This window comes from Acidimicrobiales bacterium, assembly GCA_036378675.1.
In the GTDB taxonomy this organism is placed as follows: Bacteria; Actinomycetota; Acidimicrobiia; order Acidimicrobiales; family Palsa-688; genus DASUWA01.
The window spans coordinates 1-46,564 of sequence record DASUWA010000042.1; the positions used below are offsets into that span (position 1 = coordinate 1).

The window sequence follows — 46,564 nt, forward strand, 5'->3', positions numbered from 1 at the left end:
ACGATCCTTCGCCGCCAAAGGGACGAAGAACCCGCCTGGAGTGCACGATAGGCGGTGAAAAGTGTCCTGATCTCGGCAGATTTCGGGTGATACCCAGCTAAGTTCCCGCTTTTTCCGTGTTTTGACGGTTGCTCCGTGAGCCCGGCGCAGGTTTGGGGTAGGGCATGTTCGCCGTCGTCGGAAGACAACTCTTAGCTGGGAGGACTTTGATCGTGAGTGCCGCAAGAAAGAGGGGTTTCGTACCTCGCGTCGTCGCTGGCGCGGCCGTCCTGGTCGCAGCAAGCGTCAGTTCCTTATTGGCTCATACTTCCGCTGGCGCTGCGCCGACCCTGAGCTTCGCCGCACCGGTCCAAGTCGGCACGGGCGGGAGCGAACCGGGCATCGTGCAGTCGCCCGACGGCAACCTGTTCATCAATGCTCCCGACGGGCTGCTTTCGAACGGCACGTCACCGAGCTTCGTTTTCAAGTCGAACGCTCAAGGTCTGAGTTGGACGCTCACCCCGCCGGGCGCGAGGGCCAACAATCCTGGCGGAGGCGACTCGCAGATCGCGGTGGATCCAGCGACGGGCACGCTCTCCATGATCGACCTGTGGCTCGGCAGCGCGACGGCTTCGGTCTCGACCAACGACGCCAGCACATGGACCTCCCAACCCGCCGGGGGTCATCCCGTCCAGGACCGCCCGTGGATCGCATCCGCGGGTGGCGGGATCGTGTACGAAGCGACCCATGCGGTGCCCGCAGGTATCGTCGTTGAGAAGTCCACCGACAACGGGTTGGCATACGGTCCCGGTGTCCTGGCTGCGACAGCCGCGGACCAGACCGGTTGCGTTTGCCCACCTGGAAACATCATCGCCCAGGGCGGCGGCGGCTTCCTCGGGACGACCGACAAGGTTGGAGTCGTGTACGCAACCTCTACCGGGGGCGTTAACTTCGCCCACTCGGCCAACGGTGGAACCACCTGGACGAACACGTCGATCCAGGCCGCCAGCAGCAACACCACCAACTCCGCGTTTCCGGTCGTCGCCAACGCCGGAGGGAACCGGCTCTACGCCACCTGGCTGAACGAAACAGGAAATTCGAGCGTCGTCGCGTTCAGCACATCCGCGGACTGGGGCAACACTTGGTCATCACCGACGACCATCGTCTCTTCTGGCACATCCGTGTACCCCTGGGTTGCGGGCAGCGGAACCACAGTCGCCGTGTCGTTGTACAACACGCCGTCGGCCTCGGCAACGCCGGACGGAGTTCCTTCCAACGCGCAATGGTTCGAGTCGGCTCTGAAGAGCACCGACGGCGGGACGACCTGGTCCTCCGTCACGACCGCCGACCCGACGCCGGCCAAAACCGGCCCGGTTTGCACCGGAGGAACCAACTGCAGCGCCAACCGCGAGTTGGGGGACTTCCAGACCGACACCCTCGACTCCGCTGGGCACGTCGATCTCAGCTACGTGCGAGTGCCATCGGCGGGAGTCGAGGACGTCGAGTTCGTCCAAGGCACCTAGGCGGCTTCGAGGAGCAGCGCGACTCCCTGTCCCGACCCGACACAGACACCCAGGATCCCGTACCGGGCCTGGCGCTTCTTGAGCTCCGTCGCCAGGGTCAGGACGTACCTGGTGCCTGAAGCCCCGAACGGATGGCCGATAGCAACCGCGCCGCCGTTCGGGTTCAGCTTGTCGTCCGGCACCTCGAATCCGTCCAGCTGACGTGGCAGTTCCCGCAGCACGCCAAGTGCCTGGGCGGCAAACGCCTCGTGGACCTCCCAAATATCGATGTCTTCCGGCGAAAGTCCAGCCCGCTCGAGTGCCCTAGCCATGGCGAAGGCGGGAGCGATCCCCATGATCTGAGGATCCAGGGCGTGGGTCGCCGACGCCACCACCCGAGCCATCGGGGCGACCCCCAGCGATTCCGCGGCTGCTCCGCTGGCCAGGACGATCGCGCTGGCGCCGTCGTTGAGCGCCGAGGAGTTCCCGGCGGTCATCTGCGTCGTGTTCGGTTGGGGCGCAAGCTTGGCGAGCTTCTCGGCCGTGGTGTCACCTCTGATTCCCTCATCGTTCTCGAACAGCCGGGCCGGTTCGTTCCTGGTCGCCTCGATCTTGACCGGGTGGATCTCCAGGGCGAACCTGCCGGAGTCGCGCGCCGCCGCCGCGTGCTGGTGCGACCGGAGGGCGAACGCGTCTATCTCCTCGCGAGAAAGCTTGTAGAGATCGGCGACGTTCTGGGCCGTTCGGATCATGTCGATGTAGGCGTCTCGAGCAAGCAAGGTGGGATTCGGGGGTCCTCCGGCGCCAGCCCACATCGTGTCCAACAGGAACACGGGCCCGCGCGGGCTGAACGGGGCGTCACCCTTCATGTACGCCCACCCTGACCGGGACATCGACTCGACGCCCGCCGCCAGTCCGACTCCCATCTCGCCCGCGCGGATGGCGTGGGCGATGTTGATCGCCCCGCTGAGCGACGACGCGCAGAACCGGTTGATCGTCACTGCCGGAACAGAATCCGGGAACCCGGCCGCGAGCGCACCCCATCTGGCGACATCGCCCATGCCCTCGTGGGCGACGTTGACGCACCCGGCGGTTATGTCCTCGATCCGCTCTAGCGGCACGCCGACCTTCTCGCAGGCGGCCACCATCGTTTGGCCGAGTAGATCGTCGGTGCGAAAGTGCGATAGCGATCCGCCGTAGCGCCCGAAGGGCGTGCGCACTCCACCGAGGATGAAAGCGTCGCTCATATGAATCAGCTTTACACGGACAGACGCCTTACGGGACTGAAGAAATAGGCGCCCTTGGGCGTTCAAACTGCTGGCGGGCCGGGCGTGGCGTAGTGGCTACTACGCCGGAGAAGTGTTAGTGCGAGGTTTGGTTTGAACTGCAGGATCTGCGGAGATGCCCTCGACCCCCGACGGGTCGAGTTGGGCTACGACTATTGCTTGAAGGAAGAGTGCCAGCGGCTTTGCCTCAAGGGCGTGAAGCTGGCGTCCGTGGGCGTGAACAAGGCCGCGGACTATTACATGAGCGCCGAGGAAGTGGCAGGGCCGCATCTGCCGCCCCCGACCTCCAGTGATACCAGCGAGCCGGCACCGCCCGAACCCAGCGACGCGGGTGAAGCGCCACCGGCGCAGCCAGGAGTAAGAGACGGCCGGCGCCCCACCACGACGCTCGAGCGGCTCCGTGCCCTCGAGTCGAAGCTGGACCGAGACCTGAAACGAAGCTTCGAGCGCTTCGAGCGAGGGGACATCACGTCGGGCGAGATGGAGCGAGAGTGCGACCGGCTGACCGCCGCCTTCAACCGGGTTGTGATGGCGGAGAACATCCGGTTCCGCTCGATGCTGCGGCCTCGGCGCGCTCGTACGCGGTAGCTCCCCTGGCCAGGTTGACGCTCGGCAGGTGAAGCCGAGCAGCCCTTGGCTACGGTTGCCGTGTGGCCGACCAGCGCAAAGTACGAGTTACCCTGCGATTGCCGATCGCATCTGAACCCGGTTCCGATCCCGCCTCCCTGATCGACCTCGCTCGGCGGGCAGAGGCAGCGGGTTTCGGCGCGGTGTCGCTCTCCGATCACGTGGTGATGGGACCGCGTGCGGACCGGTACCCCTGGGGCGACTTCCGGTTTCCCCCCGAGGCTCCCTGGAATGAACCGCTTACCATGCTGACTGCGATCGCCGCGTCAACCACGGGCATCCAGCTGACCACCGGCATCGTGATCGTCCCATTGCGACCGGCGGTCCTCCTCGCGAAATGGGCCGCCACCATTGATGTCGTGTCGAACGGCCGTCTCGAACTCGGTGTCGGGACAGGCTGGCAGATGGAGGAGTTCGACGCGCTGGGGGTCGATTACTCCCTCAGAGGGCAGATGCTCACCGACGCCATTGGTGCCTGCCGGGCTCTGTGGACCGGCTCGCCTGCGTCGTTCCATTCCCCCACCGTCGATTTCGACGAGATCTGGTGCGATCCGAAGCCGGTGCAACCGAATGGGGTTCCGGTGCTGTTCTCGGGAACGCTCAACCAACGCAACAAAACGCGCATCGTGGAGCTGGGCGATGGCTGGATCCCGATCATGACCGAACGACGGCCGGGCATCGCGGCGGGCGTTCAACAGCTGCGCGAATTGTTCGAAGCTGCGGGCCGCGACCCGGGAGATCTGCGCGTTCGGTCAACCGCGCGGGTCGGGTCGACAATCAGCGAAACCCTCGAGAAGTCCCAGGCACTGGTCGACGTGGGGGTCAACGACATCGATGTTCCGCTCAGCGCCCTCCATCAAGTCGGGGTCGACGACTTCTTCGCCGATGCACAATCCGCGCTGAAGGAGGCCGGATGGGCGAGCCGCTAACCGACTCCGACCTGATCGAGCTCCGGCGGCTGGTCGACGCGTACGCCGACGCTGTTGACCGCAAGGACGAGAGCCGCTTGCTCAGCTTGTTCACGGGTGACGGTGTTCTCCGGGTCCAAACCGACGAGGGACCCATCGAGAACGAGTGGGCGGGACCAGCGCTTCCCAACTCTTACGAGCCGTTGCAGCCCTACCAGCGGACATTCCACCACGTCGGAGGTGCGGTGTTCGAGGCGGACGACGGCGGCGCATCGGGCAGGGTCCACTGCATGGCGCACCACTACCAAAAGACGAGCAACGGCCCGGTCGATCTGGTCATGATGATCCGTTACCACGACCGCTACTCGGTCCAAGCAGGAGCATGGCGCATCGCCGAACGCCGGGTGGCGATTGAGTGGACCGAGTTGCACCCAGCTCATCCCCTGCGTCGTCCGCGGCGATGACGGTCGCTTTCGTTACCGGTGCCAGCAGGGGTATCGGCGCCGCGTGTGCCGTCGCGCTCGCCCGTGCCGGCTTCGACACCGCGCTCGCAGCTCGCACGGAAAAAGAAGGCGCGGGAGTGCTTGAAGGCGATCTGCTCGGAAATCGAGAGGATGCTCAGATCGCAGGAAGCCTTCAGTCGGTCGGGTCGGTCATCGAGGGGCTCGGCCGGAAGGTGCTGAAGGTTCCTATGGACGTTTCGGATCTCTCTTCGGTGGAGTCCGCTGTCGATCGCGTGCACGACGAATGGGGACGCGTTGACGTAGTCGTCAATGTGGCCCACTACCGGGGACCCGGCTACGACGGCCCTCTGCTTGGGACGCCGCTTGACGTCGTGGAGCGCACGCTTGTCGGGGACATCCTGGCGCCTCTCCTCATCCTGCAGAAGACTGTTCCCGGAATGATCGAGCGGGGTTCCGGAACTGTCGTGAACATGTCGTCCTACGTCGCAGCCAGCAACCCGCCTGGTCCCGCCGGCCGCGGCGGGTGGGGTCTTCCCTACGCGGTCGGCAAGGGCGGGTTCGACCGCATTGCCGGGGTCCTTGATGCCGAGGTCGGCGACCGCGGCGTGGTGGTGTACAACGTGGAGCCCGGGCTTACCGCTTACGGGGAGCGACTGGTCGTACAGCGCCAGCAGTACCCGTGGGCGGACATCAACGAACCGGAACCGATCGGCGAGGCCGTGGCATGGCTGGTGGCCCACCCCGAGGAGGCAAGACCCCTTCGAGGCAAGCGTATTCACCTGCCAAAGATCGCGCGAGACATCGGAGCCATTCCGCCGCAGACGGCCGGCTCATCAGGCTCGGACCGTCCGGGTTAGCCACTCGCGTGGAGGCGCTGCAACACCGACGAATCGCCCTTCGACCGCAGGCCCCGCCGCCGCGCTTCCCCGATCGACAGCCGACCTGACAAGACGCCCAGCATCAACGACGGCGGCCCCTCGAGCACAAGATCCGGCGATGAACCCGCGCCCAGGCGCGTGTTGACCTCTCCGCCTGTCACCTCGATGACAGCGGGTCCATCCTCGGTTCTCACCTCGATCTCCAGCGGACCGCCACCTGGGTCGCTGTCCGAGAGGAACTCGGACACTGGAAACGTCAACCAGTGGTTCCGGAACTCTTCATCACCGGTGGGCTGGATCATGAAACGAACTCCCCAACGCCCGAGTGCCCTGATCGCCGGTTCGAGCTCTCTTCCGTCGTCTGTGAGGTGGTAAAGCGTCGTCGCAACCGGGGGCGGTGCCGCCTCCCTCCTGACCAATCCAGCGGTCTCCAGTTCGCGGAGACGCTCGGTGAGCAAGTTGGTTGCGATCCCGGGTAGCCCGTTCACCAAATCGGTGTACCGGCAGCCCCCGCGAATCAGGAGCTCCCGGACAATGAGCAGCGTCCATCGATCGCCAACCACGTCAAGCGCCTTTGCCACCGAGCAGTACTGGCCGTAGGAACGCATGAGCGGAGTCTATCCGGATGTGACTAGAGATACACACGTTCTTGCTTGACTTTTTCAAGGACGACGGCTAGAACCGACGTATGCGCTCGAAGGCCGTCGTCCTGACCTCGTTGCTGCTGGCATCCTTCGCGATCAATCTCGACACCACGATCGTGAACGTCGCATTGCCATCGCTGGTTCGGGAGCTGCATGCGACGACGACCCAACTGCAATGGGTCGTGGACGCTTACAACCTGGTGTTTGCAGCCCTGCTGCTGACTTCGGGAAGCTTGTCGGACCGGTTTGGGAGAAAGGGCATGCTCCTGGCGGGGTTGGGCGTGTTCGGGCTCGCCAGCCTGGTGGGTGGTTTCACCGATACTCCGGCTGAGCTCATAGCCGCCCGAGCGGTGATGGGGCTTGGGGCCGCGATGATCTTTCCCGCCACCCTTTCGCTGATCGCCAACGTGTTCACGGAACGTCGTGAGCGTGCGGCCGCGATCGGTTTGTGGGGGGCAAGCGCCGGCGTCGCCATAGCCCTGGGCCCGATCGTGGGCGGCTGGCTGCTCGAGCATTTCTCGTGGTCGAGCATCTTCTACGCGATGGCCCCCGTAGCCGCCGTCAGTGCGGCACTCGTAGCCATAAGTGTCCCAACGTCGCGGGACCTGAAGGCTCCTCGGGTCGACCTCGCAGGTTTCGTCCTGTCCACTGCGGCGATGGCGGTCGTCGTGTACACGATCATCGAAGCGCCCGACTACGGGTGGGCGAGCTCAAGGAGCGTGGCGGGCTTCGCAGGGGCAGCGGTGCTGTTCGCCTTGTTCATCGGCACCGAGCGCAGGAGCGCGGCTCCAATGCTCGACGTGCGGCTGTTCCGCAACCTCCGCTTCACCGCCGCCAGCGGCTCGGTAACGGTGGCGTTCTTCTCGCTCTTCGGCTTCATCTTCTTGATGACCCAGTACTTCCAGTTCATCCGCTCTTACGGTCCACTTTCGACGGGCGTTCGGCTGCTCCCGGTTGCCACATCGGTCGCGGTCGGATCGGTTATCGGCACCCGCATGGCGGTGCGAGTAGGGACGAAGCTCGTCGTAACCGTTGGGCTGCTCGCCGTCGCCGCCTTTTACGCCTGGGTCGCGAGCGTTATCTCCCTCACTACCGGTTACGGAACGATCGCCGCGCAAATGGTCCTGTACGGGATCGGGATGGGATTCACCTCGGCTCCGGCGACGGAATCGATCATGGGAGCGGTCTCGAAGGACAAGGCGGGGGTCGGCTCCGCTGTCAATGACGCCACCCGGTTGCTCGGAGGAACGCTTGGGGTCGCCGTCATAGGTTCGGTGTTCTCCTCGTTATACGGCCGCCGGCTGTCGGCTCGTCTCCCGGCGCGCTTTCCGGCGGCTCTGTCACACGCAGCCCACCAGTCCATCGGCGCCGCACTAACCGTCTCGTCCCGTTTGAACGCAGCGGGACGGCCCGCGCTCGGGAATGCGGTGCATCACGCAGCATCGAGCGCTTTCATCCATGGACTGATCGTGGGGTGCGTGGTGGCGGGAGGCGTGGCCGCGGCGGGTGCGCTCGTAGCCGCTCGCTTCTTGCCGGCCCAACCGCCCACGGTCGCCGATGTTGACACCATCACTACGGCCGCTCCCGAGATCGCCGATCCCGTCCGAGGGGACCTCGGTTCGATCGCCCTGGAATCCTGAGTACTCAACGTTCGGGTCTGTTATCTTGCAGCCCGATTGCCGGTCCTGATGACGGCGCTTAGGGGTTGACGGGCTGTAGCCTGTTGTTGGATACTCCGTCTCGACGTACGTTTGATCCCGAGGAGGTGACCAGATGAAATCAGACCCTCCCAGTACCTGGCGCCTCCGACCCGCGCTCTGACGAACGTTTCACGCTGACACAGCCGAGAACGTGAGGCGCTCCTAGAGCGAATTTGTATGTCGCGTTCGGCGCGGTGGTCGGAGTCGCGCTTTCAACTGTTGGCGGTTTAGCCGCCATTCGGCCTTGATCCCATTGCGAGTCGCAACCTCTGACGCGCGCGTGTCGTGAAGCGCGTCTAACCGCAAAGGAAACGCTCATGTTCCGCTTGATAGCCGTGATTGATTCTGTTTGTCCACTTCTGGTGCCTGATTCGTGCCGCGCCCACGTTGCCACGGAGCTTTCGGATCGGTCGCCTCGCCACGTGATGGGAGGTGGGAGGCGATGACGACTTCCACCACCAACCCCACCGTGAGGGGTGCCGCCGTCCTCGACACCGAGCATCTCGGCGACATACGCGGGGCGCTTGGCAGCATTCCGCGCGGCGACACTGCGGCGCGCCCGGGGCTGTCGGCGAAGATCAAGACGCTCCTCGCGATCGTCGGGCCGGGACTGATCGTGATGGTCGGCGACAACGACGCAGGCGCTTTCGGTACGTACACCCAGGCCGGACAGAACTACGGCACGCGCCTCCTCTGGACTCTGCTGTTGCTTGTCCCCGTGCTGTACGTGAACCAGGAGATGGTCCTCCGTCTCGGAGCCGTGTCCGGAGTGGGCCACGCCCGACTGATCCTCGAGCGCTTCGGCAGGTTCTGGGGAGCGTTCAGCGTGATCGACCTGTTCATCTTGAACGCGCTCACGATCGTCACCGAGTTCATCGGCGTGACGCTCGCAGCCGGTTACCTCGGATTGCCCAAGATCCCTTCGGTAATCCTCGCCGCTGCCGTCATCGTCGGAGCGGTTAGCACCGGCAGTTTCCGCCGTTTCGAGCGGATCTCCATGGCGCTGGTGGCCGGGTCGTTGATCTTGATCCCGGTCTATCTGATGGTTCACCCGTCGGTATCGGCGATGTCGAGGAGCTTTGTGGTCCCGGGTCTGCCCCAGCACGCCCAGCTCTCGACGGTAATGCTCCTGATCATCGGGATCGTCGGAACAACGGTTGCTCCATGGCAGCTGTTCTTCCAGCAGTCGTATGTCATCGACAAGAGGATCACCCCTCGCTTCATCAACTACGAGCGGGTTGACCTGTGGATCGGAATCGCGATCGTGGTGATCGGCGCGGCTGCGATGTTCGGATTCTCTGCGGCGGTGTTCGCCGGACACCCGGAGTTCGGCAACTTCACGGATTCCGCAGGGGTGGCCGCTGGGCTCGGAAAGTACGTGTCGCGTATTGCGGGTGACCTCTTCGCGATCGCGTTGCTCGACGCGAGCATCATCGGTGCTGCAGCGGTGGGTCTGGCAACCGCTTACGCCAGCGCCGACGTCCTCGGCTTCAACCATTCGCTGCATCGTCCGGTCTCGAAGGCGAAAGGGTTCTACGCCTGCTACGGCGGACTGATGGCCGTTGCCGCTGTCCTGGTGCTCGTCCCCGGTGTTCCGCTCGGACTGCTGACCGAAGGCGTGCAGACCCTTGCCGGCGTCCTCCTGCCCAGCGCGACTGTGTTCCTGTTGCTGCTGTGCAACGACCGGGAAGTCCTCGGGCCGTGGGTCAACTCGCGCCGCACCAACCTGTTCACGTCGGCCGTGATCTGGCTGCTCGTGCTCCTGTCGATCATCCTGACCGCCGGCGTTCTCTTCCCGAGCATCACCGGCGGCCAGATCGTCGAGGTCCTTTTCGGAGGGAGCGCCCTCGGGCTTCTGATCGGTGGCTATCTCGCCCTTCGAGCGCGGCAGCGCCGGCGAATAACCGACCCGGCAGAGACGGAGGACAGGGACACCTGGCGCACGCCTGCCCTCCACCTACTGGCGAAGCCGATCATGTCGACCCAGCGCAAGATCGGGCTCATAACGATGCGGGGTTACCTGCTCCTTGCGTTCGGATTGGTGATCGTCAAGATCATCCAGGTCGCGGTGAAGTAGAGAAACGTCCCGAGTCGTCGAGAGCTAGTTCGAGCTAGCTCTCTGCGAGCATCTGGTAGAGCTTCTGACGGGCGTCCTTCAGAGCCTCGGTCGCCCGATCGACTAGAGCAGGGTCTCCGGCCGCCTGGACCTGCTTCGCAGCCAGTGCGAGTTGGGCCAGCGCGAGCCGGAGCGCCCTTCGCCCGGACAATCCCTCCGCGCCCTCCCACGGAAACTGGTCGTCCTCGGCGTTCTCCACTTCCGCGCGCCCGGTGTCAGTGAGCTCGTAGACCCGCTTCCCGCCGTCCTCGTGCGAGCGCAGGAGATCCTGCTCCTCGAGCATCTGCAAAGTCGGGTACACCGACCCTGGGCTGGGCCGCCAAAGACCACCGCTCTTCTCCTCGAGGCGTCCGATGATTTCGTATCCGTGGGCGGGGCCGTCGAGCAGCGCCCTGAGCAGGGCATTCCGGATGTCGCCGCGACGCATGCGTCCGCCGCGGCGGCCTCGAGCCCAGGGCGGGCCGAAGCCTTCGTCTCCCGACCAGGGTCCGTGCCCATGTGCATGAGCGTGGGGTCCCCGGCCTCTTCCAGGAACGTCAGTGAAATGATTGAATCGTGTCATATCACGACTCTATCACGATATATCGTTAAGTCGCATTATTTTGGCCTCCGAAGCGACGAGAGCCGGCGACGGGTTTGGCACCCATCACCGGCTCTTTTGGTCGCGATCGGCGCTCTATCGCGAGCGCCACATAGATAGTGGGCGGGCTCAGGCAGCCCGGCGGGACGGACGGGAGCGACGCTCCGCTCCACGTGGTCCCCGACTGTTCATGTTCCGGTCGGCTTCCAGTTCCGACCAAGCTTCGGTCATCACCCGCTGGAATCCGGAAAGGACCTCGTAGAAGAGGCGCCTTTGGAAGTTGAGGGTCTGCTGCGCCAGCTCGAAGCTCAGATCGAGGAATCGTGCTGGCTGGCTGACTGCGATCGGCACTGCCGCGCGCATCAGCTCGGTGAAAGCGTGAACAGTGTCAGCGATGGCTTCTTCGCCGGTCGCTTCGCCGGATCGCAAAGAGTTGTAGACGCTTTCAATCGCGTCCGTGCTTTCATCGGCCGAGGGGCCTCGGCCAGTTGTCTCTGACGTAGTCGGCATGGTCGCAGTCCTTTCGTGGGGCTACGAGTTGGTTATACCGAGGCTGTATTTCTGGTCGCCGACGTTTGGGGAAAGTCCCCACGAAATTCAGTCGAACACGGGGTTACGGCGGCGCGGCACGTTCGCCTGCCGTGATCGTGTTCAGCGCAAGTCGTGCTCGTCGTCGTCTTCGACGGTCTGCTCCTGCTCGAGGACGTCCGACTCTGACGCCTCGAGGGGCATCCGGCGGGGGTACTCGATAGCCGACTCGTGCTCGTCATCGTCTGACGGCCACGGTGCCGATGACACCTCACGGTGTTGGTCGAGAGCGTCCGCCTCGGGGATGAACGAGTCCGACATCGGCCCCATGTTACGCCGGAATCGGCGCATCAGAGGGGGCCGATGCTCGTTTTAGACGCCCGTCGCCCCCACCATTGGGCGGTTCAGATGGGTGCCACCCTTGGACCCGTAGAACGGGGCGTTGAAGTTGAAAACTCCTCCATCGGACGCAACCAGCCAGTAGCCGTTCGTGCTCCTGTCGGTGGCCATCCCGATGATCGGGGCGTTGAGACGGATGGCGCCGGTCGACCCTAGGTAGGGAGCATTGAAGTTGAAGATCCCGCCGTCCGACGCCACCAGCCAGTAGCCCCCGGTCTGCGGGTCGGCGGACATGCCAACCATGGGTCGGTTCAGGCGAATCGCGCCAGTGGAACCCTCGTACGGAGCGTTGAAGTTGAAGATCCCACCATCTGAGGCAACCATCCAGTAGCCGCCGGTAAGTGGATCAGCAGCCATGCCCACGACGGGTTGGTTGAGGCGAATTGCACCGGTCGACCCGTAGAACGGGGCGTCGCCGTACGTGAAGATCCCGCCGTCGGACGCAACCAGCCAGTAGCCGTTCCCGTCGGGGGTGGAGGCCATCCCGACGATCGGTTTGTTCAACGGTGCGCCTCCATGCGAACCGAAGAAGCGGGCATCCCCGAAGGTGAACACTCCTCCGTCCGAGGCGACCAACCAGTAGCCGCCGCCGTCGGGGGTCATGGCCATGCCGACGACCGGCGAGTTGAGGACGATGTTGCCGGTCGAGCCGCAGTACGGAAGGTTGCCGAAGTTGAATAGCCCTCCGTCGCCGGCCGTCTCGTAGTAGCCGGTGGCGCGGCCGCTCGGCGCGTTGCAAGGCACTTGTACGACGGGAGGCGGTGTGCCGGCGTTACCGGTGAGCTGCGGGTCGTGGTGGAACTCGGGCCATGCGCCCTTCTCCGTGACGAGGCCGCCATTGGACCCGGCGACTTCGTAGTGCCGGATCTCGCCCGAGTTGCTGCCGTTGTAGCCGGCGATGGTGATGCCGATGAGACCGTTCGGGTCACGCGTGATTAGCGGCGTCGACTGGACCCCCACCCCTTGCTCGACCACTGCAACCTGGGCTCCGGTCCTGCCGTCGAGTACCACCACGCCGCCCGTCGTGCCGACGATGACGTCCTGGTAACCCTGATTGAAAAGATCGGCGGTCGCCGCGCCTCCGAAGACGCCTCCGGGGACCGGCGTGCGCCAGATCACGCCTCCGTTGGCACCGTTGAGGGCGTAGACGCTTCCGCTTGCACCGTTGTTGTAGTCCGTACCTTGGACCACTTCGAGCCCGCCGTTACCGAAAAGGTCAGCCAGCGCCGGGCTGCTGGACGTATCGCCGTCGAGACGGGTCTGCCAGGCTCGGTTGCAGTTCTTGTCGATCGCGATGACGGTGTGGTTGTCCGAGTTGTTTATGTCCCGGGCGTCGTTGCCGGTGCCGGCGACCGCGCCATTCGCACCGCCGCCGAGGAACTGCCCGACGGCCGGCGACGAGATCACGTCTTGGTTGGTGTTGTACTCGCAGAAAAGCCCTTGGTTCGGCTGCCCGAAGCCAGCGCTCCCCGTCGGGTGGAGGATCCGGATGTGCCCGCCGTTGGTGTATTGCTGCCCGTAGGCGATGCCGGCCGTTGACGCACCGCCTTCGACGATCTGAGGCTGGCCGTTGCCCTCGATATCGGCGATCGCGGCGGTCGAGAAGACCGTGTCAGCTTGGAACCAGGGGAACCCACCGATTTCCGCTCCGTTGGTCGCGTTATAAGCATCCTCGTTCTGACCCAAAGAAGGGGCGACGACGCCATTGGGGGCGACGCTGATGCCGGCGCTGACGCCGTGGGCCTGGTTGTTGTTCGTCGGGGGATCGTGTTCGATCTGGTGCCAGACGAGCCCGCCGCTGCCGTTGACCGCGTAGGTGCCGCCGCTGAACGGGGTGGCAGCGTTGCCGGCTCCGAAGTAGACCAGCCCTCCTGAGGTGGACGGAGGGGAGTCGACGGGGATACCGCCGGTGTTGAAGGGCCAGCCCGGGACGGCTCCGCCGGACAGGTAATAGGCATAGACGTGCCCGGCCCGGTCACCCACTACCGCGGCGGGGCCACCGGGAAGGTTGGCCACGACGGGTGACGACATCGCGATCGGATTGCCTGCGTCGCCGAGGGTGACCGACCAGGTCTGGTTGATGGACGGGAGGGCGCTCGCAGTCGGTACGCCCCCCGGGACGGTGATGCTGATCACCCAGGCTGCGGTCGAGACTGCGGCCCCTACCCCGAGGACCCTGTTTCTGCCGCCTACCCGCCCGCGCCGGTTCGTTCTGATTGTCACGATGTATTCCTTCGGCATCCCGCCGGGCGCCCTTGACCTGCCTGCCGGCCGAAATTGTAGCGGTAGCAAGCAAAGGGCCGGCCCGCTAAGGGCCGGCCCTCCTCCTCAGACCCCGTTGAGGTTTTTGGCTGAGGACTACGCCTCTCCGGCGGTCGGCGGGTTGCTCGAGCCGGCCTCCGTCCGAGGCATGGTGCCGGTCGGTGGTCCGGCGGTGTCGCTAGCAGCGGCGCCAGCGGCGGCGGCGGAGCCAGTGCCCATTGCGGTACCGGCCATCATCGGGCCAGGGCCGGCGCCGGCGGACGCCTCGGTTGGCGCCGCCGGCGCCATGCCGGCATCCCCCTCGTGCTCCAGCACTACGCGCGGGTTGGCGATCCCAGCCTTCAGGGCCATTCCGCCGAGGATGGCAAGCAACACACCGGGGCCGAGGTTGGCGCCGATCTGGTTGATGAAGTCGTTGCGCGGGCTGCCGGTCGGTGCGAAAGCGGCCGACGACTCGAACCACCTGTAGGCGGCGGGGCCGATCACCAACCACGCGCCGGCGGCCATCGTGAGCAGCGCACCGATGCCGAGACCACCGCGTTTGCCGGCACCGCTCGCACCTATGGTTCCGAGCATCACCAGGCCGGCGAAAACGCCGACCGCACCGGGCACCAGGTGAAGAAGCCAGTTCTGCATCGTCCAGTCCCAGGCGTTGGTGGTGGTCGGGCGGAAGTCGAAGAGCGGTCCCACGAACACGGCGATCCCCGCCCAAGCGGCGAGAAGCAACACCCAGACGCCAACGCCGCCCGCTCCTAGCGGACGGGCAAAGGCACGGACGCCCGCAGTCGGGAGTGCTTCGACCCGGCGCCCGCGGCCGAAGGGACTGAACCGCCGATGTCGCTGCGGATGATCGATAGCCCACGTCATGACATGAACTCCTTCCAGGCAACACGTGCCGCCTGCACGCCTGCGGAATCAACTCATCTCAATTGTTCCCCTGACCAGCGAAATCCAACCGTGCCGCCTGGCCGGCGCAGCGGCTTACCCTGGGACCAGAACCCGAAAACGAGGAGGCGGTGCGTTGTCCCAAGACCCGGATCCGACCGTCCAGCGCGATGACAATCACGGGGACGACGACGGTGAAGACGATGAGGAAGAGTCCGACCTCGACGGCGAGGAATCGTTCCCGGCCAGCGACCCGCCGGCCCACTGGATGGGTGAGGACAAGCGCCGCTGATCGGCGTGATGGGCGCCACCGCGACCAGGTCTCCTAGTCTCTCGCAGTGCCCAACATCTCCGAGTCCGACACCATCAAGGGCGTCTGGATCGTCGACCCGGACGGCCACGGCGACGAGCGTGGCCGGTTCTACGAGACCTACCGCCGGGAGTGGTTCCCGCTCGGTAGGGAGATGATCCAGGGCAACCGCTCCGACAAGGCCGCCGGCGCCGTGGTCGGCCTCCACTATCACCTGCACCAGGCGGATTACTGGCTGTGCACCCGCGGAACCGCCAAGGTCGTGCTCCACGATCTGCGTGAGGGATCGCCCACCGACGCGGCCACCCTTCACCTCGAAATCAGCGGCGACAACTGCCGCGGAGTGTTCATCCCGCCGGGAGTTGCGCACGGTTTCGCTTCGCTGACCGATCTGACCCTCACCTACCTGGTCGACGGCTATTACAACCCCGACGACGAGCTGGGCGTCGCCTGGGACGACCCGGACGTCGGCGCCGACTGGGGCATCGCCGACCCGATCCTCTCCGACAGGGACAAGAAGAACCCCTACCGGGCGGATCTTCCGCCTGGCCGGCGCCCCTACATGGGGCTCCGCCGCTAGTGGTCACAGCTACCATTTAGCGGTGGCCAGGACGCTACGTTCACCGGCGGTCGCCGACGCGCTCGAGGCGCCGCCGCCAGAGGGCCGCCGCGGCTCGGTTGCCGCCGGACTGCTCCGGACGGCGCGGATCCGGCAATGGCCTAAGAACGTCCTCGTCTTCGCCGCACCCGGCGCTGCAGGCGTCCTGACCCCTGGCGCAGCGCTGTGGCGCACGCTTGTAGCGGTGGCGCTCTTCTGTCTGGTCTCGTCGGGGACCTACTTCCTGAACGACGCGCTCGACGTGCAGGCCGACCGGCTGCACCCCACCAAGAGATTCCGTCCGGTCGCCGCGGGAATCATCAGCGTGCGGACCGCGGTGATCGCGGGTGTCTCGCTCATGGCTGTCTCACTCGCCGCGGGGACCGCGCTGCGGTGGCGACTCGGCGTCGTTCTGGCGATCTACATAGCGGTCCAGTTCGCGTACAGCTTCTACTTCAAGCACCAGCCGATCTACGACCTGGCCGCAGTGGCCGCCGGGTTCGTTCTGCGGGCACTCGCCGGCGCGGTCGCCGTTCCCGTGCGGGTATCCCAGTGGTTCCTCATCGTTGCGACCTTCGGCAGCCTTTTGATGGTGACCGGAAAGCGCGTTGCCGAGCACGCGGAACTGGGCGACGAGCGCGGGGCGCACCGGGCGACCCTCGACGAGTACAGCTCCACTTTTCTCCGCACCGTTCTGGCGATATCGGCCGCCTGTGCGATCCTCGGCTACTGCCTCTGGGCGTTCAGCTTCGAGACCGCGAGGGTCCACCATCAGCACGACCAGATCTGGTTCCAGCTGTCGATAGTCCCCGTGATGATCGCCCTGCTCCGGTTCACCTTCCTGGTCGAGGCAGGCAAGGGCGCCAAGCCGGAGGAGCTCGTGCTGGCGGACCGCCCGCTGCAGATGCTGGGGGTGGTGTGGGCGGTGCTGTTCGCCATCGGCGTTTATGGGTGACACGCGCGCGGTAACAGGGTGGGGTCGCACCGCCCCGACGGTCGCTTCCGTGTCGGCTCCGACTCACCCGGAGGACCTCGCAAGGGCGTTGGAAAAAGTAGGACCCCGCGGCCTCATCGCCCGCGGTCTCGGCAGGAGCTACGGGGACGCGGCCCAAAACGCCGGCGGCGACGTCGTCGTCACCACGGCCCTGGACCGGGTTCTGGACATAGACCTCCAGTCAGGCCAGGTCCGGGTCGAAGCCGGGGTGAGCCTCGACAAGCTGATGCGCGTCATGGTGCCCCTCGGGTGGGGGCCGGCGGTCAGCCCCGGCACTCGACAGGTGACCGTCGGCGGCGCGATCGCATCTGACATCCACGGCAAGAACCACCATCGCGACGGGACTTTCACGCGGCACGTCAAGTCGATGATCCTCGAGACGCCGGCTCTCGGTGAGATGACGGTCGGTCCCGACCAGGAACCCGATGTGTTCTGGGCGACCGCGGGCGGCATGGGGCTGACCGGGTTGATAAGAGAGGCAACTCTTCAACTTCTCCCGATCGAAACCGGATACATGCGCGTCGACAGCGAGCGCTGCCCCGACTTGGACACAGTCATGCAACGCATGGCGGAACAGGATCAGGAGTATCGCTACAGCGTCGCCTGGATCGACTGCCTCGCGCGCGGCGCATCACTGGGAAGGTCGATCCTAGAGTTCGGCGAGCACGCCACGATCGAGGATCTTCCAGCGAGGAAGCGCGGTTCTTCTGCTCTGCGTTTCGACGCAGCCGAGCGTCTTCCCGCCCCGCCGTGGGCGCCTTCGGGCCTGTTGAACCGCTGGAGCATCGCGGCGTTCAACGAGATGTGGTTCCGCAAAGCGCGCAAGCGATCGGTAGGGCATGTTGTCAGCGCGGCCGGATTTTTTCATCCTTTGGACATGGTCGGCGGATGGAACCGCATTTACGGTGCGCACGGTTTTCTGCAATACCAGATGGTCCTTCCCGACGGCGCGGAGGAAACCCTTCGGCATTCGATCGAGTCGCTGAGCGAGGCCCGATGCGCGTCGTTCCTTGCGGTGCTGAAGCGGTTCGGCGCGTCAAATCCGAGTCCGTTGTCGTTCCCCCGGCCCGGTTGGACTCTTGCGCTGGACATTCCCGCGACGGCAACTGGTCTCGGCGAACTGTTGGACCGCCTGGACGATGAAGTTGTCGGCGCCGGCGGGAGGGTGTATTTGGCGAAGGACTCGCGCTTGCGGCCTGATCTGTTCGAAGCGATGTACCCCGAGCTTCCGCGCTGGCGCGAGATTCGTCGGCGGTTGGACCCCGACCGCGTGCTTCGCTCCGACCTGTCGCGCAGGCTTGGACTTGACGAGGAGGAGAAATGAAGGACGCATTGGGTGCGGTGCAGTCGGTATTGGTGCTTGGCGGTTCGTCCGAGATCGGCACCACGATCGCAGCCAAGCTCGCTGCGCCCAGGCGCGCGACCGTCGTCCTTGCCGGACGCAACCCCGCCTTGATGGAATCGGCGGTCAAGCAGGTCAGCGATGCGGGTGCCGGACGGGTCGAGACGTTGCGCTTCGACGCCCACGACACCGCCGACCACGAGGCGATCATCGCCAAGGCCGCTGACTTGGCGGGAGGCGACCTGGACGTCGTGATCCTCGCGTTCGGTCTGCTGGGGGATCAGGAGACCGACGAGCAGGGTGGCGAAGGCGCGGTGAACCTCGCGTTGACCAACTACGTGGGAGTCGTGTCAACGGGTCTTGCCGCCGCGCGCGCTCTCAAGTCGCAGGGCCACGGGACGCTCGTGTTCCTCTCTTCGGTTGCAGGCGAGCGGGTGCGCCGTGCCAACTTCATCTACGGGTCGTCGAAGGCGGGCATGGACGGCTTCGCCCAAGGCCTTGGGGACGCCATGGCGGGGACCGGTGTGCAAGTGCTGATCGTCCGTCCGGGGTTCGTCACGACAAAGATGACCGCCGGGATGAAAGAGGCCCCGTTTTCGACGACCGCCGACGCGGTGGCCGAGGCGACCGCGAAGGCCATTGGGTCGGGCAAGGAGATCATCTGGGTACCGGGCGTGCTGCGGCTGGTGTTCACTGCCTTCCGGCACCTGCCCCGCGTGGTGTGGCGCCGGCTGCCGATGTGAGCTCCGACAACGTAGGCGTCGCCGCGTTCGACTTCGACGGCACGCTCGTCGACGGGGACAGTCTGCCCCGGTACCTCTCGCAGCTGCTCGGGCCTAGGCGGTTCGGGGCGGCTCTGGGGCGGTCGGTGCCGGCGATGTTGTCGGGCTATCGCGGCTCGGGGCGTGACGGGGCAAAGGCGGCGCTGCTCGAGCGGTCGGTCGCCGGGGTGCCCGTCGCCCACGCCACGACCGTCGGCGAGCGGTTCGCCGCGCAGCTCGCTAGCGAGATCAGGCCGGAGATGGTCGAGCGCCTCGCCTGGCACCACGACGCAGGGCACCGCACCGTGCTCGTGTCGGCGTCGCTCGCCCTCTACCTCGAACCCTTCGGGAAGCTAATCGGATTCGACGACGTGATCTGCACCCGGCTCGAGGTCGGTCCGGAAGGGCTGCTGACCGGGAGGCTTCAGGGAGAGAACGTCCGGGCTGAGCAAAAGGCGCTCCAGCTCGGCCGGCTGCTCGGATCGGAACAAGTCACCATGTGGGCCTACGGGGACAGCCGGGGAGACAGGGAGATGCTCGCAATGGCCGACCACCCGACCCGCGTCCGCCGTGTCGGGAGGCGGCGGCAACTGGGCTTGAACGGCCGTTCCTAACCGAGCGGAGAACGTTACCCTCTGAGCATCGAGGAGGAACCGTGAACGCTCCCACCTATCCGATCAACGTATTTTGGAGCGCTGAGGATGGTGCCTGGGTGGCCGACCTACCCGACCTCCGTTATTGCTCGGCGACTGGGGATTCGCCCCACGAAGCAGTGGCGGAGGTCGAGGTGGCAATTGCGGTGTGGCTAGAGGCAGCTCGAAACCGTAAAGCAGTTTGAACGCGCCCTCTCCTTAGGGGAGCGTCGCAGCCCGCCAGTAGCATAGAGAACGTGAGCATCCGCCACGCCGATCTCAGTGAACTCGAACACCCCAGCATCGCCGAACCCGAGACACGCAAAGCCCTCCGCGATTGGTGGGACCGCTGGGAACGCTTACCCGTCGTGAAACGGGACCGGCCCGCTGCCGAGGTGCTCTCAGAGGAACGCAAGCGCGACTAGCGGATGCCTGTCCGCTACGTGCTCGACGCCTCCGCCGGCGTCGACATCCTCCAACGCACCCCCGAAGGCCAAGCACTCTCCTCCGTCATACGCGCCCAGAACGATGACGAACCCGAGCTTTGGACCGTCGAGCACTTCCATGTCGAAGTCGCCAAAGTCATCCGCAGAGACACCCTCGCCGGTGTCCTCGACGACAACGAAGCGATCCACCTCGTCGAAGTCCTCGCTGAGTGGCCCCTCACCGTCGTCTCCGTCGCCCCACTGCTCGTCGAAGCCTGGCAGCTACGCAACAACCTCACCGTCCACGACGCCCTCTACGTCGTAGCCACCCGCCGCCTCGAAGACGCCACCCTGGTCAGCAGCGACACCAAGCTCCCCAACGCTCCCGGCGTCGATGTCCCGGTCATTACCCCCGATCGACTACCGAGCTGAGCGCTGACTCGGTCGGGCGACGACGGTGGGTGAAGATGAATGGACCGGGTCGGATTGGGCCAACCGTTCTCCACTGACCACGTAGCCGGATCCGCGGTGTACTTGGAAGGCCTAGATTCCGCGAGAATGGCCGGATGGCACGTAAGGCTTTGATCACCGGCATCACCGGCCAAGACGGCTCGTACCTCGCCGAGCTGCTCCTCGACAAGGGGTACGAGGTGATCGGGCTCCACCGCCGCAGCAGCACGGTCACATTCGAGCGGATCTCCCACCTGACCGACCACCTGACGCTGGTGCCGGCCGACCTGCTCGACGAGTCGTCGCTGATCAGGGTGCTCAAGGACCATCGGCCGAACGAGGTTTACAACCTCGCCGCCCAGTCCTTCGTGCAGACGTCGTTCGCCCAGCCGATCCTGACCGGGGAGGTCACCGCCATCGGCGTGACCCGCCTGCTCGAGGCGATCCTCATGGTCGACCCCTCCATCCGGTACTACCAGGCGAGCTCGAGCGAGATGTTCGGCAAGGTCCTGGAGGTCCCTCAGACCGAGCGGACGCCCTTCTACCCCAGAAGCCCTTACGGGGTGGCCAAGGTCTACGGCCACTGGATCACAGTGAACTACCGGGAGAGCTACGGCCTGCACGCCAGTTCGGGGATTCTTTTCAACCACGAGAGCCCCCGGCGGGGTCTTGAGTTCGTGACACGCAAGGTGACCTTCAGCGCCGCTGCAATCAAGCTCGGTTTGCAGAAGACGGTTTCGCTCGGCAACCTCGATGCCCAACGAGACTGGGGTTACGCGGCCGACTACGTCCGCGCGATGTGGATGATGCTCCAGCAGGACCAACCCGCCGACTACGTCGTCGCGACCGGCGAGACCCACCCGGTGCGTGAGTTGTGCCAGATAGCGTTCGATCAGGTGGGGCTCAACTGGGAGGACCACGTCGTCGTCGACGAGCAGTTCCTCCGGCCGGCCGAGGTCGACCTGCTGATCGGTGATCCGGGCAAGGCTCGGGCGAAGCTCGGCTGGAAGCCGGAAGTCGGCTTCGAGGAACTGGTCAGAATGATGGTCGACGCCGACCTGGCCGCCCTCTCGGGCAAGTAGCTCGGCCTCTACGCGGGTGGCGTTACTGGCCCTTGTGCGCGAACACGCCGAGGGCCTGCGAAGCCCATCCGCTGACCGTGGACGCCGGGTCGCCCATATACGGAGCGTCTCCGAAGCTGTAGACACGGCCACCGATGCTGGTCATCAGGTAACCGCCGCCGTCTGCGGTCGGGGATACGCCGCTGATGGTGTCGGAGACGCCTTCGCCGGGGAGTGAGCCGACGTAGCCGGCGTCTCCGAACGTGAAGATCCCGCCGTCCCTCGCGACCAGCCAGTAGCCGCGACCGTCGGCAGTGGGCACCATCCCGACGACCGGCTGGTTCAGACGGATCGACCCGGTCGATCCGTAGAAGCCTGCGTCGCCGAACGTGAAGACTCCCCCGTCGGCGGCGACCAGCCAGTAGCCGCCGCCGTCCGGTGTGCTCGCCATGCCGACGACGGGCTTGTTCAGCCTGGTCGCGCCGAGAGATCCATGGAACGCGGCGTCGCCGAACGTGAAGATGCCGCCATCGCCGGCATATAGCCAGTAGCCCCTCCCGTCGTGGGTTGAGGCCATCCCGAGCACCGGGGCGTTGAGGCGCATCGCGCCGGTCGAACCGTAGAACGCCGCATCGCCGAACGTGAAGATGCCGCCGTCCTTGGCGACGAGCCAGTAGCCCGCTCCGTCATACGTCGGCGCCATGCCGATCACGGGAGCGTTCAGCGGCCTGCCTGCCATCGACCCGTAGTTGGGAGCGGATCCGAACGGGTACACGCCGCCAGTGTTGGCGACGACCCAGTAACCGTCGATGCCGCCGCTCGACCCGATGTTGGTGATGCAGAACCAGTCCGATTTCAGCCCCATCGCCCACTGGAATTGATCGCCGCTGATCGTCACGCGGCCGGAGGTTCCGCTGAGAACCATCTGGGTGACGCGGCCGCCCATGTCTCCGAGGCCGTTGCGGCCGGTGATGGCGATCGACTGCAACGTCCCCACCGATGGGAACGCCTGCTGGACCGAGCCTGTAGATATGGAGGCCGTCCAGTTGTGGTTGGGGTTCGAGGACGTCGAGTCGCCGCCGTCGACGACCGCAGGGAAGGCCCCGCCGGCGGTGTAGCCGCCCGTCGACGAGGAGAACTCGGTGAGGGCCACGCTCCCGACGGGCCTGGCGGACGGGTTGCCGGGTGCCCACACCCGCACCTGGCCGGCGGTGGTCGCTTCGGCTTGGTCGGAGTACTGGGTGTACGAGCTGTTTTCGACCGCGCCAGACACGTCGGGGTCGCCGCTGTACACCTGGCATGAGGTCGTGTCGCAGATGGTGCCCGACCCGCTCCCGGTGTACGCCCACGCGTAGCTACGCGCGGCGACGGCCTGGGCCTGAAGGGCCGCCTCTCCGTTGTACGCCCCCCACGATGCGGGGGACTCGGCGGGGACGACGCCCTTCACGTAGGCGTCGAGCGGGACGATGTTGATCGTCTGGTTGTTGCCCTGGACCTGGATGGAACCCTGAAATGCCCGCCAGCTGCCACCGGGCCATGCGACGGAGACGTCGCCGCTCGAAGGGGTGTACGTCTGGCCTGCGGTGACAGTGTGAGTACCTCCCGAGTCCCTGACGGTGACGCTGCTCTGCCCGTCGAGCTCGACCAGATGGACGTTGATGTTGGGTGAGCCGACCGACCCCATCGTCGTCGACCCGTAGTAGTGGTCGAGGATCCACGTGTAGCTCTGCCCGGAGACCGCATATCCGTACGCGCCGTACTGTCCCATCCCCCGGCCGTGACCCCAACCGTGACCGGAGAGGTAGAGGGTTGCCGGAAGGGTCGAAGCCTGCGCGGGCTTGGCCCCGGGGAGGATGGCGAAGACCAGCGCCAGGGCAATCGTGATGTAGGGCAGGCGTCGCACGCGAAAGAACTCCAATGTCGTCGGGTCCCCGCCCAGGGCCACTTGCCAGGAATTTCTCGGCGCGATCGCGCAAAACCTGAAGAAAGGTTCGCGGCGACCAGCCCCGTCAGGCGGAGCGGGAGCGGTTCCCGGAGTTCAGCCGGTGGCTCTCGAGGTCCCGAACATCTCGTCGAGAGTGACGGGCTCCAGCTTCCTTTGAGCGATGATCGATTGGATCTGGCCGAACAGGTGGGTCACCGTCGGATGGTTGGCGTGACCGAGCATGATCGTCCCGGGCCGCAGCCACTTGACCGCCTGGGCCATCAGGACCTGAGGAGTCAAAAGGGCGGCGTCACCGAAGCTGCCGTTCCACATGAGGATGTTGGTGAACCCGAGTTCGCCCGCGATCCCGTCCGAGTGCTGGTTGTGGCGGCCGAATGGTGGCCGGTACCAAGGGCGGGAGGTGATGCCGAAGGTCTTCTGTATCCACTCTTCGTTGCGCTCGAGCTCGCTTTTCAGCTTGCTGTCCGAGAGCCTGGTCACGTCCTGGTGGCTGTAGGTGTGGTTCCCGATCTGTACCTGACCAGTTTCGATCAACGATCTCAACGTGGACGCGTGCGGCTTCCACAGGTCGTTGTAGATCCCGTTGGGCGAGAAGGTGATGTGGATGCCGGAGCTCTCGGCGAACGCGACGTAGGAAGCGACGCACCCGAGGCAGTAGCCGTCGTCGATGGTGATGGCGATCTGACTTGTCGTCTTGGGACCGTGGCTTATCGTCACCGGCGGCCCCGGGTTTGGTGCCGGGACGTTGTCCAGCTCTACAGCTGCGATCGCGGTAGTCGGAGGCGTGACTGGGGCGGCGCCGGCGTCCGCTGGTATGTAAGTGTCGGCCGCGGAGCCCGCCGGGAGCCCTTCGTCGGGTGGAGCGAGCGCCCCCGAGGTGTTCGCGAGCGACCCGGCCGCGGAACCTGGCGACGCCTCGAGGCGAGCCCCGACGGAATCGGCGCACGCGCCGAGCACAGATGCCACCCCGAGCCCGAGCAGGCCTAGGAAGCTACGCCGTCCCAGGGCGGCGTAGTCGCGGCAGCCTTGGCAGCCGCCATCAGGGTGGTCCCCCCCCTTACGCACAGCGCCTAGAGGCTAGTGCCGTGGGCTGGTCGGCTGGTGGAGGCCGACCCGGGGACGTGGTCAATACGGCTCATCTGATCAGTGGTAGCGCGGGCGAGTTCTCAGTCCGAAGCGCTGACGACAGGTGCCGGCAGCGCCACCGCGCCGAGCGACCCGTAGAAGCGGGCGTCGCCGAAGTTGAACAGACCACCGTCCGTCGCGAATAACCAGTAGCCGTGCCCGCCCGGGGTCGTCGCCATGGCGACCACCGGCCGGTTGAGCACGATGTTCCCAGTCGACCCGTAGAAGCCGGCGTCCCCGAAGTTGAAGATGCCGCCGTCGGTCGCGACCAGCCAGTAACCCTGCCCGCTCGAGGTGGGCGACATCCCTACCACCGGTTTATTCAGGCGGATGTTTCCGGTCGATCCGTGGTAGCTGGCATTGCCGAACGTGAAGATCCCGCCATCTGCGGCGACCAACCAGTACCCGCCACCGTCCGGCGTGCTGGCCATCCCGACGACCGGTTGATTGATGTGGCTTCCGCCCATCGAACCCAGGTACGGGGCGTTGAAGTTGAAGATGCCTCCGTCGGATGCGACCAGCCAGTAGCCGCCTGTGGCCGGGTCCTCGGCCATTCCAACTATCGGCTTGTTGAGGACCCTATTCCCTGTCGATCCGAAGTAGCCGGCGTCGCCGAAGTTGAAGATCCCTCCGTCGCGCGCGACCAGCCAGTAGCCGAGACCGTCAGCGGATCTGGCCATGCCGACGACCGGCTTGTTCAGCGGGGAACCCGCCTTGTCACCTTCGAAGATCGAGGTCCCGAAGGCATACACCGCACCGTTTGACCCCGCCATGTCGTAACCGTTGAACCTGGTGGGCGGGTTCGACTCGGCCTGCAGCGCGGCCGGGACGTTGAGGACGCCTCCATAGATCGAATGGGTAGCCGGCGGCTGTGATCCGCTGTTCGGCCCGCATCCCCCGTTGCCGCCAGTCGGGCTGGCAGTCTGCTCCAGCAACTGGGTGATCTGAGGCCCGGTCAGGTTCGGCGCATGAGCGACCATCAGCCCAGCCGCGGCGGCGACTTGCGGTGCCGCCATAGAGGTTCCGTCCAGGACGAAGTAGTCGTAATTTGTCGTCGCATTCCCCGTGCCGTTCCAAGTGGAGACGATGCCCATCCCGGGAGCCGCAATGTTCGCCGACGAACCCCATTGCGAGAAGCACAGGACCGTTCCGTTGTTGTCGGTCGCCGCGACCGAGAGAACTCCGGGGTAGGAGGCGGGGTAGGTCGGCGAGTCGTAACCGTCGTTCCCCGCTGCAGCAACCACTACCACGTTGTGGGCAAGCGCATACTCGACTGCCCGTTGCTCATCGGGATCCGGACCGCACGCCCCGGGTTGGCCGATCTGGTCAGCGAAGGCGCACGAGTAGTTGGCCAGCGACATGTTGATTACCCGGTCGCCGGCGTCAACCGCGTCGTAGATCGCCGTGGCCACATCGACGGTGTTTCCCTGCCCTTGGTCATCGAGCACCTTGAACATGTCGACGTTCAGGTTCCAGCCGAGGCTGGCCACGCCGGTGTGGTTGTCGGTGTCCGCTGCGATGATGCCGCTTACGTGGGTTCCGTGCCCAAGTACGGGATCCCCAGCCTGGCTCGGGTTGCCGCAGCCAGGGTCGTCGCCGGCGCACACGTTGACTGCGCTGCGAATCTTCCCGGCAAGGTCGGGGTTTTCATATCCGCCGGCTCTGGAGCCGCTCGCGGCCACCCCGCTATCGAGCACCGCGACGACTACACCGTTCCCTTTGGTGATGTCCCACGCCGCCGGTGCGCCGATCGTGTTGAGATAGGCCTGGTTAACCGGACCGGCCTCGGTGATGAAGTTGCCGTTGTTGTCGTAACCGCCGACCGGCGGTGGACAAAATGTCATGTAACACGGGTCATTCGGAGAAGCGGTGGCGTGGACGGGGCGGGCGATCGACGCGTAGCCGACGCCCCGGTCGCGTTGCAGCCGGGACAAGACGGATGAAACCTCAGAGGCCGGTACGCGCATCACGTATCGGTCGTGGGGGGCGACCTTTAGGCTCGTACCCGGTAGGCCGGCAAGGACCGAGGAAGCGCGGACGGCAGCGCTCTTCAACTGCACCACCACGGTCTCGTACGTGCCGGGCTCAGATTGCGCGGTCGCGCCGCCCGCCGTAAGGACGGGAATAGCGAGCGCCCCGCCAGCGAGCGCGGCTTGTACAACTCTTCGGATCCGGGGCCGCACGACCGGACACAGTAGGTTACCGGACGACCCAGGAAAAACCGCCCCAGCCACAGTTGATCCTGAATTGTCGGGCGCTGGTACCGTTGCGGGGTGCCGGGACGGATCGCCTTCGTACCTCCCCGTTATGGTGCGGGAGTCGTCGGTGGGTCGGAGTCGTTGTCCCGGGAGATCGCCATCGGCTTGGCCGCTCGGGGATGGGACGTCGAGATCCTCACCACCTGCGCCGTCGACCATTACACCTGGGCGAACGAGCTTCCTCCCGGCGTCACCCGGGAGGACGGGCTGGTAGTCCGCCGATTCGAGATGGTCCATCACTGGTCGCGGATAACAACCGAGGTGCAGCTAGCCATCGAGGCGAAGAAACCTTCGACCTTGGAGAACCAGCTCAACTGGCTCAGCGGGCGCTTCGCGGTGCCGGACCTCTTCCTCCACCTGCTTGTTCACGGCGCCGAGTACGACCATGTCGTGTTCTCCCCTTATCTGTTCTGGACCACGACCGTCTGCATGCCCCTCGTGGTTGAGCGAGCTGTCGTCATCCCTTGCCTTCACGACGAGGAGTACGCGCGCCTCGATGTGGTCAGGCCCGTCCTCCGCGATCCCCAGAAGGTCTGGTTCCTGTCCGAGCCGGAGCACGAGGTAGCCCACCGACTCGGACCCGTCGCTGAGCATCACGTGGTGACCGGCGCAGGGATCGATCCGCCTTCGTCTTACGATCCGGACGGATTCCGTAAGAAGTTCGGGATCAGCCGACCGTTCGCTCTCTACGCAGGCCGGCGGGAAGCGGACAAAGGTTGGGACTGGTTGTTGTCCACCTTCGCCGACGCATCTCGCACCGGCGGCCTGGACCTTGACCTGGTCACGATGGGTGTCGGAAAGGTCGTGGTGCCCCCCGAGTTGTCCGGCCGAGTGGTCGACCTCGGTTTTCTTTCCGATCAAGACCGCAACGACGCGTTGTCGGCGGCCGCTGTATATCTTCAGCCGAGCAAGATGGAGAGCTTCTCCCGATCGGTCATGGAAGCTTGGCTGGCAGGCACACCGGTCCTGGCGACGGCCGATGGCGAGGTCGTCGCGTGGCATTGCAAGCGTTCAGGCGGCGGCCTGACCTTCCACGACGCCCAAGGCCTGGCATCGGGGCTGAAGACGATTTGCGGATCCACGAATACCGCTGAGACGATGGCGTCGAAGGGTCGCGATTACGTTCTGCGGGAGTACTCCTGGTCAGTCGTGCTCGACCGGATGGAAGCCGAGCTGGAGTCGCCTGCTTGGCAACGGTGATCATCGCGGGGAGCTACCCGCCCATACCAGTCCCGGCAGCGGATTCCACGTTGGACGCGGTTCGCCGCGCGCTCCGGGACGGGGAGATGATCAGCGTCGTTTCACCGCGACCGAGTGCCGCGCATTATTCAGTACCGCTGCTAGGGCCCTTCGCTGGACGCAGGCTGGACCGTCTCCGCCGGATGGAGCACGCGGAAAGGTTCGTCCTCGTCGTCGAGCCTGGCATCCCTTTTGACGAACCGGGCTCATCCACGCCTTTTGCCGAGCCACGTGCCATGCTCACGGCTCTGAGCCTTGCTCGCGCCATGCGCCGCTTTGACCACACGACGGTGATCGTGGCCGGCGACACTGGCGCACCGAGTCGGGCGGTCGGAATCATCACTTCCGCGGCGGATGAAGTGATCGATGATATTCGTGAGGGTCGTCCCCCTTCGGGGGTTACCACTCGAGGTCCGTTGGAGATGAGGCCCCGGGACAGGGCTCGGCGGATCGTAGGCGGGGTTGCGAGAAGACTGCTCCGACGCGCGAGTAACAAGCATGCGTAGAGCCGCAACCATGCGCAGAGCCGCAATTCCACAGGTCGCTGTAGTACCCGCGCTCCTGGCCGTAATTGTCTTCGCTATCGACATGCTGTCGCCGAGCGGTATGACCGCCGACTCGCTACGCCAGGTGAGCACGGCCGTGGACCTGGTTCATCACCACACCATTGGTCTCGATCCGGTATGGCACTACCAGGTCAATCCGCAAGTGGGGGTAACTTTCGTTCACCACCACGTATACCCTTACTTCCCCTGGGGTGGGGCCCTCTTCGCTGTCCCGTGGGTCATCGTCTACGACATCGCCCACAAGCTGGGTATCGGGCCGGGGTCGATCGCCCTCGTGAAGCAGGGTCACGACTGGCCGATTCAGGTCATATCCATGTCGACGGTGGTCGCTCTCACGACGGTTGTCGTCTATCTGATTGCACTGCGGATGCTGGAGATCCAGCCCGTCTCCCGTCGCCGGGGCTGGGCCGCTGTGATCGCTCTCGGGTTTGCGTTCTGCACTCCCGCCTGGCCGATCGCGAGCCGATCGCTTTGGGAGCATGGACCCTCGATGCTGTTCTTGTCGTTGGCGCTTCTCTTTGCGTTGAGGGCTAGACAGGGCGAGCGAGGGTGGACCGGGATGGGCGTGGCACTCGGATGCTCCTACGCGATGCGCCCGACCGACGCGATTCCGATTGCGGTCTTGGGGCTATGGGTGCTCGGGTGGCAACGTCGCCACGCCCTAAAGGTCATCGTCGGAGCCGTACCACCATTGGCGATCCTGTTCACCGTGGACTGGGTCGCTTACCGACAGCTGCTAACGCCGTACTACACGCAAGGCCAAGGTTTCCAGATCTCTTCGACGTTCCGCACCGCACTCGCCGGGAACCTGGTCAGCCCCGGGCGGGGCTTGTTCATCTACGTCCCGCTCGTGGCGTTGTCGGCCTGGGGCCTCTGGATCCTGCACCGATCGGGACGCCTCGATCCCTTCTGGATCGCAGTGGCTTGCGTACCTGTCGTGCACTGGATCGTGATCTCGGCCTTCAAGCACTGGTGGGCCGGCGACAGCTACGGCAACAGGTTGTTCACCGACATGATGCCCTTCTTCGTCCTCCTCGCCATGCCCGCCTTCGAACACCTTGCTTCACGCCCTTTGAGGACACAGCGTGTCGCAACCAGCTTTGTTTCTGTTGCGGTCGTGTGGTGCCTGTTCGTGCAGGGACAAGGTGCCACGCTCCGTTCGGCGTGGTGTTGGAACAACGAGCCCACCGACGTCGATGTTCACTCGTCCAAGGTCTGGAGCTGGAGCGATCCTCAGTTCCTCCGCGGGGTTCGCAGAATCGTCTGGGGGCCGAACCGCCACTCGGAGCTGATCCGTGACGGGGTGGACAAGATCGGGTGTCCGGTCGAGCCGGTACGACCTTAGATACTTATTCCCTCGCGCGCGGGCCCAGCATCCCAAGTGGTGTCTGCATCGGCCCACCGGCGCCATATTTCGTCTGGGCTCACCTTCCAGCTCCTGCTGCTTTTGAGCCGAGAACCGATCGCCCACGGCAACTTCTCGACTAGATCGACCCGGGCTCTGGCGTCACCCAAATCGCGGAAAGCATTGATCGCAAGCTCTGCAGGGATCTTGAATGGCGCGTTTCGGAGGAGGGTGAGCAGGCGGTTCCGGGTCGCCAACCGGTTCACGAACAAGGCGGAACCGCCGCTGGTCGCTGAGTGCAGGTGCTCCACTTTGGCATGCGGTTCGTAGAGCACTCGCATGCCTCGCAGCCTCGCTCTCCAGCACCAGTCTGCATCTTCGTAGTACGCGAAGAACGGTTCGGCTAGGCCGCCGATTTCGTCGAATACTTCGCGACGCATCACCATCGCCGTAGCGCTGGCGAAGAACGGCTCCGAAGGGGTATCCCACCTGCCGTCATCGGGGGTCCCGTCGCCGATGTCGCCCAGGACCCCGTCGGACTTCATGTAACCGCCCGCCTTGTTCAGAAGGCGGCAGACTGGCCCGGGCCGAGCTGGATCACCGTTGATCAGAACCTCGTCCTCTGGCGTCGCGACAGGTACGTAGAAGGGTGCTCCAGGCACCGTCCACCGCCATTTCGGCGTCAACGGATCGTCCCCTTGCTCCAGCGAATGAATTCCTGCGCCCAGAAGACGGTCGAGGGATTCCACGCCAGCCGCCGTCACCGAACGCAGCATCCGCCCCAATGAGCGATGATCTGCCGGAGCATCGTGGCGATCTTCGAGAATGACCTCCCGGTACAGGCCGCGTCTGAGGACCTTCGGGACCACTGCGGCGACATCGGCACCTTTGACGACTTGAAGGGACTGGTTGATCCAACCCGGATGAGGAAAGGCGTCATCGTTGAGCAACGCAATCACATCACCGCTCGATCGGCTGACCCCCAGGTTCACTCCAGCAGCGAATCCGACGTTGCTCCTCAGTCCGATGACGGTGGCGTTGTACTTGGTGGCGATCGTCGAAGCCTCTGCCCGGTCCGAACCGTTGTCGACCACCACCAGCTGATCAACTTGATCGGAGACCGACTTGAGGCACGCGTCCAGCCAGTTGTCAGGACGGTACGACAGGACAACTGCGGATACCGTCACGCCGGCGCCGGCCAAAGGTTCAACTCCGGTACCTGGGTCCAGATGCATCCGGCGGCGCGGCCGAATCCGTTCTCGCCCGCAAATGCGTGGGACTTCGCCACCAGGTCATTGTCGCCGGACAGGTCCAGAAGCTTGTCCAAGGCCAACGCCAGAACTTCCGGCGGGGCGTCCGGAGCCACCTTGGGAATGAAGGCGGGAAGCTCGGATTGTGGGCCAATCCTTGAAACCAGGGTCGGCAAGCCGTGTGCGACGCAATCAGCGACCGCCGCAGACGACTCTCCGTTCGAGTACTCGCGCAGCTGAACGGCAGCCGCGGCGCAACGTAACCAGGATTCGTAGTCAGCGTCCGTCACTTCGCCGGTTATGGTCAGCCGACTTCTTACCTCTAGCTGCTCGGCAAGTGCTTCGATCTCATCCTTAAGCTGTTCCGAGACTGGTCCCACCAGAGCAAGGCGTGCGTTAGGACGGCGACGTGCCAACAAAGGCAGCGCCTCGACCAACGCCGATGGCCGCTTGACGGGATGAACCACCCCGAAGCTGCATACCAGGTCGCGATCCACCGATCCTGGATTGCGTTCAACCGGCCGAGGATAGGCAAACGGACACAGCCGAACTCGGTCCGACCATTCGGGACCGGCGTCCGCGCGCGCCAGCTCGAAGGCGAACTCGGAGTTCACGATCAGACTGTCGGCGAGCCGAGCGACGTCTCGAACCATGGAAACGTCGGCGCGACTCATGGCCTCGAAGAGGTTCCCATCGAAAGTTAGGTCGGGCGACACGGAGTGGTACACACCGAGGACGGCCGCCTCTAATCCTTCAGGAACTGCGCCGCGGCTAACCCCGTGCACATACAGGCCATCCAGCCGAACATCGTGGGTGAGCACGTGTGCATGCAATCCGCCACGGCGAAGCAGCTTCAACGCTCCACCGTGATATTCGCTGTTGCCGATCGCAAGCAAGACCGCGTCGTAACCCCCTACGGCCAGATCCCTGTGCTTGAGCTGGCTGTTGGAATGGAAAGAAAGGCTCGGAGACTCGCGGACGGGCTCGGTCGCTTGGATCGTCGTCTCGGCGAGGTCGCCGTCTACTGCGACCTCGATGTCCGCATAAGGCTCCATTGCTTCGGCCAGTCGCTGGCTGTAGTCTGCCACGCCCGTTCGGGCTGGTGGCCAGGGCGTCACCATGGCGATTCGTGGTCGTGGCCTCCATCGGTGCTGCGGAACCCCTGTGTCGCGGAGCAAGCCCTCGTAAACCTTCGCGCACTTGTCAGCTACATCCGACCATGTCGGAGTTGGGCGTTCTGCCCAGGCCAAAAGCTCGTCTCGCCGTGCCCGGTCGACGAGCGCTCTCGTAATCGCCTGAGCGATCGCAGTTGCATCCGTCGGATCGAATGTCGCGCCCGGCGCAACCAGTTCGGGCAGAGAAGAGGTCTCGGACGCAATCACCGGTGCGCCGCACGCGAGGGCCTCTGCAACGGGAAGTCCATATCCCTCGTATAGGGATGGATACACCGCCAGGTCTGCCGCCTGGTAGAGAACTTTGAGAGTGGTGTCGGGAACGAACCCGGTCAGGACGAGCCGATCCGCGATACCTAGCTGCGCAGCTCGCACCTCGAAGTGGTTCCGTTCGCTGGGCTTCAGACGACATACGAGGACCAGCTGCCATCCTTCGCGGACCGGTTCGGGCGTCGCCGCGTAGGCCTCCACCAGCTTCTCCATGTTCTTCCGGGGTTCCACTGCGCCGTTGAACACGATGTAAGGCCCGGCGAGTTCAGGCACAAGAGCTTGAGCGGCTGCGGCCGCTTTCAAACGATCCTCTGCTGGACGAAAGTCCCCTGACGGTGCCGCGCCAACGACCGACACCTGCGACTCCGATAGACCGAGGAGACGTACGGCATCGGCAGCTGCGGAATCCGAAAGAGTCACCACGTGGTCTGCGGCCCGGACGAACTCTCGACGAGCCCGATAACGCCGGCGAACGCCGGGATCGCGAAGATAAGTATCGGAGAAGATCTCGGGAATGAGGTCGTACAGAGTCACCACGAGCCGCATGCCGCGTCGAGAGACCTCACGGGGCCAAAGCTCAGAAAGAGGAACGTCAAGCTCGAACGCCGACAGCACGTGGAACACTCCGCCACCGGCTGGCCACTCGGGGTTGTGCCCAACAGGGACGGATCCGATGAGCCCGTTCGGGAGTTCAACAGGCGGCAACCGAGGATTGAGCAGCACCTGTCTCACCAGGCCTGGATGTGCCTGAGCGACCGCCTCGGTGAACTCGAGAGCGTAGCGAGCGATGCCCCGGTCCCTGTATTGCGGACTCTGGGCGGCCTGCAGGTCTATTACGACGCCCGGGCCGGACGATCGGCTCAAGTCGGTGAGCCGGCTCGGTCCAGGCGTTCTCTGAGCCGTACAACCTCTTGCGCCAGGGAGTTGACTTCGGCGGAAAGTCGGGTGAGGGTCCGTCCGATTGTTTCTGCCACCTCGTCGGCTGCGTCGCCCTGATCGCCGAGGATTCTCTCGACGTTCCCTATTCGGTCAGAGATTTGTTGGACCGATCGCTCGGCCGCGTCATCGGCGATCTCGCGAATCAGCCCCCCGAGCGCTCGGTCCCGCGCCGTGCGAAACGACGACTTTACCGATCCCATGGTGGGAGTGTAACTGGGACCTTGGGCGCCTTCGCGGGTTGCCGAAGCCGTCGTTCGACGCCCCATTTCGTGACCAGCTTCAACGCTTCGAGGGCGATCGCGGTTGACATCTTGGATTCGCCTTGAGTGCGGTCGAGGAACCGGATCGGAGTCTCGGCGATGCGTCCGCCGGCCGTGTGAACGAGGTAAGCCATCTCGATCTGGAAGCCGTATCCGTCCGCCTTCACCGAGTCGAGATCGATCTTCTCGAGGGTCTCGGATCGGTAGGCGCGGAATCCAGACGTCAGGTCGCGCACCTTCATGCCGAGGAGAATGGCCGAGTAACGGTTGCCGCCCCAGGAGATCAGCCTTCGGTGGAAGCCCCACCTGGGAACCGACCCTCCTGGTACGTAGCGGGATCCGATAGCAAGTTCGTGGTGTGCGAGGAGCCCTAGCAGGACTGGTATTTCGCGGGGGTCGTGCGAGAGGTCGGCGTCCATTTCGATCAGCGCCTCGTACCCGTGATCCAGCCCCCACCGGAATCCTGCCCTGTAAGCGTCCCCAAGTCCCGCCTTCTGTGTCCGGCGAAGCACCGTGACTTCCCCGACCTCCGATCCGACTTTCTCGGCGAGGTCGGCGGTGGCGTCGGGACTCCCGTCGTCGACGACAAGAATGTGCGCGGAAGATTCAGCCTTGCGAGTCCTACGTAGAAGTTTCTCTATGGTCGGCCGCTCGTTGTACGTCGGAACGACCACCAGGGTCCGCATTCTTGGAGCCTATCTGGATGCCAAAGATTCGGCTCGTAACCACCGGTTGACCTCGGACACCAGTTGATGCGACGTCTCGGAAAGCCGGAACTGGCCGGCTCGTGACCGGCCACGGGCGATCATCTTCATCCGATGGTCGGGATCGCGGAGAAGGTCGTCGACCGCATGGGCCACGTGTAACGGATCCTTGTCGTCGACTAGTACTGCGGCGTCGCCAACGGTCTCGGGGACCGCAGCGGCACGGAATGCCACGACCGGGACACCGGCAGCCATTGCCTCGAGGAGTGGGACGCAGAAGCCCTCATGCTCGGAGAGACAGACCAGGACGTCGGCACGCCGGTATTCCTCGAGCAGCTGAGGGAACGCCACGTTGTCCAGTTGCCGAACGGACCCTTCCAGGCCAAGCTCGACGATCAGCCGCCGGACCGCTTGGAGGTAACGGTAAGACGAGGGCCCACCGACGAGCGTCAGCGTCGCATCCGGATCGATCAAGCGACGGTAAACCGCGAATGCGGCAACCACGTCGTGTTGGCACTTGTTGGGTGCGATCCGTCCCACGAATAGCCATCGCGAGCCCGCCCGCTCGCGCGCAGACGGGTTGTTGACAGAAGAGTCTTGGCCCAGCTGGTCGAAGGGTGTGAGATCGACGAGCAGGGGGGCGACGATCACCGAGCCGTAGCCCGCATCGACCAGTTCGTCGCGGTTGAAGGAGCTCGCCGCCAAGGCCAGGCTAGTGACCGGAGCGAGTTTGACCAGTTGTTCCCGAGCCTCGTCCAGCCTTCTCGCTATCCGTGGCTCCCAACGACGGAAGTACTTCGACGGGCTGATGTTGTGGTAGTACGAAATGACCCGGGTGCCAGCTCGGTCACGGTCCTCGAGCCATCGTGTCATGGTGGAATCGGTGGAGAGGTGGTAGATGAGGACCGTGTCGGGTCCGTCCTTTGCGAAGTCCTCGTATCGCTTGGACTCCCCAGCCAATCTCTCGTCGATTCGGTCAGCCCAGATGTCGGAGTCGTAACCAGCGTCGCAAAGGGCATCCCGGACTCGGAGCACGTGGTTCCCGATCGCGTCGTGCTTCGCGAAGTCCGGAAGGCACTGATCGACCCTCACGATTTGCTTGAAGGGTCTCGATGTTGTGTGTGTTCGATGCGCTCGATCCGGGCGGCCAGATTGTCCAACCTGGCGTCCAGTTCCTTCGTCGAGGACTCGAGTCCGTCGAGCCGATCAACTATCTCGCTGCCTAGTCGGGTGAGTGCTTGCCCGAGGGCGGTCACCTGAGCAGCTACGTAGCGGATGTACCAACGAAGTAGCCGTTTTACCAAACGCTTGAGGTACCTGGCGGCGACGTCCGGTGAGTCGGTCGGAACTTCGACATCGATGTCGGTCAGATCTTCGGCGTCCGCTAGGGCGTCTCGGGCGGCTTGAGGTCCGGCCTCACGGACGGCGAGGCGCCCGGCTGCCCGCCGTACTTCTTCGACGTATCGCCGATCCAACTCGCCAAGATCCCGCAACCGGCTCTCCGCTGAATCGTCGCTCATTCGGTTACGAGGTCGCCGATTCGCCACTTCGGGGATAGCGAGACAACGCCGGCGTTTTCAACTAGGGGACCTCGATCGACGTCGAACCGGAGCACGTTCTGCCGAACGTCGTATGGGTGCATGCAGTGGTAATCGTGCAACGAAACGGTCAGGTCGTAAGAACCTGGCAGCAAAACAACCGGGTCAAAATTGATATCGACGTGGCCCGAACCGTGCAACTTCTCGGGGACGCATCCGGCGTCACGACTCGAGGGGGCGGTCACCTGAAAACCCTCGAGAGTGGAGATAGAGAACCCGAAAACGGGCGTGTCGATCGGCGAGTCGATCTGATACTCGAGTCGGAGTGTCGCCGGCTCGCCCGAGCGAATCGTCGTGGTCTGATCTCCATTCCCGGCCACAAAGGCCACGCCGGTGATCCGCCCCTCGCCCGAACCCCAACGTGTGTGTCCGTCTTCGTCTAGCTGGCGATCTGAGTGGATGGTTCCGGTGTAGCTCTCGATTACTTCCCGGGGGTTACCGATTTGCATGACCTGTCCGTGCGAGAACCACGCCACTCGATCGCAGAGGTTCTGGACTGCGTACAAGCCGTGGCTGACAAGCACGATGGTCTTGCCGGCTTGCTTGAGCTGGGCAAACTTCTCGTTGCACTTTCTCTGAAAGGCCTCATCGCCTACCGCAAGGACTTCGTCGACGAACAACACATCCGGGTCGACGTTGATGGCGACGGAGAACCCGAGGCGGACATACATGCCGGAGGAGTAGTTCTTCACCGGTTCGTCGATGAACTGGTGAATACCTGAGAAGTCGACGATGTCGTCGAACCGCTTCCGCAATTCCTTCTGCGACAGTCCGAGTATCGCGCCATTCAAAAACACGTTCTCACGACCGGATAGCTCCGGATGGAAGCCCGCTCCCAGCTCGAGGAGAGCCGAGACTTTGCCTTGAACGCCGACACTGCCGCGATCTGGCCTGAGGATCTTCGTGAGGCACTTCAGCATCGTGCTCTTGCCCGATCCGTTCTCTCCGATTAGACCGAACGTCTCGCCTTGATACACGTCGACCGATACATCTCTGAGTGCCCAGAAATCTTCGGAAACGGTTCGACGACCTCGTACAAGGGCGGCCTTGATCGAGTTGTTCCGCTCGTGAACGAGCTTGAACTTCTTCCAAACTCCGTCTGCCTGGACGGCGATCGGCCGGTCGCTCACAGTTCCTCGGCCAACCCACCCTCTAGCCGGTTGAACACCCACCTTCCGATAAGGAACGTCCCCACGGCAAACGCTACGAAATAAAGAAGCTCGAACGGACCGGGATAGGTGCCCTGGTAGAGGGTTGCGCGGAATGAGAGGGCTGCGTCGGTCATCGGGTTGAGTTTCAGTAGGTCAATGACCCAGGTTTTGGCGGAGCTTCCCAGCGTCGCGAACGAGTAGACGATCGGCGTCATGAAGAACCAAACGAGGAACAGGATCCCCATGAAGTGCTCAATGTCCCGGAAGTACACGTTTAAGGCGCTCAGCGCCAAGCCGAGCCCCAGCGCGAAGACAGCAACGACAAGGATGAGAAATATGGTCACTGGGAGGTAAGGAATCGCCCGCCAGTCGCCAAATGCCAGGAGCGCCACTATCAAGAGCGACATCTCGATGGCGTGCGACACAAGGTTGCCCATCACAACCGAAGCAGGCAACAACTCCCGCGGAAAGTAGGTCTTCTTGATCAGGTTGGCGTTACCGGTCAAGCTCCCGATGCTGCCCATAACGCTGCTCTGGAAGTAGCTGAACGGCAACATGGCGCAAAGCAGAAAGAGGGCGTACACGTTAAGACCGCTGGGCTCGGCCTTAAGGATTTTGACGTGCATGAAGTACTTGAATACGACTGTATAGACGACCAGGTAGACAACCGGGTTGACTAGGGACCAGCCCCACCCGAGCGCTGATCGTTTGTACTTGGACCGCAGCTCTCTAAGCGTCAGATTCGACAGTAATTCGCGATGGGAGCGGTAATCCGCAATGGTCGCGCTCATAGTTTCTTCAGCGTCTGCGCATGACTTAAGTCAGCAGAGAGCACGCTCCCGAACATCGTCACCACCGATTAATGCTAGCCGATAGGCCCTTCCAAACCCGGTCGACAGAGGGGCGGCGGGCTGCCCCGACCGCTTAACCTCGGATCACTTGGCCTTGGGCTCGGCGACGTCCGCAGCGGTTTCGATCACCGCGTCTATGAACCCATAGTCCTTGGCCTCTTCGGCCGTGAACCAACGGTCACGATCCGAGTCCGCCTCGATCCGCTCCACGGGCTGTCCGGTGTGGTAAGCGATGCGCTCGGCCATCATTCGCTTCAGATACACGATCTGCTCTGCCTGAATCGCGATATCGGCGGCCTGGCCGCGCGCTTGTCCCGAAGGCTGGTGCATCAGAATCCGCGAATGAGGAAGCGAAAAACGCTTACCTTTTGCCCCCGCACACAGCAAAAACTGCCCCATTGATGCGGCCAAGCCAAGACAGACGGTGGACACGTCACAGGGGACGAATTGCATGGTGTCGTATATGGCCAGTCCAGCCGTAACCGAGCCCCCGGGTGAGTTGATGTACAGGCTGATGTCGCGATTCGAATCCTCTGCGGCTAGAAGGAGGAGCTGGGCGCAGATCAGGTTGGCGTTGGCGTCGTCAACCTCGGTGCCTAGGAATACGATCCGCTCCCTTAGCAGGCGTTGATAGATGTCGCTCGACCGGTCGCCGGCGAACTGGGCGGTAGCAATCGGAAGGGGCGTGCTGGACATGGGAGCAGGGTACCCGCTTGCTGTAGCAAGGTGCTCGCCCTATGGAGTCGTCAGCCTGGAACTAGAGTTCAAAGGCCGCGGGCGTGGCGAAACTGGCAGACGCGCCAGGTTTAGGTCCTGGTCCCGAAAGGGGTGGAGGTTCGAGTCCTCTCGCCCGCACACAAGTCAGATAGGTCTGGGCGACCTGGTCGTGACTCTACAGTGTTGCGGCAATGCCGAGACATACCGCCGCCTTGCGCCTGGCCTCGTCAACTTGTGAGGGCGAAGGTGGCGTCTCCCCTTTGTCCCGGACGGGATGGTGGATCGCTGCTCTGGTTTTCGGAGCCGCTGCGTTGCTTGAAGTGCAAGGTCAACGAGGATTCCAAGTCGATGACGTCGGCATCTTCTATCGGTATGCCGAAAACCTAGCCTCGGGTCACGGCTGGACTTACAACCTAGGTCGGCACGATCCAGGCGGAATAACTTCTCCCCTATACGTCATTTTGCTGGCATTGCTTTCGAAGCTCGGATTTACAATCCCAGGCGCGGCGACTCTGATCTTTGCGATCGGAACCGGTGGTGCCTCGGTGCTTCTGTTTCGATCAATGAGCAAAGTAGGCCACCCAATAGGGGGGCTGAGTGCCGGAATTCTCATCGTAACCTCGCCGTGGCTCGTTGCGGTTCGCGGTATGGAATCTGCGTTGATGCTGGGTTTGCTGGCACTATCAGTTTGGCTTTACCTGGAAGACAGATATATTCCTTGTGGCTTCGCCCTTGGATTTCTGGTACTCACGCGTCCCGACTCAATCTTTTTCGCTGTGTCTTTGGGCCTGTACCACCTTGTTCGCAAGCGGCAAATACCCTGGCGAATCGTTATTCCAGCCAGTGGGGTCGTTGGCGTTTGGATTGTCTACGCGGCCATCGCCGTCGGAGTGATTGTGCCGGACACCCTTAGGTCCAAGATCGACGAGTCGCGAATTATCGACCCTCACAGTGCTCACGAATTCTTCCGAGGCTTCTGGCAAGACCCGACCTTTGAGGGGTTTCGGGTTTGGGCTGCGATGGTGGGCGGCCTCGCAGTTGTTGGCGTTGCTGCTTTCTTCTGGCGCCGTTGGAAACTCGATGCCGTCGTCACCACACTCGTTCTCGGCTCAGCCCTCCTCCTGCTCTTCTACGACGTCATTCTGAACCTTGCCCAGTGGTGGATCTGGTACTACGTACCGTTTGTGTACACAATCTGTGCTCTCGCTGGGCTGGCAACGGAAGGGCTCTTAACCGCCTCTCTGAATCGATTACACAAACAGTCCATAGCGACAGCACTCCTACTCACGATCGTCGTCTCAGTGACCGGTGTTACTTCCACACCGCGAGGCTGGCAGCAGCTGAGGGCGAGCTACATTCTGGCTGCCACCTGGGTGCGAGCACACTCGTTTCGCGAGGACTCAGTTGCTTCTTCCGAGATCGGCTTGATCGGATGGTATTCGCAACGACGCATGATCGATTCCCTTGGATTATTTACTCCGTCTCTAGATGAAGAATTCGTACACCACAGATGGCTGTACTGGGTAAGGCATTATCCGCCAACTTTCTACATCGTTCCTGTTGGCGGTGGATGGCCATGGGACGTTGCGCTGGAGAAGCAACAATGGTTCGGTTCTACATTTATTCTGTGCTATCGGTCACCAGCAGCTCTGGTCTACCGTCGGATAGCACCTGTGCAATAGATATACGTTAGATATGGGCCCTCGATCACGATGTAGTGAACGGAGCCGGGCCAATGCTCCGGGTTGACTTCCAATAAGTCGTCTATCCGAGGAAGGAAACATCTCTTGAGGAATCGACGAATCGGAGACTGCAATTCCCAACGGATCCGGCCGCAGAACCATGGGGCCGACGCGCGGATGATCGGGCTTTGGGGACTCAGAAGAAGATAGGGAGGCAGACCTCGGCGCGGAGTCTGGCAGGCCTTAGCCAATTAGCATCAGAATCGATGCCGTCGACGCCAGCTAGACGATACTAGGGCGTATTTCTCGGGGACCGGTTGCGGTGGACGATCATGAAGCTGACATGGAATCTGTGGAGTTGCGACTAGCTTCGCTATCAGATCGACTTTCTGAGCGATCGCGCAGAGTCGAGGATCTGGAATCTGAGACAGAGTTTCTTGTGGCCAAGCTCGCGCACCAGGCAGCGATCTTCGAGGAGAAGTTGTCAGCCCTGAATCACGAAAATGAGGTAATGGCTGCGGTCCAGGTAGCGCAACTAAACGATCTTCGTGCAGAACTCCAGGCCATCAGGAACACCTGGTCTTGGAGAGTGACCAGGCCTCTCCGATTGGTCCAGGAGCGTCGAATGAGAGGGCGCTCCGAAGCAGCACCCGATTGATCGGTCGAATCAGTGGATGATGTAAACACACCCTCGACTGCCTTCGCCGTCTCAGTCGTCATGACTGTCTCCAGCGATTTAGACGCCGCGGTTGAGAATGCCGCGCGCATGGTTGAGATAGATGGAGACCTCATAGCCGAATTCATCTGCGTTGATCGGAGCCCCGCGAGGGCCTCTGAGCGCGTGCATAACTCGCGAGGCCGGGGCCCATTCCAGTTCCTCGCGTTAGGTCCTGACAGGAGCATCGGAGAAGCCGGGAACTTAGGGGTCGAGACAACGTCAAGTGACCTAGTCCTGCTACTGGACGATCAGGTAGTCGTGGAGCCGCACTGCATAGAACGCCTCGGCCAAAGCCTGCTGGGTCATGCTAACTACGGCGCTGTCGGACCTGTGATTCTCGACCAGTACGGTCAGGTCCAGGAGATTGGTGGCCGTGTATCGAGGAACGGCGAAATTGTTCAGATCGGGGGAGGATCCGACTGGTCCGAAGTTCGACTAAGCAATGATTTGGCCGTCGATTATTGCTCGGCGTCGTGTCTCCTGGTCAGAAGGAATGAATTCATTCGGGTGGGCGGCTTCTCCTTCGAATGGGAGCTCGGTGGTTACGAAGACGTCGATCTCTGCCGGCGGCTCCGGCAGGAAGTCGGACCGGTCGTCGTGAATCCGCTCGCCCATGTTGTCCGAACCCACGCGGGAGGCACGAGACGACCTGAGGTAGAAGCCGAAGCCAATCGACTTCTCTTCGTCACCAAGTGGCAAGATCACAAATCGACTCTCCTCACCCGCGTTACAGAAGATGTCCAAACCGGCTCATGCCGAGTCGATCGCACAGAACCAACAGAACCCGGGACTGAAGATAGCCTCACCAGCGCAAGGGATGTTCGGCCCGGTGGCAGTGCGCTTCTCTATACGCCTTATGAATTCGTGCCCGGCGGCGGTGAACGTTTCCTCCTTGAGCTCGCGTCAGTCCTTTCTGAGAACCTTGGGCAGCGAAATGTCCACATGGCCTTCCCCTTCCCCTACAGCAATCTCCGAATGCGCCAGATCAATGACGCATTAGGAATGTCCACCTCGATCCGTGCTACGACGCTGGGAAGTTCGGTCGCCGAAACTTGCGACATAATGGTGGTCCTCGGAAACCAAATAGTCCCTCCAGTAGCCGGGCGCGGGAAACGGCTAAATATTTTCATCTGCCAGTTCCCGTTTGAGGCTCCGGAGGAAGAGATCCGCTCCCGAGCGGGGTACCTTGCGACATTTGACGAGATATGGGTCTACTCGCAATTCGTGCGCCGTTACGTAAGCGGTTACCTCCGCCTGTTGGACCTCCCTGCGACCAGCGTGCGGGTGGTATATCCGCCGGCGACACTCCCAACGCCCGCCAGGTTGCCGAGTTGGCCCGATCGGAAATTGGTTCTCTCTGTTGGACGATTCTTCGAGGGAGGTCACAACAAACGCCAGGACGTGGTGATCGAGATCGTCAAGCGGCTCTCTCAGAAACACGGTGCGCCAATTTCCTTGGCGCTTGGGGGCTCGCTACACGCCACTGCAAGCTCACGAGCTCGTTTCAATGAGCTCGTCGAAATGGCCAAGGGGTGCGACTGTCGCTTCTATCCGAATGCCAATCGCCAGGAACTCTTGGACCTGTACGCACAGTCGGGGGTCCTGATCCACGCGGCGGGCTATCAGGTTGACAAGTTTGCGCACCCCGAAGGCCTTGAGCACTTCGGCATCGCTCCTGTGGAAGCGGCGAGCGTCGGATGTATACCACTGGTTTACGACGAAGGCGGGCCGGCGGAGGTCATGGATCTTCTTGGCTGCCCCACCACTTTTCACTCGATTCCCGAGGCTGTTGACCAACTCGCTGGTCTACTTGCCGATCCAAACGGCTCCGCGGCGTTGAGCGAGGAGCTCATTCGGAGATCGACTACTTTCTCCACAGGCATGTTTCGAACTCGAGTAAACGAGGCCCTGACGAGCCTTCTGTGAACGCGGCCGATTTACTCGTCGAGGACCTTTTCGTGTTTTCGAGCCACGACCCATATTCCTGACGCGACCGCTTTCAGCGAGTCATGATCGACGAGCTCATCCAGTGACGAAAGACGGCTCCGCCACTCCTCCCTCTCGACGGCATCCATCTTGTCGGTAATGCCGGCTGCGTCCATGATCCAATTGATCGTGAATGAAAGTGGCCCAAACCAATCTGACTCTTCGATGGAGCACGATTCCTTGAAGAGTTCTTCGGTGCCCCAGCCGGTCATATTGTAAAAGTGGTAGGGCACGGCGTGCAACGGCTGCATGAATGCAACCTCGGTCAGAATTAGGCCACCTGGCTTGCATACCCGGATCATCTCTTGTGCAACGGCACGAGGATTCGCCAAGTGCTCAAACACCGCCTGGCTCAAGACCAGGTCAAAGGTGCTGTCGTCGAATGGAAGCCGATGCAGGTCGGCACGCAGGTCGGCGCCCTCGTAGGGCAAGAATTCCAGGTTCAAGTGATTGGGTCGGCTCGACCTGCGGTCTCCACCACCACATTCCAGGATTAGCTGGGTCGAATCGCACTGAGAGAGGTGTCGAGTGATCCGCTCGCTATAAGTGTTGGCTCGAGCGAACGGGGCCGCACCCGAAAAGCGCAATCCAGATTGTCTCGGTGCGAGTAGGACGAGTTCATCAACGTGGACATATGAGGCGGGCTCGAGCTTGATCACCTTTAGAACAATCTCGTGCGTCGCGAGCTCAAGATCACTTTGGATATCTATAATCCGGCTGACCGAACCCAGAGTCGCCCGAGTGTCGAGGACGTGTGTTACGCGGCCGTCCACGATGACTTGCAGCGAACCGCCATGCTGATGATCGACGAGCCTCAGGCGAACATCGGTGCAGGGGCCACGGTAGGTGAGTGTCGCGCCCAATTCGGATGACGTCCAACAGTCAGGATGAACGTTCCAGCCATCCGCCACCATCTCGTCACTGCGTCCAGAAATCCGGTATTCGCCAATCTCTCCCACGAATCGTGTTGGGGCCGGATCTGGTGGCTGCGAAATAGGCTCCACCTCGGCAAACGTGATCTGGAAATTATCGATCCTGGCGACGTTCACCGAACAAGTCGGGCACCGCAGCGTTCCAGTCTTGACGCGACCGTCCTCGGTAGCAACGATGCTAATGACGTTCAGCAGTCCCCGGCACTGGGTGCACCGCAGAGCGTCGAGCAGTAGACGCTGCCGATCGGCCGCGACTTTAGTCCAGGGATGAATTTCCAATGACAGGTCCTCGGTGACTACTTCATTTCGCTGCTGGGGAACCCCTTCGAGGAGAGCTTGCACCGACGCTGCGACGCGTGCGGCCATCTGAGTGTCGGTGAACTTCTCCTCGTACGATCGACGGCCGTGGGCTCCCATCGATGCTCGAAGATCGGGGTCGTCGATCAGGCAACTCAGCGCCGACGAGAGTGCGATTGTGTCGTCTGGTGGAACAAGAATTCCATCCAGGCCATCCCGTACCACCGAGATGACTCCATTTACCAAGCTCGACACCACGGGCTTCCCAAACCGCATCGCTTCGAGGTTGACCAAGCCGAACGACTCGAAGCGCGATGGGGCGACGAAGATGTCGCATCGTGCGAACGCTGCGATCAATTCGTCGTCCGCTATAGGCCCGAGGAACCGAACCTTTTGTTTCACGTCCGGAGGCTGACTGGATAGAAACTTCTCTTTGTAAGTGATCCCGTCAGGAGCGGGAGTTGAGTCATCTCCCGCAAGCGTGAACCGGACTTGCGGATGGCGAGCACAAAGCGCAGGAATAGCGGCCAACAGGGTGTCGATACCTTTGCGAGGCTCGAGTCGTCCGACGAAGAGAACCTCTACCCATTCATCCGAACCTATGCTCGGGGGAAGGTCGAGATCCGGAAGTCCTAGAGGGGCTAAACCGCGCTTCCAGCTCGGGATTTGGGTCCCGTATAGGCGTTCCAACTCGTCAAACGTCGACGGGAAGGCGGCCATCACCAGGTCTGTAAGCTCATAGGTAGTACGATCCGCGTCAGCGATTGCTCGCACGGATGCGTGACTTACATCGATTCGCGGATCGCTAGCTGCGACGGCAAGGATCGGGGTATATGCGAACAGAACCGACCTGAAGTGACGGTCGCCGACTACCGCAAGCCCTTCGGCATCCCAGTTGGGCAATTGCACGGCATCGACTCGATTAAGTCCATCTAGGCGTCTCAACTCATCAAGCACCGAACCCGACCAGTTCCATAGTTCGTCCGGCAGGTCGGGGACTGGAGACACTCCTTGATCGGTAGAAACGATCCGATGAACCCAAACTCCCTCTTCAAAGTCCACCGTGTTGTGGCCCGAACGACTGGCGGTGATGACATGGACGGTGTGGCCCTCAGACGCCATTGCCGTGGCGAGAGTGTGGTGGGCCCGTCCAATTCCATGGACGGTGCCGGGAGGATATTCCCGGGTGACGATGCAGTAGCGAAGCCTTCGAGAGTACGGCTGGACTGTGGGGAAGCGAAGAAAATCGGCACTCCGTTCCTCAAACCAACGCTTAGGTCTGGTTCGAGCAGGTTTGGCTGCCCACTCATGCGCCAACCTCCACCCTTCGATCACGTCGACATCGAACTGGTGGAGCGACTGCGAAGCGGCTCGCCCCGCTTGAACGTGGTTCTCCAGATCCGCTCGTCGGCTCTTCGCAAACTGTGAGAAAGCCTCGGCCATCTCTAGCTCGTTGGACCTCTTAAGGCCGTGACGAATCGAAAAGTAAACGCGGCTGAGGATAACTCCGCGGTAGTCGACCGTCACACGGCCGTCATTGCGAATGTCGCTCGGAAGGAACTTGTGGTGAACGACGCCACGAAATTGTGGCAACACCCGATACCCGCGATCAATCAGCCGAACGCAGACATCGGTTTCGTCGAGATAGAAGGCGTAGGTTTCGTCGAATCCGCCTATTTCGACCAAGCGTTCGCGGACGAAGAGGCTGTTAGTCCCCATCGGGTACGGGAAAATCGGGGTGTCGGGGTGATCGAGATAATCGAGTCGCCGCGGTTCGAGTCCGACAGAGAAATCGCCCCAGCGATCAGCGAGGTTGTACAGGGCTTGAAAGCGGTGGCCTGAGTGGTCCATGACACAGCCGCCAGTTGCGGCCACCTCAGGATCAGAGAATGCCTCGATCAGATCGTCGAGCCAGCTCGCGTCTGGAAGCGCGTCGTCGTCAATGAACGCGACGATTGCGCCTGTAGCCGCGGCAATGCCGAGGTTCCGCGATGCCGACAGATTCCGCTCTGTGGTCAAGACAACCTTGATCTTCCCCTCGTACTGATCCAGAACGTCGCTGGTCTGGTCCGTACATGGCCCAGCGACGACGACGACCTCGAACGTCGAATAAGCGAGATGCTCTAAGGCTCTGAGAGTATTTCTCAGTGAGGCCGCTCGGTTATAGGTACATATGATGACGGATACGAGCGGCTTGGTCACGCTTCTGTTGCCGCACACTTCCAGAG

Annotated in this window: 41 protein-coding genes and 1 tRNA gene; 21 read left to right on the plus strand and 21 right to left on the minus strand. The window is 63.1% G+C overall.

All coding sequences use genetic code 11. The features are described from left to right. Positions 1-212: 212 nt before the first annotated feature. Positions 213-1,502: a sialidase family protein gene (locus VFZ97_13530; protein ID HEX6394453.1), complete on the plus strand. Its 1,290-nt coding sequence runs from the start codon at positions 213-215 to the stop codon at positions 1,500-1,502. Here VFZ97_13530 and VFZ97_13535 read toward each other — a convergent pair. After that, a complete protein-coding gene (locus tag VFZ97_13535) occupies positions 1,499-2,728 on the minus strand; it encodes a thiolase family protein (GenBank protein HEX6394454.1) in 1,230 nt (409 codons plus the stop codon). The genes VFZ97_13530 and VFZ97_13535 overlap by 4 nt on opposite strands. A gap of 234 nt (positions 2,729-2,962) precedes the next feature. Here VFZ97_13535 and VFZ97_13540 point away from each other — a divergent pair, with 234 nt between their 5' ends. The 4 genes from VFZ97_13540 to VFZ97_13555 all read left to right on the plus strand — a co-directional run bounded on the left by VFZ97_13540 (position 2,963) and on the right by VFZ97_13555 (position 5,623). Continuing rightward, the gene (locus tag VFZ97_13540) at positions 2,963-3,355 is read left to right on the plus strand and encodes a hypothetical protein (protein ID HEX6394455.1); all 393 of its coding nucleotides are present in this window, start codon (positions 2,963-2,965) and stop codon (positions 3,353-3,355) included. A 62-nt stretch (positions 3,356-3,417) separates the two neighbouring features. Then, complete coding sequence (locus VFZ97_13545; protein HEX6394456.1) at positions 3,418-4,323, plus strand: TIGR03619 family F420-dependent LLM class oxidoreductase; 906 nt, start codon at positions 3,418-3,420, stop codon at positions 4,321-4,323. Continuing rightward, positions 4,308-4,766 carry a nuclear transport factor 2 family protein gene (locus VFZ97_13550; GenBank protein HEX6394457.1) on the plus strand — a complete coding sequence of 153 codons (459 nt, stop codon included), beginning with the start codon at positions 4,308-4,310 and terminating at the stop codon, positions 4,764-4,766. Before VFZ97_13545 ends, VFZ97_13550 begins: the two co-directional genes overlap by 16 nt. Further along, positions 4,763-5,623: an SDR family oxidoreductase gene (locus tag VFZ97_13555; GenBank protein ID HEX6394458.1), complete on the plus strand. Its 861-nt coding sequence runs from the start codon at positions 4,763-4,765 to the stop codon at positions 5,621-5,623. The genes VFZ97_13550 and VFZ97_13555 overlap by 4 nt, the downstream gene beginning before the upstream one ends. On the opposite strand, the gene VFZ97_13560 is transcribed toward VFZ97_13555, so the two are convergent. After that, the gene (locus VFZ97_13560; protein HEX6394459.1) at positions 5,620-6,252 is read right to left on the minus strand and encodes a helix-turn-helix domain-containing protein; all 633 of its coding nucleotides are present in this window, start codon (positions 6,250-6,252) and stop codon (positions 5,620-5,622) included. The genes VFZ97_13555 and VFZ97_13560 overlap by 4 nt on opposite strands. Before the next feature lie 80 nt (positions 6,253-6,332). On the opposite strand from VFZ97_13560, the gene VFZ97_13565 reads away from it, so the two are divergent. Both VFZ97_13565 and VFZ97_13570 read left to right on the plus strand, forming a co-directional pair. Continuing rightward, positions 6,333-7,928 carry an MFS transporter gene (locus tag VFZ97_13565; GenBank protein ID HEX6394460.1) on the plus strand — a complete coding sequence of 532 codons (1,596 nt, stop codon included), beginning with the start codon at positions 6,333-6,335 and terminating at the stop codon, positions 7,926-7,928. A gap of 502 nt (positions 7,929-8,430) precedes the next feature. After that, the gene (locus tag VFZ97_13570) at positions 8,431-10,065 is read left to right on the plus strand and encodes an NRAMP family divalent metal transporter (GenBank protein HEX6394461.1); all 1,635 of its coding nucleotides are present in this window, start codon (positions 8,431-8,433) and stop codon (positions 10,063-10,065) included. A 34-nt stretch (positions 10,066-10,099) separates the two neighbouring features. On the opposite strand, the gene VFZ97_13575 is transcribed toward VFZ97_13570, so the two are convergent. The 5 genes from VFZ97_13575 to VFZ97_13595 form a co-directional block, all read right to left on the minus strand. Next, positions 10,100-10,666 carry a PadR family transcriptional regulator gene (locus VFZ97_13575; GenBank protein HEX6394462.1) on the minus strand — a complete coding sequence of 189 codons (567 nt, stop codon included), beginning with the start codon at positions 10,664-10,666 and terminating at the stop codon, positions 10,100-10,102. 147 nt (positions 10,667-10,813) lie between these two features. Next, on the minus strand, positions 10,814-11,194 hold the full coding sequence (locus VFZ97_13580; protein HEX6394463.1) for a hypothetical protein: 381 nt from the start codon (positions 11,192-11,194) through the stop codon (positions 10,814-10,816). A gap of 141 nt (positions 11,195-11,335) precedes the next feature. Further along, positions 11,336-11,533, minus strand: coding sequence for a hypothetical protein (locus tag VFZ97_13585; protein HEX6394464.1), 198 nt, complete (start codon positions 11,531-11,533; stop codon positions 11,336-11,338). A 51-nt stretch (positions 11,534-11,584) separates the two neighbouring features. Further along, on the minus strand, positions 11,585-13,834 hold the full coding sequence (locus VFZ97_13590) for a PQQ-binding-like beta-propeller repeat protein (protein HEX6394465.1): 2,250 nt from the start codon (positions 13,832-13,834) through the stop codon (positions 11,585-11,587). Between the two features lie 135 nt (positions 13,835-13,969). Beyond that, positions 13,970-14,740, minus strand: coding sequence for a hypothetical protein (locus VFZ97_13595; protein ID HEX6394466.1), 771 nt, complete (start codon positions 14,738-14,740; stop codon positions 13,970-13,972). 154 nt (positions 14,741-14,894) lie between these two features. Between VFZ97_13595 and VFZ97_13600 the strand changes: the two genes are divergently transcribed. The 9 genes from VFZ97_13600 to gmd all read left to right on the plus strand — a co-directional run bounded on the left by VFZ97_13600 (position 14,895) and on the right by gmd (position 21,352). Further along, positions 14,895-15,050: a hypothetical protein gene (locus tag VFZ97_13600; GenBank protein HEX6394467.1), complete on the plus strand. Its 156-nt coding sequence runs from the start codon at positions 14,895-14,897 to the stop codon at positions 15,048-15,050. A 46-nt stretch (positions 15,051-15,096) separates the two neighbouring features. Then, positions 15,097-15,648 carry a dTDP-4-dehydrorhamnose 3,5-epimerase gene (gene rfbC, locus VFZ97_13605; GenBank protein ID HEX6394468.1) on the plus strand — a complete coding sequence of 184 codons (552 nt, stop codon included), beginning with the start codon at positions 15,097-15,099 and terminating at the stop codon, positions 15,646-15,648. Between the two features lie 22 nt (positions 15,649-15,670). Then, complete coding sequence (locus VFZ97_13610; protein ID HEX6394469.1) at positions 15,671-16,621, plus strand: decaprenyl-phosphate phosphoribosyltransferase; 951 nt, start codon at positions 15,671-15,673, stop codon at positions 16,619-16,621. A 49-nt stretch (positions 16,622-16,670) separates the two neighbouring features. Next, a complete protein-coding gene (locus VFZ97_13615) occupies positions 16,671-17,984 on the plus strand; it encodes an FAD-binding oxidoreductase (protein ID HEX6394470.1) in 1,314 nt (437 codons plus the stop codon). Beyond that, entirely contained in the window at positions 17,981-18,745 is a 765-nt protein-coding gene (locus tag VFZ97_13620; GenBank protein ID HEX6394471.1) for a decaprenylphospho-beta-D-erythro-pentofuranosid-2-ulose 2-reductase, read from the plus strand. Before VFZ97_13615 ends, VFZ97_13620 begins: the two co-directional genes overlap by 4 nt. Next, on the plus strand, positions 18,742-19,377 hold the full coding sequence (locus VFZ97_13625; protein HEX6394472.1) for an HAD-IB family hydrolase: 636 nt from the start codon (positions 18,742-18,744) through the stop codon (positions 19,375-19,377). Before VFZ97_13620 ends, VFZ97_13625 begins: the two co-directional genes overlap by 4 nt. Before the next feature lie 275 nt (positions 19,378-19,652). Next, positions 19,653-19,820 carry a hypothetical protein gene (locus tag VFZ97_13630; protein ID HEX6394473.1) on the plus strand — a complete coding sequence of 56 codons (168 nt, stop codon included), beginning with the start codon at positions 19,653-19,655 and terminating at the stop codon, positions 19,818-19,820. Positions 19,821-19,823: 3 nt separating this feature from the next. Then, positions 19,824-20,252 carry a type II toxin-antitoxin system VapC family toxin gene (locus VFZ97_13635; protein ID HEX6394474.1) on the plus strand — a complete coding sequence of 143 codons (429 nt, stop codon included), beginning with the start codon at positions 19,824-19,826 and terminating at the stop codon, positions 20,250-20,252. A gap of 134 nt (positions 20,253-20,386) precedes the next feature. After that, positions 20,387-21,352, plus strand: a complete 966-nt coding sequence (gene gmd, locus VFZ97_13640) for a GDP-mannose 4,6-dehydratase (GenBank protein ID HEX6394475.1) — start codon at positions 20,387-20,389, stop codon at positions 21,350-21,352. A 22-nt stretch (positions 21,353-21,374) separates the two neighbouring features. On the opposite strand, the gene VFZ97_13645 is transcribed toward gmd, so the two are convergent. From VFZ97_13645 to VFZ97_13655, 3 genes are all read right to left on the minus strand, one after another. Next, positions 21,375-23,276 (minus strand): SpoIID/LytB domain-containing protein, encoded by a 1,902-nt coding sequence (locus VFZ97_13645; protein ID HEX6394476.1) that lies wholly within the window; start codon positions 23,274-23,276, stop codon positions 21,375-21,377. A 93-nt stretch (positions 23,277-23,369) separates the two neighbouring features. Next, positions 23,370-24,341 carry a polysaccharide deacetylase family protein gene (locus tag VFZ97_13650; protein HEX6394477.1) on the minus strand — a complete coding sequence of 324 codons (972 nt, stop codon included), beginning with the start codon at positions 24,339-24,341 and terminating at the stop codon, positions 23,370-23,372. 101 nt (positions 24,342-24,442) lie between these two features. Next, entirely contained in the window at positions 24,443-26,584 is a 2,142-nt protein-coding gene (locus tag VFZ97_13655; GenBank protein ID HEX6394478.1) for a S8 family serine peptidase, read from the minus strand. A gap of 90 nt (positions 26,585-26,674) precedes the next feature. On the opposite strand from VFZ97_13655, the gene VFZ97_13660 reads away from it, so the two are divergent. Both VFZ97_13660 and VFZ97_13665 read left to right on the plus strand, forming a co-directional pair. Then, positions 26,675-27,859 (plus strand): glycosyltransferase family 4 protein, encoded by a 1,185-nt coding sequence (locus VFZ97_13660; protein HEX6394479.1) that lies wholly within the window; start codon positions 26,675-26,677, stop codon positions 27,857-27,859. Positions 27,860-28,414: 555 nt separating this feature from the next. Further along, positions 28,415-29,809: a hypothetical protein gene (locus VFZ97_13665; GenBank protein ID HEX6394480.1), complete on the plus strand. Its 1,395-nt coding sequence runs from the start codon at positions 28,415-28,417 to the stop codon at positions 29,807-29,809. On the opposite strand, the gene VFZ97_13670 is transcribed toward VFZ97_13665, so the two are convergent. The 9 genes from VFZ97_13670 to VFZ97_13710 form a co-directional block, all read right to left on the minus strand. After that, positions 29,806-30,996, minus strand: coding sequence for a glycosyltransferase family 2 protein (locus VFZ97_13670; protein HEX6394481.1), 1,191 nt, complete (start codon positions 30,994-30,996; stop codon positions 29,806-29,808). The two genes, VFZ97_13665 and VFZ97_13670, sit on opposite strands and share 4 nt — an antisense overlap. Beyond that, a complete protein-coding gene (locus tag VFZ97_13675; GenBank protein HEX6394482.1) occupies positions 30,993-33,365 on the minus strand; it encodes a glycosyltransferase in 2,373 nt (790 codons plus the stop codon). Before VFZ97_13675 ends, VFZ97_13670 begins: the two co-directional genes overlap by 4 nt. Beyond that, entirely contained in the window at positions 33,362-33,640 is a 279-nt protein-coding gene (locus VFZ97_13680; protein HEX6394483.1) for a hypothetical protein, read from the minus strand. Before VFZ97_13680 ends, VFZ97_13675 begins: the two co-directional genes overlap by 4 nt. Then, complete coding sequence (locus tag VFZ97_13685; protein ID HEX6394484.1) at positions 33,628-34,386, minus strand: polyprenol monophosphomannose synthase; 759 nt, start codon at positions 34,384-34,386, stop codon at positions 33,628-33,630. The genes VFZ97_13680 and VFZ97_13685 overlap by 13 nt, the downstream gene beginning before the upstream one ends. A gap of 9 nt (positions 34,387-34,395) precedes the next feature. Next, the gene (locus tag VFZ97_13690) at positions 34,396-35,496 is read right to left on the minus strand and encodes a glycosyltransferase (GenBank protein HEX6394485.1); all 1,101 of its coding nucleotides are present in this window, start codon (positions 35,494-35,496) and stop codon (positions 34,396-34,398) included. Continuing rightward, complete coding sequence (locus VFZ97_13695) at positions 35,493-35,924, minus strand: hypothetical protein (protein HEX6394486.1); 432 nt, start codon at positions 35,922-35,924, stop codon at positions 35,493-35,495. The genes VFZ97_13690 and VFZ97_13695 overlap by 4 nt, the downstream gene beginning before the upstream one ends. Further along, on the minus strand, positions 35,921-37,132 hold the full coding sequence (locus VFZ97_13700) for an ABC transporter ATP-binding protein (GenBank protein ID HEX6394487.1): 1,212 nt from the start codon (positions 37,130-37,132) through the stop codon (positions 35,921-35,923). Before VFZ97_13700 ends, VFZ97_13695 begins: the two co-directional genes overlap by 4 nt. Further along, positions 37,129-37,944, minus strand: a complete 816-nt coding sequence (locus VFZ97_13705; protein HEX6394488.1) for an ABC transporter permease — start codon at positions 37,942-37,944, stop codon at positions 37,129-37,131. The genes VFZ97_13700 and VFZ97_13705 overlap by 4 nt, the downstream gene beginning before the upstream one ends. A gap of 144 nt (positions 37,945-38,088) precedes the next feature. Beyond that, positions 38,089-38,700 (minus strand): ATP-dependent Clp protease proteolytic subunit, encoded by a 612-nt coding sequence (locus VFZ97_13710; GenBank protein HEX6394489.1) that lies wholly within the window; start codon positions 38,698-38,700, stop codon positions 38,089-38,091. 77 nt (positions 38,701-38,777) lie between these two features. Between VFZ97_13710 and VFZ97_13715 the strand changes: the two genes are divergently transcribed. Further along, positions 38,778-38,859, plus strand: a tRNA-Leu gene (locus VFZ97_13715). 173 nt (positions 38,860-39,032) lie between these two features. Next, the gene (locus tag VFZ97_13720) at positions 39,033-40,403 is read left to right on the plus strand and encodes a hypothetical protein (GenBank protein ID HEX6394490.1); all 1,371 of its coding nucleotides are present in this window, start codon (positions 39,033-39,035) and stop codon (positions 40,401-40,403) included. A gap of 1,153 nt (positions 40,404-41,556) precedes the next feature. Here the strand turns inward: VFZ97_13720 and VFZ97_13725 are convergent. Then, positions 41,557-41,826 carry a hypothetical protein gene (locus VFZ97_13725; GenBank protein ID HEX6394491.1) on the minus strand — a complete coding sequence of 90 codons (270 nt, stop codon included), beginning with the start codon at positions 41,824-41,826 and terminating at the stop codon, positions 41,557-41,559. A 237-nt stretch (positions 41,827-42,063) separates the two neighbouring features. Here VFZ97_13725 and VFZ97_13730 point away from each other — a divergent pair, with 237 nt between their 5' ends. Next, entirely contained in the window at positions 42,064-43,047 is a 984-nt protein-coding gene (locus VFZ97_13730; GenBank protein ID HEX6394492.1) for a glycosyltransferase, read from the plus strand. Positions 43,048-43,058: 11 nt separating this feature from the next. Here VFZ97_13730 and VFZ97_13735 read toward each other — a convergent pair whose 3' ends face one another. Next, the gene (locus tag VFZ97_13735) at positions 43,059-46,556 is read right to left on the minus strand and encodes a glycosyltransferase (protein HEX6394493.1); all 3,498 of its coding nucleotides are present in this window, start codon (positions 46,554-46,556) and stop codon (positions 43,059-43,061) included. Positions 46,557-46,564: the final 8 nt, after the last annotated feature.

What these genes read in the sequence shown, in the direction of transcription:
- VFZ97_13565 (HEX6394460.1), top strand. Translation starts at nt 6,333, where the DNA reads ATGCGCTCGAAGGCCGTCGTCCTGACCTCGTTGCTGCTGGCATCCTTC.
- VFZ97_13635 (HEX6394474.1), top strand. Translation starts at nt 19,824, where the DNA reads ATGCCTGTCCGCTACGTGCTCGACGCCTCCGCCGGCGTCGACATCCTC.
- VFZ97_13560 (HEX6394459.1), bottom strand. Translation starts at nt 6,252, where the DNA reads ATGCGTTCCTACGGCCAGTACTGCTCGGTGGCAAAGGCGCTTGACGTG.
- VFZ97_13535 (HEX6394454.1), bottom strand. Translation starts at nt 2,728, where the DNA reads ATGAGCGACGCTTTCATCCTCGGTGGAGTGCGCACGCCCTTCGGGCGC.
- VFZ97_13550 (HEX6394457.1), top strand. Translation starts at nt 4,308, where the DNA reads ATGGGCGAGCCGCTAACCGACTCCGACCTGATCGAGCTCCGGCGGCTG.
- gmd (HEX6394475.1), top strand. Translation starts at nt 20,387, where the DNA reads ATGGCACGTAAGGCTTTGATCACCGGCATCACCGGCCAAGACGGCTCG.
- VFZ97_13730 (HEX6394492.1), top strand. Translation starts at nt 42,064, where the DNA reads ATGGCCTTCCCCTTCCCCTACAGCAATCTCCGAATGCGCCAGATCAAT.
- VFZ97_13595 (HEX6394466.1), bottom strand. Translation starts at nt 14,740, where the DNA reads ATGACGTGGGCTATCGATCATCCGCAGCGACATCGGCGGTTCAGTCCC.
- VFZ97_13685 (HEX6394484.1), bottom strand. Translation starts at nt 34,386, where the DNA reads ATGCGGACCCTGGTGGTCGTTCCGACGTACAACGAGCGGCCGACCATA.
- VFZ97_13680 (HEX6394483.1), bottom strand. Translation starts at nt 33,640, where the DNA reads ATGGGATCGGTAAAGTCGTCGTTTCGCACGGCGCGGGACCGAGCGCTC.
- VFZ97_13620 (HEX6394471.1), top strand. Translation starts at nt 17,981, where the DNA reads ATGAAGGACGCATTGGGTGCGGTGCAGTCGGTATTGGTGCTTGGCGGT.
- VFZ97_13695 (HEX6394486.1), bottom strand. Translation starts at nt 35,924, where the DNA reads ATGAGCGACGATTCAGCGGAGAGCCGGTTGCGGGATCTTGGCGAGTTG.
- VFZ97_13585 (HEX6394464.1), bottom strand. Translation starts at nt 11,533, where the DNA reads ATGTCGGACTCGTTCATCCCCGAGGCGGACGCTCTCGACCAACACCGT.
- VFZ97_13555 (HEX6394458.1), top strand. Translation starts at nt 4,763, where the DNA reads ATGACGGTCGCTTTCGTTACCGGTGCCAGCAGGGGTATCGGCGCCGCG.
- VFZ97_13710 (HEX6394489.1), bottom strand. Translation starts at nt 38,700, where the DNA reads ATGTCCAGCACGCCCCTTCCGATTGCTACCGCCCAGTTCGCCGGCGAC.
- VFZ97_13665 (HEX6394480.1), top strand. Translation starts at nt 28,415, where the DNA reads ATGCGCAGAGCCGCAATTCCACAGGTCGCTGTAGTACCCGCGCTCCTG.
- VFZ97_13705 (HEX6394488.1), bottom strand. Translation starts at nt 37,944, where the DNA reads ATGAGCGCGACCATTGCGGATTACCGCTCCCATCGCGAATTACTGTCG.
- VFZ97_13580 (HEX6394463.1), bottom strand. Translation starts at nt 11,194, where the DNA reads ATGCCGACTACGTCAGAGACAACTGGCCGAGGCCCCTCGGCCGATGAA.
- VFZ97_13570 (HEX6394461.1), top strand. Translation starts at nt 8,431, where the DNA reads ATGACGACTTCCACCACCAACCCCACCGTGAGGGGTGCCGCCGTCCTC.
- VFZ97_13575 (HEX6394462.1), bottom strand. Translation starts at nt 10,666, where the DNA reads ATGACACGATTCAATCATTTCACTGACGTTCCTGGAAGAGGCCGGGGA.